This window comes from Microbispora sp. H13382 (genome assembly GCF_014161445.1).
Taxonomy (GTDB): domain Bacteria; phylum Actinomycetota; class Actinomycetes; order Streptosporangiales; family Streptosporangiaceae; genus Microbispora.
Genome location: NZ_JABBXA010000005.1, coordinates 172,889 through 230,559 on the forward strand (window position 1 = coordinate 172,889; position 57,671 = coordinate 230,559).

The 57,671-nt window shown below is 71.7% G+C and carries 46 protein-coding genes (1 of these 46 cut by a window edge); 26 read left to right on the forward strand and 20 right to left on the reverse strand.

Annotation, left to right across the window (positions count from 1 at the left end; translation table 11 throughout):
- Nucleotides 1–734: the 5' portion of an RDD family protein gene (locus tag HHX41_RS12685; protein ID WP_182906103.1), read on the reverse strand. It extends 226 nt beyond the left edge of the window; the window shows 734 of its 960 coding nt (coding positions 1–734); the start codon lies at nucleotides 732–734; its stop codon lies off the left edge, out of view.
- A gap of 62 nt (nucleotides 735–796) precedes the next feature.
- On the opposite strand from HHX41_RS12685, the gene HHX41_RS12690 reads away from it, so the two are divergent.
- Nucleotides 797–1,789, forward strand: a complete 993-nt coding sequence (locus HHX41_RS12690) for a stage II sporulation protein M (protein WP_182906104.1) — start codon at nucleotides 797–799, stop codon at nucleotides 1,787–1,789.
- Nucleotides 1,790–1,839: 50 nt separating this feature from the next.
- On the opposite strand, the gene HHX41_RS12695 is transcribed toward HHX41_RS12690, so the two are convergent.
- The 5 genes from HHX41_RS12695 to HHX41_RS12715 are packed head-to-tail and all read right to left on the reverse strand — an operon-like array spanning nucleotide 1,840 to nucleotide 7,201.
- Entirely contained in the window at nucleotides 1,840–3,165 is a 1,326-nt protein-coding gene (locus tag HHX41_RS12695) for a DUF58 domain-containing protein (RefSeq protein ID WP_182906105.1), read from the reverse strand.
- Nucleotides 3,166–3,172: 7 nt separating this feature from the next.
- Nucleotides 3,173–4,132, reverse strand: coding sequence for a MoxR family ATPase (locus HHX41_RS12700; RefSeq protein ID WP_169982828.1), 960 nt, complete (start codon nucleotides 4,130–4,132; stop codon nucleotides 3,173–3,175).
- Nucleotides 4,129–5,268, reverse strand: a complete 1,140-nt coding sequence (locus tag HHX41_RS12705) for a DUF4350 domain-containing protein (protein ID WP_182906106.1) — start codon at nucleotides 5,266–5,268, stop codon at nucleotides 4,129–4,131. Before HHX41_RS12705 ends, HHX41_RS12700 begins: the two co-directional genes overlap by 4 nt.
- The gene (locus HHX41_RS12710; RefSeq protein ID WP_182906107.1) at nucleotides 5,265–5,903 is read right to left on the reverse strand and encodes a DUF4129 domain-containing protein; all 639 of its coding nucleotides are present in this window, start codon (nucleotides 5,901–5,903) and stop codon (nucleotides 5,265–5,267) included. The genes HHX41_RS12705 and HHX41_RS12710 overlap by 4 nt, the downstream gene beginning before the upstream one ends.
- Complete coding sequence (locus HHX41_RS12715) at nucleotides 5,900–7,201, reverse strand: glycerophosphoryl diester phosphodiesterase membrane domain-containing protein (protein ID WP_182906108.1); 1,302 nt, start codon at nucleotides 7,199–7,201, stop codon at nucleotides 5,900–5,902. Before HHX41_RS12715 ends, HHX41_RS12710 begins: the two co-directional genes overlap by 4 nt.
- Before the next feature lie 284 nt (nucleotides 7,202–7,485).
- Here HHX41_RS12715 and mtrA point away from each other — a divergent pair, with 284 nt between their 5' ends.
- Genes mtrA through HHX41_RS12730 form a run of 3 tightly spaced genes read left to right on the forward strand, consistent with a single transcriptional unit; the run spans nucleotide 7,486 to nucleotide 11,685 of the window.
- On the forward strand, nucleotides 7,486–8,163 hold the full coding sequence (mtrA, locus tag HHX41_RS12720; RefSeq protein WP_030509347.1) for an MtrAB system response regulator MtrA: 678 nt from the start codon (nucleotides 7,486–7,488) through the stop codon (nucleotides 8,161–8,163).
- 17 nt (nucleotides 8,164–8,180) lie between these two features.
- A complete protein-coding gene (gene mtrB / locus HHX41_RS12725; RefSeq protein ID WP_182906109.1) occupies nucleotides 8,181–9,929 on the forward strand; it encodes an MtrAB system histidine kinase MtrB in 1,749 nt (582 codons plus the stop codon).
- Nucleotides 9,919–11,685, forward strand: coding sequence for an LpqB family beta-propeller domain-containing protein (locus HHX41_RS12730; RefSeq protein ID WP_182906110.1), 1,767 nt, complete (start codon nucleotides 9,919–9,921; stop codon nucleotides 11,683–11,685). The genes mtrB and HHX41_RS12730 overlap by 11 nt, the downstream gene beginning before the upstream one ends.
- On the opposite strand, the gene HHX41_RS12735 is transcribed toward HHX41_RS12730, so the two are convergent.
- Nucleotides 11,670–12,332 carry a hypothetical protein gene (locus tag HHX41_RS12735; protein WP_182906111.1) on the reverse strand — a complete coding sequence of 221 codons (663 nt, stop codon included), beginning with the start codon at nucleotides 12,330–12,332 and terminating at the stop codon, nucleotides 11,670–11,672. The two genes, HHX41_RS12730 and HHX41_RS12735, sit on opposite strands and share 16 nt — an antisense overlap.
- A 148-nt stretch (nucleotides 12,333–12,480) precedes the next feature.
- On the opposite strand from HHX41_RS12735, the gene HHX41_RS12740 reads away from it, so the two are divergent.
- The 3 genes from HHX41_RS12740 (at nucleotide 12,481) to HHX41_RS12750 (ending at nucleotide 15,266) form a co-directional block, all read left to right on the forward strand.
- On the forward strand, nucleotides 12,481–13,203 hold the full coding sequence (locus tag HHX41_RS12740) for a ComF family protein (protein WP_169982834.1): 723 nt from the start codon (nucleotides 12,481–12,483) through the stop codon (nucleotides 13,201–13,203).
- A gap of 527 nt (nucleotides 13,204–13,730) precedes the next feature.
- Nucleotides 13,731–14,399: a ribosome hibernation-promoting factor, HPF/YfiA family gene (hpf, locus tag HHX41_RS12745; RefSeq protein ID WP_182906112.1), complete on the forward strand. Its 669-nt coding sequence runs from the start codon at nucleotides 13,731–13,733 to the stop codon at nucleotides 14,397–14,399.
- A gap of 162 nt (nucleotides 14,400–14,561) precedes the next feature.
- Nucleotides 14,562–15,266, forward strand: a complete 705-nt coding sequence (locus HHX41_RS12750) for a response regulator transcription factor (protein WP_169982836.1) — start codon at nucleotides 14,562–14,564, stop codon at nucleotides 15,264–15,266.
- Nucleotides 15,267–15,318: 52 nt separating this feature from the next.
- Here the strand turns inward: HHX41_RS12750 and HHX41_RS12755 are convergent, their stop codons facing one another.
- Together HHX41_RS12755 and HHX41_RS41715 are read right to left on the reverse strand one after the other, a co-directional pair.
- The gene (locus HHX41_RS12755; protein ID WP_310741954.1) at nucleotides 15,319–16,572 is read right to left on the reverse strand and encodes a DNA glycosylase AlkZ-like family protein; all 1,254 of its coding nucleotides are present in this window, start codon (nucleotides 16,570–16,572) and stop codon (nucleotides 15,319–15,321) included.
- A gap of 69 nt (nucleotides 16,573–16,641) precedes the next feature.
- Nucleotides 16,642–16,953 (reverse strand): HGxxPAAW family protein, encoded by a 312-nt coding sequence (locus tag HHX41_RS41715; protein ID WP_310741955.1) that lies wholly within the window; start codon nucleotides 16,951–16,953, stop codon nucleotides 16,642–16,644.
- A 180-nt stretch (nucleotides 16,954–17,133) separates the two neighbouring features.
- Between HHX41_RS41715 and secA the strand changes: the two genes are divergently transcribed.
- Nucleotides 17,134–19,935, forward strand: a complete 2,802-nt coding sequence (gene secA / locus HHX41_RS12765; RefSeq protein WP_182906113.1) for a preprotein translocase subunit SecA — start codon at nucleotides 17,134–17,136, stop codon at nucleotides 19,933–19,935.
- Between the two features lie 65 nt (nucleotides 19,936–20,000).
- Here the strand turns inward: secA and HHX41_RS12770 are convergent, their stop codons facing one another.
- From HHX41_RS12770 to HHX41_RS12780, 3 genes are all read right to left on the reverse strand, one after another.
- Nucleotides 20,001–20,456 (reverse strand): Rv3235 family protein, encoded by a 456-nt coding sequence (locus HHX41_RS12770; protein WP_169982839.1) that lies wholly within the window; start codon nucleotides 20,454–20,456, stop codon nucleotides 20,001–20,003.
- Between the two features lie 261 nt (nucleotides 20,457–20,717).
- Complete coding sequence (locus HHX41_RS12775; RefSeq protein WP_182906114.1) at nucleotides 20,718–22,052, reverse strand: PTS transporter subunit EIIC; 1,335 nt, start codon at nucleotides 22,050–22,052, stop codon at nucleotides 20,718–20,720.
- 28 nt (nucleotides 22,053–22,080) lie between these two features.
- A complete protein-coding gene (locus HHX41_RS12780; RefSeq protein WP_169982841.1) occupies nucleotides 22,081–22,821 on the reverse strand; it encodes a GntR family transcriptional regulator in 741 nt (246 codons plus the stop codon).
- 153 nt (nucleotides 22,822–22,974) lie between these two features.
- Between HHX41_RS12780 and HHX41_RS12785 the strand changes: the two genes are divergently transcribed.
- The 10 genes from HHX41_RS12785 to HHX41_RS12830 all read left to right on the forward strand — a co-directional run bounded on the left by HHX41_RS12785 (nucleotide 22,975) and on the right by HHX41_RS12830 (nucleotide 30,810).
- Nucleotides 22,975–24,009 (forward strand): SIS domain-containing protein, encoded by a 1,035-nt coding sequence (locus HHX41_RS12785; protein WP_182906115.1) that lies wholly within the window; start codon nucleotides 22,975–22,977, stop codon nucleotides 24,007–24,009.
- A gap of 18 nt (nucleotides 24,010–24,027) precedes the next feature.
- Nucleotides 24,028–24,264 carry a glucose PTS transporter subunit EIIB gene (locus HHX41_RS12790; protein WP_169982843.1) on the forward strand — a complete coding sequence of 79 codons (237 nt, stop codon included), beginning with the start codon at nucleotides 24,028–24,030 and terminating at the stop codon, nucleotides 24,262–24,264.
- 80 nt (nucleotides 24,265–24,344) lie between these two features.
- Entirely contained in the window at nucleotides 24,345–24,791 is a 447-nt protein-coding gene (locus tag HHX41_RS12795; protein ID WP_182906116.1) for a PTS glucose transporter subunit IIA, read from the forward strand.
- Between the two features lie 6 nt (nucleotides 24,792–24,797).
- Nucleotides 24,798–25,433 (forward strand): HAD family phosphatase, encoded by a 636-nt coding sequence (locus HHX41_RS12800; RefSeq protein ID WP_169982845.1) that lies wholly within the window; start codon nucleotides 24,798–24,800, stop codon nucleotides 25,431–25,433.
- A gap of 24 nt (nucleotides 25,434–25,457) precedes the next feature.
- A complete protein-coding gene (locus tag HHX41_RS12805) occupies nucleotides 25,458–25,715 on the forward strand; it encodes an HPr family phosphocarrier protein (RefSeq protein WP_169982846.1) in 258 nt (85 codons plus the stop codon).
- A 5-nt stretch (nucleotides 25,716–25,720) separates the two neighbouring features.
- Nucleotides 25,721–27,466, forward strand: a complete 1,746-nt coding sequence (gene ptsP / locus HHX41_RS12810) for a phosphoenolpyruvate--protein phosphotransferase (protein WP_182906117.1) — start codon at nucleotides 25,721–25,723, stop codon at nucleotides 27,464–27,466.
- Between the two features lie 59 nt (nucleotides 27,467–27,525).
- Nucleotides 27,526–28,854 (forward strand): glycoside hydrolase family 3 protein, encoded by a 1,329-nt coding sequence (locus HHX41_RS12815; protein WP_310741956.1) that lies wholly within the window; start codon nucleotides 27,526–27,528, stop codon nucleotides 28,852–28,854.
- 55 nt (nucleotides 28,855–28,909) lie between these two features.
- A complete protein-coding gene (locus tag HHX41_RS12820; protein WP_169982848.1) occupies nucleotides 28,910–29,581 on the forward strand; it encodes an HAD family phosphatase in 672 nt (223 codons plus the stop codon).
- A 38-nt stretch (nucleotides 29,582–29,619) separates the two neighbouring features.
- Nucleotides 29,620–30,126, forward strand: coding sequence for a DUF6912 family protein (locus tag HHX41_RS12825; protein WP_182906118.1), 507 nt, complete (start codon nucleotides 29,620–29,622; stop codon nucleotides 30,124–30,126).
- A 51-nt stretch (nucleotides 30,127–30,177) separates the two neighbouring features.
- Complete coding sequence (locus HHX41_RS12830; protein WP_169982850.1) at nucleotides 30,178–30,810, forward strand: HAD family hydrolase; 633 nt, start codon at nucleotides 30,178–30,180, stop codon at nucleotides 30,808–30,810.
- Between the two features lie 74 nt (nucleotides 30,811–30,884).
- On the opposite strand, the gene HHX41_RS12835 is transcribed toward HHX41_RS12830, so the two are convergent.
- The 3 genes from HHX41_RS12835 to HHX41_RS41720 all read right to left on the reverse strand — a co-directional run bounded on the left by HHX41_RS12835 (nucleotide 30,885) and on the right by HHX41_RS41720 (nucleotide 41,874).
- Nucleotides 30,885–31,334: a hypothetical protein gene (locus HHX41_RS12835; RefSeq protein WP_169982851.1), complete on the reverse strand. Its 450-nt coding sequence runs from the start codon at nucleotides 31,332–31,334 to the stop codon at nucleotides 30,885–30,887.
- The gene (locus HHX41_RS12840) at nucleotides 31,327–37,668 is read right to left on the reverse strand and encodes an RHS repeat-associated core domain-containing protein (RefSeq protein ID WP_182906119.1); all 6,342 of its coding nucleotides are present in this window, start codon (nucleotides 37,666–37,668) and stop codon (nucleotides 31,327–31,329) included. Before HHX41_RS12840 ends, HHX41_RS12835 begins: the two co-directional genes overlap by 8 nt.
- 66 nt (nucleotides 37,669–37,734) lie before the next feature.
- Entirely contained in the window at nucleotides 37,735–41,874 is a 4,140-nt protein-coding gene (locus tag HHX41_RS41720) for a LamG-like jellyroll fold domain-containing protein (protein WP_182906120.1), read from the reverse strand.
- A 419-nt stretch (nucleotides 41,875–42,293) separates the two neighbouring features.
- Here HHX41_RS41720 and HHX41_RS12850 point away from each other — a divergent pair, with 419 nt between their 5' ends.
- Both HHX41_RS12850 and HHX41_RS39665 read left to right on the forward strand, forming a co-directional pair.
- Nucleotides 42,294–43,013 (forward strand): haloacid dehalogenase-like hydrolase, encoded by a 720-nt coding sequence (locus HHX41_RS12850; RefSeq protein ID WP_182906313.1) that lies wholly within the window; start codon nucleotides 42,294–42,296, stop codon nucleotides 43,011–43,013.
- 457 nt (nucleotides 43,014–43,470) lie between these two features.
- On the forward strand, nucleotides 43,471–44,964 hold the full coding sequence (locus tag HHX41_RS39665) for an SMP-30/gluconolactonase/LRE family protein (RefSeq protein WP_220504003.1): 1,494 nt from the start codon (nucleotides 43,471–43,473) through the stop codon (nucleotides 44,962–44,964).
- A 6-nt stretch (nucleotides 44,965–44,970) separates the two neighbouring features.
- Here the strand turns inward: HHX41_RS39665 and HHX41_RS12865 are convergent, their stop codons facing one another.
- The gene (locus HHX41_RS12865; protein ID WP_182906121.1) at nucleotides 44,971–46,518 is read right to left on the reverse strand and encodes a penicillin-binding transpeptidase domain-containing protein; all 1,548 of its coding nucleotides are present in this window, start codon (nucleotides 46,516–46,518) and stop codon (nucleotides 44,971–44,973) included.
- Nucleotides 46,519–46,626: 108 nt separating this feature from the next.
- On the opposite strand from HHX41_RS12865, the gene HHX41_RS12870 reads away from it, so the two are divergent.
- The 3 genes from HHX41_RS12870 (at nucleotide 46,627) to HHX41_RS12880 (ending at nucleotide 50,458) form a co-directional block, all read left to right on the forward strand.
- Nucleotides 46,627–47,574, forward strand: coding sequence for a LysR family transcriptional regulator (locus tag HHX41_RS12870; protein WP_182906122.1), 948 nt, complete (start codon nucleotides 46,627–46,629; stop codon nucleotides 47,572–47,574).
- Complete coding sequence (locus HHX41_RS12875) at nucleotides 47,571–48,482, forward strand: serine hydrolase (protein ID WP_182906123.1); 912 nt, start codon at nucleotides 47,571–47,573, stop codon at nucleotides 48,480–48,482. Before HHX41_RS12870 ends, HHX41_RS12875 begins: the two co-directional genes overlap by 4 nt.
- A gap of 62 nt (nucleotides 48,483–48,544) precedes the next feature.
- On the forward strand, nucleotides 48,545–50,458 hold the full coding sequence (locus HHX41_RS12880) for an acetoacetate--CoA ligase (protein WP_182906124.1): 1,914 nt from the start codon (nucleotides 48,545–48,547) through the stop codon (nucleotides 50,456–50,458).
- Nucleotides 50,459–50,708: 250 nt separating this feature from the next.
- Here HHX41_RS12880 and HHX41_RS12885 read toward each other — a convergent pair whose 3' ends face one another.
- The 3 genes from HHX41_RS12885 to HHX41_RS12895 all read right to left on the reverse strand — a co-directional run bounded on the left by HHX41_RS12885 (nucleotide 50,709) and on the right by HHX41_RS12895 (nucleotide 52,266).
- A complete protein-coding gene (locus HHX41_RS12885) occupies nucleotides 50,709–50,966 on the reverse strand; it encodes a type II toxin-antitoxin system Phd/YefM family antitoxin (protein WP_142648136.1) in 258 nt (85 codons plus the stop codon).
- A 106-nt stretch (nucleotides 50,967–51,072) separates the two neighbouring features.
- A complete protein-coding gene (locus HHX41_RS12890; RefSeq protein WP_310741957.1) occupies nucleotides 51,073–51,750 on the reverse strand; it encodes a cyclase family protein in 678 nt (225 codons plus the stop codon).
- A gap of 18 nt (nucleotides 51,751–51,768) precedes the next feature.
- Nucleotides 51,769–52,266 (reverse strand): helix-turn-helix domain-containing protein, encoded by a 498-nt coding sequence (locus HHX41_RS12895; protein ID WP_182906125.1) that lies wholly within the window; start codon nucleotides 52,264–52,266, stop codon nucleotides 51,769–51,771.
- Nucleotides 52,267–52,364: 98 nt separating this feature from the next.
- On the opposite strand from HHX41_RS12895, the gene HHX41_RS12900 reads away from it, so the two are divergent.
- The 3 genes from HHX41_RS12900 (at nucleotide 52,365) to HHX41_RS12910 (ending at nucleotide 57,078) form a co-directional block, all read left to right on the forward strand.
- The gene (locus HHX41_RS12900; RefSeq protein WP_182906126.1) at nucleotides 52,365–53,009 is read left to right on the forward strand and encodes a dihydrofolate reductase family protein; all 645 of its coding nucleotides are present in this window, start codon (nucleotides 52,365–52,367) and stop codon (nucleotides 53,007–53,009) included.
- Between the two features lie 21 nt (nucleotides 53,010–53,030).
- Nucleotides 53,031–53,822: an alpha/beta fold hydrolase gene (locus HHX41_RS12905; protein WP_182906127.1), complete on the forward strand. Its 792-nt coding sequence runs from the start codon at nucleotides 53,031–53,033 to the stop codon at nucleotides 53,820–53,822.
- A 61-nt stretch (nucleotides 53,823–53,883) separates the two neighbouring features.
- Complete coding sequence (locus HHX41_RS12910; RefSeq protein ID WP_182906128.1) at nucleotides 53,884–57,078, forward strand: AAA family ATPase; 3,195 nt, start codon at nucleotides 53,884–53,886, stop codon at nucleotides 57,076–57,078.
- A gap of 13 nt (nucleotides 57,079–57,091) precedes the next feature.
- Here HHX41_RS12910 and HHX41_RS12915 read toward each other — a convergent pair whose 3' ends face one another.
- Nucleotides 57,092–57,541 (reverse strand): hypothetical protein, encoded by a 450-nt coding sequence (locus HHX41_RS12915; protein WP_169982863.1) that lies wholly within the window; start codon nucleotides 57,539–57,541, stop codon nucleotides 57,092–57,094.
- Nucleotides 57,542–57,671: the final 130 nt, after the last annotated feature.

The window sequence follows — 57,671 nt, forward strand, 5'->3', positions numbered from 1 at the left end:
GCGAGCCGGATCTCCTCGCGGCGCCTGCGTTCGGCCAGCACGGCGGCAAGGTAGGCGTACGGCGGGACCCCCGGCGGGGGCGGCGGCGCCACCTGCGCGCTGACCTGACCGGCCACGCGCAGTCCCATCTCCTCCCGCATCCCCGGGCTGAGCTGGTGCCACCGGGACAGGTACTGCCGGGCGGTGTTGGCCAGGTCGTCGGACAGCCCGGACAGCTCCAGCGTCGCGGCCCACGACGCGAGCGGCGGGGGCATCTCCGGCGGCGGGGCCTGCCGCGGCGTCCGCTCCCCGATGACGATCGTCCCGGCGAACAGGTCCCCGAGGCGCTTGCCGCGCTGGTTGACGAGCGAGGTGATGAGCGCGGGGGCGCCGGAGAACGTCCAGAACTCCAGGAACCCGGCGAGCCCGCGGAACAACGCCTGCCGGAAGCGCTCCGGCCCGCCGTCGTCGCTCACCACGCGCAGGCCGAGGGCGAGCTTGCCCAGCGAACGGCCCCTGCTGATCGTCTCGAACGCGACCGGGTAGCCCACGGTGACCAGCACGATGAACAGGATGAGCAGACTGGTGGCCAGCGACGTGTCGGTCACCAGGGACACCTGTGTGATCAGCACGAACGCCGTGATGATCGCCGCCCACTGGACGGTCCAGTCGATGAGGAAGGCCAGGGCGCGGCTGGAGAGCTGGGCGATGCGAACCTCGACGACGACCGCCTCGCCGGTCACGACTTCGGACACACTGCGCACCCTACTGTGTTCGATTGCCGCACCTCGCCGCTCCCGCCGATAGGGTCCGGTCCGTGGACATCGATGCGTTCGTCGCCGCGAACAAGCCGTCCTGGGACCGGTTGGACGACCTCGTACGGCGGCAGCGCACGCTGCGTGGCGCGGAGGTCGACGAGCTGGTCGACCTCTACCAGAGGGCGGCGACCCACCTGTCGATCGTGCGGTCGGGGTCGGCCGACGCCCTCCTCGTCGGTCGCCTGTCGTCGCTGGTGGCGAGGGCGCGCGCGGCGGTCACCGGCGCCCACAGCCCGGCCTGGCGGGAGGTAGCCCGGTTCTTCACGGTGTCGTTCCCCGTGGTGGCCTACCGCGCACGCCGGTGGTGGATCGGCGCGACTGTGGCCTCACTCGCGGTGGCGTACGTCATGGGTGTGTGGGCGGCGAACGATCCCGCGCTCCAGAGCCTCGTCGGCACGCCGGAGGAGATCCGGCAGCTCGTCGAGCACGACTTCGCCGACTACTACTCCGAGAACCCGGCGGCGTCGTTCGCCGGTCACGTGTGGCTGAACAACGCCTGGCTGTCCGCGCAGGTCGTGGTCTCGGCGATCCTCCTCGGCCTGCCCATCCCGTGGCTCCTGTGGCAGACGATGGCCAACGTCGGGGTCACCGGCGGACTGATGCACGCGCACGACAAGGCGGACGTGTTCTGGGGGCTGATCCTGCCGCACGGCATGCTGGAGCTGACCGCGGTCTTCCTGGCGGCGGGCGCCGGGATGCGGCTGGGCTGGACCGTCATCGATCCCGGCCCGAGGCGTCGCGCGGAGGCGCTGGCCGAGCAGGGCAGAGCCGTGATGAGCGTCGCGCTGGGCCTGGTCGTGGTGCTGCTCGTGTCCGGGCTCATCGAGGCGGGGGTCACCCCGTCGGGCCTGCCGACCTGGGCGCGCATCTCGATCGGCGCGCTCGCGGAGGCGCTCTTCCTGGCGTACGTCATCGTCTTCGGCCGCCGGGCGGAGCGCCGGGACGAGACGGGGGACATCGAGCACGCCCCCGACCTCGCGCCAACCGCCTGAACCACCGCGTGAACCACCGCCTGAACCACTGGTGAACCACCGCGTGAAACTCAGAGCCGGCCGGCGGCCTTCAGAGCGAGATACGCGTCGGCCAGCGCGGGGGCGACGTCCTCCGGCAGGGCGTCCACGACCTCCACACCGTGACGGCGCAGCACGGCGGTGATCTCGCGCCGCTCGCCGCGCAGCCGCTCGGCCGCGGCGGCGTCGTAGACGGCCTCGGCGGTGCCGCGCCCGGCCGCCATGCCGGCGACCCGCGGATCGGCGACCGAGGCCACCAGGACCATGTGCCGGGACGACAGACTGGGCAGCACGGGCAGCAGGCCCTCCCGCATGGCCGCCGCGTTCAGGTCGGTCAGCAGCACCACCAGGCAGCGCCGCCGCGCCCTGGACAGCACGGCCGCCACCATTCCGGCCGCGTCGGCCTCGACCAGCTCCGCCTCGATCGGCGCCATCACGTTCACCAGCGACGACAGCACCTCGGTCCGCGACGCGCCGGACACCTGGGCCCGTACGGCCCGGTCGTAGGCGAGGAAGTCGACGCGGTCGCCGGCCCGGGCGGCGAGGGCGGCCAGCAGCAGCGCCGCGTCCATCGACCAGTCCAGCCGGGGCCATCCGGAAGGGCCGGAGCCGGGCACCGGCGCCACGCCGACCCGGCCCGCCGAGGTGCGGCCCGTGTCGAGCACGATCAGCACGCGGCGGTCGCGTTCGGGCCGCCAGGTCCGTACGACGACGTCGCTGCGCCGGGCGCTCGCCCGCCAGTCGATCGAGCGGACGTCGTCGCCGACCACGTACTCGCGCAGCGAGTCGAACTCGGTGCCCTGGCCGCGCACCAGCGCGGGATGCCGCCCGTCGAGCTCGCGCAGCCGGGCCAGCCGCGCGGGCAGATGCCTGCGGCTGAGGAACGGCGGCAGCACCCGGACCGTCCACGGCACGTGGAACGTGCGCTGCCGCGCCGCCAGGCCGAGGGGCCCGACGGAGCGGACCGTCACGGCGACGGCCTCCCGGTCGCCCCTGCGGGTGGGCGTCAGCGTCGTGACCAGGCGCCGCCGCTCGCGGGGCGGCACGTCGAGCGCCGCCCGCCGCGAGGCGGCCCCGGCCGAGGGCTGCCAGGCGTCGCGCAGGACGCCCCGGACCCGCCGCCGGCCGGGGTTGTCCACGATCAGGCCGATCGCCGCCGACTGCCCGAGCCGCACCCGCCGTTCGCCGTCGCGTTCGAACCGCAGCCCGCGCACGGCCCCCGCGAGCAGCAGGTCGGCCGCCACGAGCACGACGAGCACGAGCAGCGCGGCCAGCACGGCCAGGCCGGGCTCGGGGGCGAGGAGCACGACGATCGCGGCGAGGGCGGCGAGCAGTCCCGCGCGTCCGGTCAGCGCCACGCGGCCCTCACCGGGGAACGGGGACGGTGGCCAGGATGCCCTCCAGGATGCCGTCGGGGGTGGCGCCCTCCAACTCGGCCTCCGGACGCAGCCCCACCCGGTGCCGCAGGGCGGGCCGCGCCAGGGCCTTCACGTCGTCCGGCGTCACGTACGACCGTCCCGACAGCCAGGCCCACGCGCGGGCGGCGGCGAGCAGCGCGGTGGCCCCCCGGGGTGAGACACCGAGCTGCAGCGAGGGCGACTGCCGGGTGGCCCGGGCGACGTCCACAATGTAGCCGAGCACCTCGGCTCCCACGTGGACCTGGGCGACCGCCCGGCGTCCCGCCTCGAGGTCGGCCGCGGACGCCACGGGCTTGATCTCCGACAGGTCGCGCGGGTCGAAGCCGAGCGCGTGCCGCTCCAGCACGGCGATCTCCTGCTCGCGCGGCGGCAGCGGCACGGTCAGCTTGAGCTGGAACCGGTCGAGCTGCGCCTCGGGGAGCTGGTAGGTGCCCTCGTACTCGACGGGGTTCTGCGTCGCCACGACGATGAACGGATCGGGCAGCGCGCGGGCCTCGCCCTCGACGCTGACCTGCCGTTCCTCCATGGCCTCGAGCAGGGCGGCCTGGGTCTTCGGCGGGGTGCGGTTGACCTCGTCGGCCAGCAGCAGGTTGGTGAAGACCGGCCCCTCGCGGAACTCGAACTCCGCCGTCCGCGCGTCGTAGACCAGCGACCCCGTGACGTCGCCCGGCATGAGGTCGGGGGTGAACTGCACCCGCTTGAAGTCCAGCGCGAGCGTGGCCGACAGCGTGCGTACGAGCAGGGTCTTGGCCACGCCGGGCACGCCCTCCAGCAGCACGTGACCCCGGCACAGCAGCGCGATGACCAGGCCGGTGACGATCGGGTCCTGGCCCACGACCGCCTTGGCCACCTCCGCACGCAGCGCCGCGAGCGCGTCGCGCGCGGCGTCCGATTCAGGAATGGTCAAGAGTCTCGTACCTGCCTTTCGAGTGTGTCCAGGTGGGCGGCGAGGGCCACCAGCGCGGTGTCGTCCCCGGGCGGCGGGCCGCACAGCAGCGTCAGCACCGGCTCCGGGTCCCGGCCGGTACGGGCGGCCGCCGCGACGGCGACCTCCTCCGGGGTGGCGGTGCGGCGCAGTCCGAGGCGGGGGGCGAGCCGGTCGGCCGCGGCGGCCCGCAGCGCGAGGGCGGCCCGGTCCCTGGCCCGGCGGGACCTGTAGAGGCGTCCGCGCCCCTCCACGGTCTCCGCCGCCCGCACGACCACGGGCAGGCGCTCGACCACGACGGGCCCGAGCCTGCGTCCCCGCCACAGGGCGACCACGGCCACCGCGACGGCGAGCTGGATGACCGCCCACTTCACGCCGGCGGGGATGAGGTCGCCGAGTGAACGGGCCTCCTCGTCCGTCCCGCCGCCGGTCTCGGCGGAATCGTCCGGCGCGGCGAGCCAGATGAGCTTCGCCCGCGCACCTGCCAGGTTCAGTGCGAGCGCCGCGTTGCCGTCCTCCGCGAGGCGCAGGTTGGTCAGGAACGACGCGTCGCCCAGCACGGTCACCGTGTGCCCGTCCGCGGCGTAGCGGACCAGGGCGTGCCCGTCGCCGGCCGGGTAACAGCCCGTGGCTCCCGGCGGCCCGGTGAGGGACACGCCGCCGGTGTAGGCGTTGCCGGCCCGCACCGCCTCTCGCAGCGTGCACTCCGGGGCCCGGGACCGGGTACGCGCCTCGCCCTCCCTGCTCACACCGGGAGCGAGCACGTCGAGGTACGGCACGGAGCCGACGACGAGCCGGTCGCCGAAAGCCGCGGCGATGCGGCCCGCGGCGTCGCGGTTCAGGAAGCTCGCCTCGGTGACCAGCAGCAGGGTATGCGGCCCGGCGGCGGCCACGGCCGCGGCGGGGGTCTCCACGCGGGCCACCTGCACCCCGTGCGCCTCCAGCAGCCGGGCGAGGGCGGCGCCGCCGTTCAGGGAGGTGTCGGCGGGGTCGAGGGCCCGGCCCCCGGACGGTCCCCCCGACAGCAGTACGGGCAGCGCCGCCACGACCAGCACGAGCGCCGCCAGCAGCGTGACCCGGGCCGTCTGCCGCGCGCGCCCCGACGTCCCGGCGGTCATGCGGCGGCGCCCGTGCGGGCCGACCGCAGGCGTTCGTCCAGCGCGGTGAGCGTCAGGTAGCCCTCCCGGGTGCCGCCCGCTCCGCCGTAGGTCACGTCGTCGAACAGGCGTGCCGCCGCGCGCAGGCCGGCCGCGTGGGGCGGCAGCGCCTGCCCGGCGGCCTCGGCCAGCTCGTCGGCGGTCCGGCCCGGCATCGGGCTGACGACGGCGCGTTCCTCCAGTTCGCGGGCGATGGCGCGCAGCCGCTCCTGGATGGCCCCGGCCCAGCCGCCCTCGGCCGCCAGGCGTTCGGCCTCGGCGCGATGCTCGGCGGCCGTCCGCTCGCGCTGCCCGAACACGGCTCCGCTCTCCGTGCGCCGGCCGCCGGAGAAGCGGCGCAGGGCCCACAGGAGCAGCACGGCCAGGACGGCGAGGAGGACGGTGATCACGATGAGTGACACCACGCCGCCCTCGCCCGTGCCGCCGCCGCTCAGCAGGTCGCCGAGGAACTGCGAGATCTCCCGCCGCAGCCGGTCGAACAGCGGCTCGTGCTGGTAGCCCGCCCGGGACAGTTCGCGTGCCGCCTCCCGCGCGGCCTCGTCGTGGCCGGCGTCGACGGGTGAGGCGAGCAGTGCGGCGGCCCGCACGACCGTCACGCCTGCGGGCCGTAGGGCCCGTACGGTCCGTACGGCGGAGCCCCGTGGTAGGGCGCGGAGCCCGGCCCGGCGCCGTAGCCCGGGTGCCACAGGTCGTCGATCCCCGCGTGCACCCAGCCCTGCGACTGGTTCCGGGCCGCCGCCGTCTGCAGCACGAGGTCGAACGCCTCGGCCCGCATCCGCCGGTCGGCGTACAGCAGACCGGCCACGCCCGCCTGGAACGGGTAAGTGATCATGGAAGCGAGGACCTGCCCGATCGCCAGGAGGATCGCCGCCACGATGGTCCCGGCCGCCGTGCCGCCGCTCAGCATCCCGATGAGCGTGCCGCCGAACGAGAACGGCACCGCCAGCACGCTGCTGATGATGGCCGCGAGCAGGGAGGTGAGCAGCAGGATGCCGAGCACCCGCCAGCTGTCGCCCTTCACCAGCCGCCACGAGCGGGTCATGGCGTCGGTGACGCCGCGGCCCTCCAGCACGACCGCGGGGGCCGCGAGCGACAGGCGCGTGTAGAAGAACAGCAGGTACGGGATGTAGGTCAGGAAGAACAGCAGGCCGACGACGACCGCCGCCGCCGCGGTGGTGTTCGCCGTGCCGTCGAACGCGCCGGCCGCGGCCAGGCTCACGAACACCGCGACGAGCGCGAGCAGCGGCAGCAGGAGGATGAGCCCCTGCAGCAGCACCAGCCCGAACAGCGCGGGCACCCGCGACCGCGCGAGCCGCCACGCCTCGCCCACCGTGATCCGCCCGCCGAACACCGCGCGGCCGAGCACCCGGGTGAGGATGCCGGTGAGGATCGTCGTGCCCACGAACGTCATGACGTAGCCGACGAGCCCGCCGATGAGCTGGGAGGTCCCTCCGGCGAGCGGCCCGCTCACCGCGTCGGCGGCGTACGGGTCGCTCAGGAGCTCGCCGAGCGAACGGAAGGAGAAGGCCTGTCCGATGGCGGTCGGGATCGCGGTGATCGCCGCCACGATCGCCGACAGGCCGAGCGTGGCCTTGGGGTTCGACCGGATCAGCTTGATCGTGCCGTCGAGGATGTCGCCGAGCGCCAGCGGGCGCAGCGGGATGATGCCCGGCCGCGGCGCGTCCGGCGGCCGGTACGCGTACGGCCCGCCGGGAGCGGGGGCCTGGGGGGCGGGCGGATACGCGCCCTGCGGCGGACCGGAGGGGGGAGGACCGGCGGAACCCCCAGGTCCGCCGGGGGAGGCCCAGGATCCGGCGGCCCCGCCGTACGGGGGAGGCTGCTCGGCCGCCCAGCCGGAGGGCACGTCGGGGGTGGAGCCGGGGCCGTCTGTCATGTCCCAATCCTGGCATGATGTACGAGCCTGCCGCGCGATCGTACGCGAGGCTCTCAGGGGATGGCCGAAACGGGGGGTGCGGGAGCACACTTGGAACGTGACCGCACCACGGGATTCCCGCCGGTGTGACCGCATCTGGTCAGATAATCGCGCGCTACGTTTGCTGCGCCTAAACTCCAACCTCTGTCATGGTCGTGTAACACCCAAGTGGCGGCCACCGGTAGCCTGCGGGGGAAACCTGTGACAAACGCCCAAATCTCCCATACGCGTACGAATGAGGGGCCATGAAAGGACGCGTGCTGGTCGTCGACGACGACGCCGCTCTCGCCGAGATGCTCGGCATCGTCTTGCGCGGGGAGGGTTTTGAGCCGTCGTTCGTGTCCGATGGCGACAAGGCACTCGACGCCTTCAGGGACACCCGGCCGGACCTCGTCCTGCTCGACCTGATGCTCCCCGGCGCCGACGGCATCGACGTCTGCCGCCGCATCCGCGCGGAGTCCGGTGTCCCGATCGTGATGCTCACGGCCAAGAGCGACACCATCGACGTCGTGCTCGGCCTGGAGTCCGGCGCGGACGACTACATCGTCAAGCCGTTCAAGCCCAAGGAGCTCGTCGCCCGCGTGCGCGCCCGCCTGCGCCGCACCGACGAGCCGACCCCCGAGATCCTGCAGATCGGCGACATCACCATCGACGTGGCCGGCCACTCGGTCAAGCGCGGCGAGGAGACCATCAACCTCACGCCGCTCGAGTTCGACCTGCTGGTCGCGCTGGCCCGCAAGCCCCGCCAGGTCTTCACCCGCGAGGTGCTGCTGGAGCAGGTCTGGGGCTACCGGCACGCCGCCGACACCCGCCTGGTGAACGTGCACGTCCAGCGCCTGCGCGCGAAGATCGAGAAGGATCCCGAGCACCCCGAGATCGTCGTCACGGTCCGGGGTGTGGGCTACAAGGCCGGTCCGGCCTAAGCCCGCCCGTCGTCGCCATGCCGGTCCCCGCGAGGAAACTGCGTCGCCGGACCCCGGGCCAGATCGCCCGCGGGGTCCGCAGACGCGCGCGCCGCCTCGCGGGCCGGCTGCGGCGCGCCTGGCGGCGCTCGCTCCAGCTTCGCGTCGTCACCAGCACACTCGTGCTGTCGATGGCCGTCGTGGCCGTCCTCGGCGTCTTCCTGTACCAGTCGATCAGCGCATCGGTGCTGACCTCCAGCGAGGTGGCCGCGGTCGAGGAGTCCCGGGCGAACGTCGCGACCGCGAGCGGCTACCTCACCCAACCGGCGGACGTGACCGACAACGCTCAGGACGCCACGGCCCAGGGGCAGACGGTCAACCCGGTCGACGCGGCGGCCAAGGCCCTGACCGACCGTTCCGGAGGCCGCTACGACGTCGTCGTCTTCAACGACGCATCGGTCGGCGAGGGCCGGGCGTCCGGCCAGATCGACTGGTCGAGCATCCCGGCCTCCCTGCGGGAGAAGGTCCAGAGCAGCGAGGAGCAGTCGCTCACCAAGGCGTTCACGAAGATCCGGTACATCGGCGCGAAGCAGCCCGAGAGCGGCATGGTGGTCGGCGCCCGGGTGAACGGCGCCTACGAGATCTACCACGTCTTCCCGCTCGGCGACGAGGAGAAGACACTGCTCACCGTCCAGCGGATGGTCTTCGGCGCGGGAGCCGCGCTCGTGCTGCTGCTCGCCGGTGTCGCCTCCCTGGTCACGCGGCAGGTGGTCACGCCCGTACGGCTCGCGCGCCAGGCCGCGGAGCGGCTCGCCGCGGGCCGCCTCGAGGAGCGGCTCAAGGTGCGCGGGGAGGACGACCTCGCCCGGCTGGCGACGTCCTTCAACGAGATGGCGTCCAACCTCGCTTTGAAGATCCACCAGCTGGAGGAGCTCTCGCAGGTGCAGCGGCAGTTCGTCTCCGACGTCTCCCACGAGTTGCGCACGCCGCTGACGACCGTCCGGATGGCCGCCGACCTGCTGTACGAGGGCCGCGACGACTTCGACCCCGCCTCCGCACGGGCCGCCGAGCTCATGCAGAACCAGCTCGAACGCTTCGAGTCGATGCTCGCCGACCTGCTGGAGATCAGCCGGTACGACGCGGGCGCGGCCACCCTCGACCTGGACCCCGTCGACATGCGCGACGTGGTCCTGCGCGCGGTGGGCGACTCCGAGACGCTCGCCGAGCGGCAGGCCACCCGGTTCGAGCTGCGCCTGCCCAACGAGCCCTGCATGGCCGAGGTGGACGGCCGCAGGGTCGAGCGCATCCTGCGCAACCTGCTCTTCAACGCCATCGAGCACGGCGAGGGCAAGGACATCGTCGTCACGCTCGGCGCCGACCGCGACGCCGTGGCCGTGGCCGTACGCGACCACGGGGTCGGCCTCAAGCCGGGTGAGGAGACGATGGTGTTCGACCGCTTCTGGCGGGCCGACCCCTCCCGCGCCCGGACCATCGGCGGCACCGGGCTCGGCCTGGCGATCTCGCGGGAGGACGCCATGCTGCACGGCGGGTGGCTCCAGGCGTGGGGCGCTCCGGGGGAGGGCAGCCAGTTCCGCCTGTCGCTGCCGCGCGTGGCGGGCGCCCCGCTGCGCGGGTCGCCGCTCCCGCTCGTGCCGCCGGAGGTCGAGATGCGGCGCACGTGGCGCGGCCACGCCACGCCGGTCCTGACCCCGGCCGCCGGCGTCGCGCCGGAGGCGGCGCCGCGGGCGAGGGAGAACGTGGAGGCGGGGGCCTTCGATGCGGAGTGAGCGGCTCGGCGCCCGCCGTCTCACCGCTGTCGCCGGTGCGGCGCTCGTCCTGGTCACCGGCGGGGCGGGGTGCGCCACCGTGCCCACGAGCGGCAGCCCCCGCCCGGCACAGGAGGACCACGGCAAGGACACGCTCAGCCAGCCGTACGTGCGGCTCATCGCCACGCGGCCGAAGAAGGGCGCCCTGCCCGAGGACATCGTCAAGGGCTTCCAGGCGGCCATGGCGGCCTTCGACGACCGGGAGCTGAGCGTCGCCAGGGAGTACCTCACCCCCGGCGCGGCCAAGGCCTGGAACCCGTGGCGGCAGACCCGGATCTACGAGGGCAAGATCGAGTCGGACCGGGCGCAGAACCTCCAGGAGGTCACGCGGACGACGGTGACGCTGAAGGGCACGGCGGTCGCCACGATCGACGAGGAGGGCAGGTCCACCCCGTCCGCCGGTAACTTCGTCGAGCCGTTCACGCTGGTCAAGCAGAACGGCGAGTGGCGGATCGACGTTCCGCCCGACGCCCGCCTGCTGTCGTACGACGACCTGTGGCGCGCGTACCGGAAGGTGGACCTGTACTACCCACCGGCCACCGGGGAGGTCGGCCTCGTGGCCGACCGCGTGTGGGCGCCCGTCGAGCCCAGCCGGGGGGTGCCGGAGACGCTGGTCCGCCGCCTGCTCGCCGGACCGACCTCGTCCATCAGGAACGCGGTCAGCAGCGCGTTCCCGCCGGGAACGCAGCTCAACCGCATCACGGTCGAGGGCGACACGGTCGTGATCGACTTCTCCTCGGAGCTGGAGTCGGTGCCCGCCGACCGTCTCGACGCGCTGAAGGCCCAGCTCGTCTGGACGCTCGGCGAGCTGGTGACCGGCCGGACCGTCGAGATCCGCGCGAACGGCGGTTCCGGGCTGCGCTTCCGGCCCGCCGACTACGCCCGCTACGACCCGAGCGTGCTGAGCGGCTCCGTGCAGGCGTACTACATGCAGGGCGGCAGGCTGCTGCAGTTCAAGGAGAAGGGCGACGGCACGCCGGTGCCCGGCGCGGCCGGCGAGCAGGCCGGGAAGTTCTCCCAGCCGGCCGTCTCCGACCCCGGCGAGTTCCCGCCCCTCGTGGCCGCCCTGGTCAACGGCGACGGCGTCTACGCCGCCCCGATGACACCGGGCAGCCAGTGGCAGCGGTGGATCGCGGGCGGGGACATGAGCCCCCCCTCCTGGGACCGTTACGGGGCCGTCTGGTCGGCCGAGAGGGTCAACCCGCACGAGAGCCGGGTCTGGGTGGCCGAGAACGGCCGGGCCCGCCGGGTGGACGTCAACGAGGAGCTGTCGTACGGGCGCATCGTCAAGCTGCGGGTCTCCCGGGACGGCGCCCGTGTCGCCGCGATCCTCGACGACGGCCTCGGCACCTCCGTGAAGATCGGCACGATCGTCCGCAACGGCCAGCAGACCCGGATCGAGTCCGTACGGACGCTCATCGAGCCGCGCGACGCGCAGAAGATCAAGGACATCGCGTGGCAGGACGCCGCCGACCTGCTCGTGCTGTCCGAGGGCAGGAGCGGCCAGGAACTGGTCATGTGGTCGGTGATGGAGGGCGTCGTCCCGGGCGACGGGCCCATCAAGCTCGACTCGAAGGTCAAGTCGGTCGCCGCCGCCCCCGACCACGTCCTCGCGGCGGCCGACGACGGCCAGGTGCTCACCTACAGCATGGACAAGCACGCCTGGACGCCGCGCGCCTACAACGGCGCCACCAACCCCGTCTACCCCCTCGGCTGAGCCGCGGCGGACCCCTGCCCGAGCTCGCTCCGGAGTGCCGCGTCTCGCGGCGCGTGTGCGATGAGCAGTGCAGTCCCCGCCGCGAGAGACACCAGGGGACCGTGTGGGTAGTAGCCCAGTGAGGCGAGACCGGCGGCGAGGACGAGAATCGTCGCCGCCATGAGGATCCGTGTCCATCTCTTCCAGCAAGTCCCGGCCGTCGCGGCGGCGAAGGGGCCGGCGATACCCACCAATATGAGCGCGAAGATCTCCGCTCCCCACAACGGATGAAGCGGTGAATCCACCGGTGTCCCCAGGTAGCTGAGCGCCGAGACCACCCCGGTCGCGATGATCAGCCAGGCGAAGAGCCGTCCGCCGATTCCGGCTCTGCGCATGTCCGGCAGGAGCGCGACACCGACAGCGAGGAAAGACAGGCCTCCAAGCGCTCCGAACACGACGTAGGGGTCGGCGCCGATCGCCTCGCTGACGGCCTGGTAGGGCGCCGACCGGTACACGTGCGCCACCCACTCCCAGGACCAGCCGTCCCATGCCACCAGGGGAAGGGTCAGCAGCTCCCAGAGGCCGCCGAGGGCGACGAGGCCAAGGCGCCACCGTCGGGAGCGGTCGGCGAAGGAGCAGGGCGGATCGGCGGCCACATCGTCGGTCATGAGGCCATTGCACCATCCCTTTAGGTTGCCCGAAAGATCCAAATGGACAGTCCGATAAGAAGGTGGTGTCGGCGTCCCGCACGCTCGCGCTTCGTTCCTGAGGACGGGCCCCGGTATTTCGTCGGTGGCGGGCGGCATGCTTGGGGGCGTGCCGGCGGCCCTGCTCGACCTGATCCTTCCGCCCCGTTGCGCCGGATGCGGCGCGCCGGGCGCGGTGGCCTGCCCGTCCTGTACGGCCGGGTTGCTGCGGGAACCGGCTCCCCGGCCGCCGGACCCGCCGCCCGCCGGTCTGCCGGACTGCTGGTCGGCCACCGCCTACGACGGAGCGGCCCGCCGGATGATCCTCGCGCACAAGGAACGCGGCCGTACGGCCCTGGTGCCGGCCCTGGCCGCCTCGGTGAGCGCCTGTGTGGCCGCGTGGGCGGCGGGCGGGGGAGCGGACCGCGAGCTGTGGCTGGTGCCGGTTCCGAGCGCCAGGGCCGCCTCTCGCCGCCGCGGGCACGATCCCGTGCGGAGCCTCGCCACGGCGGCGGCCCGCGAGCTGTGCCGGCGGGGCCGTCCCGCCGCCCTCGCGCCCCTGCTCCGCCAGGGCCGGCGCGTGGCCGACCAGGCGGGGCTGGGATCGGCGGAGCGGGCCGTCAACCTGTCGGGCGCCTTCGAGGTCGTGCCGGGCGCGGCGGCGCGGCTCCGGCCCTCCGGCCGCCGTCCGGGGGCCGTCGCCGTGGTCCTGGTGGACGACGTCGTTACGACCGGGACGACGCTGGCGGAGGCGGCCAGGGCGCTGCGCGCCACGGGCACGGAGCCGGCCGTGGCGGTCACGATCGCCGCGACACGCCGGAGACGCCGGATTGGTGAACATCACCGACAGTAAAGACTCGTGCAAGCCTGGGGCATCCCGCGGTGGAGCGGATCGCTGCCGGATTTGCGGCGACTTCCCTGCTCAATCCAGGTGTGGATGCCGCGCTGGCGGGGATTCCCAGAACATGACCGCGAATTTTCCATCGGCCAGACGGCAACCGGGATCACGCAAAGTGATCGTTTAGCCGATCTCCTGGCTGACATTCGAGGCGGTAGCGACTAGCGTTCAGACATGGCACCCGTTCGGGTCCGTGGTTGCGCCGGGCCGACTCCATCGCGGAGTCCGGCCTGGTTAGCCGATGCCAGCCGCAGGCGAAACGGCCCACGTAAGGCGACTCTTGGTCGACCGATCACGGTGCGGCTTAGGAGTAAGTCCTGCCCTCCCGGGGGTCCAGATGTCCCCCGTCAGAGGAGAAGGGTAGTAGTGGCGAGTGAGCTGCGAATCTCTCAGCAGGCGAATGTGGGGACGAAGACCAGGTCGGCCGGACGGGTGTCCAAGGAGCGCGTGCACCACCGTCGATGTGCGAAGGGGGGCTTTGCGTGGAAATCATCGTCAAGGGACGGCACACCACTGTGGGTGACCGGTTCCGCGATCAAGTGACGTCCAAGCTGGCCAGGATCCAGAAGCTCAACAACAAGCTCATCCAGATCGACGTAGAGGTCTCAAAGGAGCCCAATCACCGGCAAAGCGGGCAACGTGAACGGGTGGAGCTGACGATCCACTCGCGGGGCCCCGCCATCCGCGCCGAGGCCTGTGCGGACGACCGGTTCTCGGCGCTGGACATCGCCATCGGCAAGCTGGAGGAGCGGCTGAGGCGCCTCGCCGACCGCCGCAAGATCCACCATGGGAAGAACTATCCTCGCTCGGTCGCCTCGTACACCGCGGTGGCGGAGGTCCAGGGGGAGATCCAGACCCTCCGGGAGGAACCGGAGCCGGCACCGGTCGCCGAGATCCCGGCGGAGACCGCAGCGGAGCGGGGCGCGAGCTTCGAGCCCATCGTGCCCATCGAGATGGACGGCGAAGGACCGCTGATCGTTCGCGAGAAGTTCCACAAGGCCGACCCCATGACGATCGACCAGGCGCTCCTGGAGATGGAGCTGGTGGGTCACGACTTCTACCTCTTCCGGGACAAGGAAGGGGGCCAGCCGAGCGTCGTCTACCGCCGGCGCGGCTATGACTACGGAGTCCTCAGGCTCGTCGAGAGCTAGCTTCCGCGAGGCGCCCCGGCCCGGACATCTGGGCCGGGGCTCCGCACATCCGGGAACAAACCGGGCGGAGAGGGACGGGACGGGCGCAACAAGATCCCTAACCACCCTGGCGCCCGTGTAATGATGGCGATCCAGCGTCCTTGGCCCCCGCAAGGAGGTTCCGTGACCCGACCCGACGAGGCGGCCCGAGCAGCCGGTCGAAGCGAGCCGATCCGTGTGCTGATCGTCGACGATCACGCGCTGATCCGCCGCAGTCTGGAGCTCGCGCTGGCCGCGGAGGCGGACATCGAGGTGGTAGGCGAGGCGAACGACGGCCAGGAGGCGGTCGAGCTCGCGGACCGGTTGATGCCGGACGTGGTCCTGATGGACGTCCGCATGCCGAGGCTGGACGGCATCGGGGCGACCCGGAAGATCAAGGAGTCGGTGCCGAGCACCCGGATCATCATGCTGACGGTCAGCGACGAGGAGGAGGACCTCTTCGAGGCGATCAAGGCCGGTGCCACCGGATACCTGCTCAAGGACGTCCAGATCGACGAGGTGCCCGACGCCGTGCGCGGCGTCCACGAGGGTCAGTCGCTCATCAACCCCGCCATGGCGGCCAAGTTGATCAGCGAGTTCGCGAACATGAGCCGCAAGGAGGCCGAGCGGCCTCCCCAGCTCCCGGTTCCCCGCCTGACCGACCGGGAGATGGAGGTCCTGCGCCTCGTCGCGAAGGGCATGAACAACCGCGAGATCGCCAAGGACCTGTTCATCTCCGAGAACACGGTGAAGAACCACGTCCGCAACATCCTGGAGAAGCTCCAGCTCCACTCGCGCATGGAGGCCGTGGTCTATGCCGTGCGCGAGCGGCTGCTGGAGATCACCTGAGCGGGGTGACCGCGTCGTCCGTCGTCATGGCGTCCGCTGCCGGAACAGGTCCTTAGGGGGCGCCTGGCGACTGCCTGGCCGGTGCCCGCTCGGGACCGCGGGCCACGGCGGCGCGCAACGGGCCCTCCAGGTCCGGTGCGGCGACCCGCTCCACCCGCACGTCGGTGCAGCCGACCCAGCTCGCGGCCTCCCACAGGGCGTCGCTCATCGCCTCCACGGCCCGCCCGCGGCCGCCGCCCGGCTCGAAGCCGACCTGCCGGGCGACCAGCGTGGCGCCCTCACGGGCCGGGTCGACCCGGCCGATGATCCGCCCGCCCGCGAGCACCGGCATCGCGAAGTAGCCGTGCACCCGCTTGTCCCTCGGGACGTACGCCTCCAGGCGGTGGTTGAGGCCGAACACGCGCTCCGCCCGCGCCCGCTCCCAGATGAGCGAGTCGAACGGCGACAGCGGCGTGGTGCGGTGCCGCCCGCGCGGCTCGCTCTCCAGCGCCGCGGGATCGGCCCAGGCGTTCGGCCCGCCCACGTCCGCGCCGCGCCGGGCGGGCCAGCCCGACACGCGTACGGGCACGAGGCCGGCCGCGCCGCTCAGCAGCGCATCGTCGAGCATGGCGGCGTGCCCGCCCTTGACGCGGGTGAAGTCGACCAGGTCCGCCCTGGTCGCCACGCCGAGCGACCGCCCGGCGATCGCGGTCAGCCGGGCCACGCACTCCTCGTCGGGCAGGTCCTGGGCGAGCAGGTCCGCCGGGACCGCGCGCTCTGCCAGCTCGTAGACGCGCCGCCAGCCGACGCGGCGGGTGCAGACGACCTCACCGACGTCGAGCAGGAACTCGATGGCGATCTTGGTGTCCGACCAGTCCCACCACGGGCCCCCATTCTTGGCGCCGCCGATGTCGGCCGTCGTCAGCGGGCCGTCCGTGCGCACCTGCTCCAGGACCTTGTCGACGACGGGCGGCACCTCGTGCCAGCGGAACCGCCGCTCCCGGTAGGCCCGGCGGCGGAAGGCGTACAGCGGCCACTGCTCGATGGGCAGGACGCAGGCGGCGTGGCACCAGTACTCGAAGGCCCGGGCGGGGTCGTCCCAGTAGGCCCGCTCGACCGCGGCGCGCCCGACCGCCCCGAGGCGCGCGTACGCGACGAGCTCGTGGGAGCGGGCGAGGACGGAGATGGTGTCGAGCTGGACGGCGCCGACGCGCCGCAGCATGGCGGAGACACCGCCGCCGCGGGCTGCGGCGCCGAGGAAACCCTGGGCCCGGAGGATGATCCTGCGGGCCTCGTCAGCGGTGAGATCGGCGGTCAGGTCGGTCACAGCCACAGATGCTAGACGCCGTGACCGACAAAACGCTTACGGTGGTTCGGGTTCGGGTCCGGGTCGACCTCAGGAGGTGATCGACCGGTGCTCGAACGGCGAGTGGTGCTCCTGGACCGGAACCTCCCGGGGGGCGTCCACGATCACGTCCGAGAAGATGTCGAACGCGAGCGCGAGGAGCCCGCCGACGGCGCAGATGCCCACGCCGATCCAGACGAAGAGCCAACTCGGGCCGAGGGTCAGCGCCACGCCCCCGACGGTGAAGCCGATGAGGATGATGGAGACGGCGAGCCAAGATTTGGCGCTACCCGCGTGGCTGCCCTGGTGTCCGCTCTGTGCCATACCCCGTTTTCTACCTGATGGCAGAGGTGGTCGGAACATCGGGGGATCCTTGGGCGCGGTTTTCCCCTTATGAGTTACGCGATTGTGCCGCGGCGCTCCGTCGATAGCAGGTGGGTGTGTCTGGTACTGGAACCGCCTACGATGGCTAGCGGGGAAGTATGTCTCGTCCTCACACCCCGGTGATCGGCCGGGGTAGACCTGCGAGGAGCTTTACTAAAAGTGCCAGCCATTCTCGACAAGATCCTTCGCGCCGGCGAAGGCAAGACTCTGCGGAAGCTCAAGCGCATCGCCGAGCAGGTCAACTCCATCGAAGAGGACTTCACGAGCCTGTCCGACGCCGAGCTCCGCGCACTGACCGCCGAGTACAAGCAGCGCCACGCCGAGGGCGAGTCCCTCGACGACCTGCTGCCGGAGGCGTTCGCGACCGTCCGCGAGGCCGCCCGTCGAGTCCTCGGGCAGCGCCACTTCGACGTGCAGCTCATGGGTGGCGCCAACCTGCACATGGGCAACATCTCCGAGATGCGCACCGGTGAGGGCAAGACGCTCACCTGTACGCTTCCCGCGTACCTGAACGCCATCTCCGGCAAGGGCGTCCACGTCGTCACGGTCAACGACTACCTGGCCAAGCGCGACGCCGAGACCATGGGCCGCGTCCACCGCTTCCTCGGCCTGGAGGTCGGGGTCATCCTGGCGAACATGTCGCCGGAGGAGCGCCGCAGGCAGTACAACGCCGACATCACGTACGGCACGAACAACGAGTTCGGCTTCGACTACCTCCGCGACAACATGGCGTGGTCGATGGAGGAGTGCGTCCAGCGTGGCCACAACTTCGCCATCGTGGACGAGGTCGACTCGATCCTGATCGACGAGGCCAGGACTCCGCTCATCATCTCCGGCCCGGGCGAGCAGTCGGGCAAGTGGTACCAGGAGTTCGCCAAGATCGTGCCGCGGCTGCGGCGCGGCACCGAGGGCAAGGACGGCGAGGAGAGCACCGGCGACTACGTCGTCGACGAGAAGAAGCGCACCGTCGGCATCCTCGAGGCGGGCGTGGAGAGAGTCGAGGACTGGCTCGGCATCGACAACCTCTACAAGCCCGAGCACACCCACCTCGTGCAGTTCCTCAACAACGCTCTCAAGGCCAAGGAACTGTTCAAGAAGGACAAGGACTACATCGTCGTCGACGGCGAGGTCCTGATCGTCGACGAGTTCACCGGGCGCGTCCTGCACGGCCGCCGCTACAACGAGGGCATGCACCAGGCCATCGAGGCCAAGGAAGGTGTGAAGATCAAGGACGAGAACCAGACTCTCGCCACGATCACCCTCCAGAACTACTTCCGCCTCTACGAGAAGCTGGCCGGCATGACCGGTACGGCCGCCACCGAGGCCAACGAGTTCCACCAGACCTACAAGCTGGGCGTCGTCCCGATCCCGACGAACCGGCCGATGGTCCGCATGGACCAGCCCGACGTCGTCTACAAGACCGAGGACGCCAAGTTCCAGGCGTGCGTCGATGACATCAAGGCGCGCTACGAGAAGGGCCAGCCGGTCCTCGTCGGCACCACCAGCGTCGAGAAGTCCGAGAAGCTGTCGCGGATGCTCAAGCGCCAGGGCGTGCCCCATGAGGTGCTGAACGCGAAGAACCACGCCCGTGAGGCCGCGATCGTCGCCGAGGCGGGCCGCAAGGGTGCGGTCACCGTGGCGACCAACATGGCCGGTCGAGGCACCGACATCATGCTCGGTGGCAACCCCGAGTTCCGCGCCGACCTGGAGCTTCAGCAGCGCGGCCTGTCGCCCTCCGAGACTCCGGAGGAGTACGAGAAGGCCTGGGCCGAGGCGCTGGAGAAGGCGAAGGAGGCCGTCAAGGCCGAGCACGAGGAGGTCACCGAGTCCGGCGGCCTCTACGTGCTGGGCACCGAGCGGCACGAGTCGCGGCGCATCGACAACCAGCTCCGCGGTCGTTCCGGCCGTCAGGGCGACCCCGGCGAGTCGCGCTTCTACCTCTCGCTCGAGGACGACCTCATGCGGCTGTTCAACTCGGCCCGGGTCGAGATGATCATGACGCGGCTCAACATCCCGGACGACGTGCCGATCGAGTCGGGCATGGTGTCCAAGGCCATCGCCTCCGCGCAGCACCAGGTCGAGCAGCAGAACTTCGAGATCCGCAAGAACGTCCTGAAGTACGACGAGGTGATGAACCGCCAGCGCACGGTCATCTACGCCGAGCGGCGGCGGGTGCTGGAGGGCGCCGACCTGCACGAGCAGGTCCGCGGCTTCGTCACCGACGTCATCGACGACTACGTCAAGGGCGCCACCGCGGAGGGCTTCGCCGAGGAGTGGGACCTCGAGAAGCTGTGGAAGGCGTTCGGCCAGCTCTACCCGATCTCCTTCACCGTCGACGAGCTCATCGAGCGGATCGGCGGCGACCGGGAGGACCTGTCGGCGGAGCTCATCGCCGAGAAGGTCAAGGAGGACGCGCTCGCGGCCTACGACCGCCGCGAGGAGCAGCTCGGCTCCGAGGCGATGCGCGAGCTGGAGCGCCGGGTCATCCTCTCCGTGCTCGACCGTAAGTGGCGCGAGCACCTCTACGAGATGGACTACCTCCAGGAGGGCATCGGCATGCGCGCCTATGCCCAGAAGGACCCGCTGATCGAGTATCAGCGCGAGGGCTTCGAGATGTTCACCGCGATGCTCGACGGCATCAAGGAGGAGTCGGCCGGCTACCTGTTCAACCTCGAGGTCGAGGTGCAGGCCAACCCGATCGTCGAGGAGAACGCCGAGGACGACACGGCGCTCTCCGAGACCGGCTCGATCATCGCCCGGGCGCTGCGGCAGCCGTCGCGGCCGACCGAGATGGTCTACAGCGCGCCGGGAGAGAGCGGCGACGTGGAGGTCAGCCGGGTGCGGTCGACCCCCGAGCAGCGCGCCGCCTACGGCGACACCGAGCGCAACGCGCCCTGCCCCTGCGGCTCGGGCAAGAAGTACAAGCGCTGCCACGGGGACCCGCGCAACCAGCAGGCGTGACGTGACCTGAGAACGGACCCCGCCGGGCCTGCCCGGCGGGGTCCTTCGCGTCACGGGGGCCCCGGTCACGCGGTCTCGAACTCGGTGACGAGCCACTGCACGCCCTGCCGCTCCAGTCGTACGGCGAGCACGTGGCTGCGCGGCCCGCAGTGGACGAGCAGGCACATCTCGATCGCGCCGTCGCGGGGGCGTTGTACATGGGGAAGACCTGTCAGCGGCGGCCGCTCGGCGTCGATCATCTTCCCGGCCCGGACCAGTTCGCGGTAGGCCCGCTCGGTGAGCCGTCCGGCGACGGTCTCCGGAGGCCTGCGGCCCGCCAGGACCTCCGCGAGCGCCTGGCCGAGCCCCCGCAGGCGGCGCTCGTCCGTGGGCGTGCCCGTACGGCGCGGGACCGGGGCCAGGGCCAGCGCGCCGTACGTGCCGGGGCGCGGCGTGATGTGGCCGCCGCCGTCGCGCTCGTCGTACGGAGGATCGGCCGGGGGGACGGACGTGAGCCGTGGCAGGGGGACGGGCTTGGGCATCGGGACTCCGCTCTCGTGCGCAGTGAACCTGACGCCTAATAGAGGTTGCGGTCATCCCTCCTGATACCGGGCACGCCAACTTTGCCGCGTGGCGGGCCTTTGTGCCGAGGTTCGTCCGGGAAATCCCCTCGGGTTGGCGTGAGCCGCTCGGATTCGCGCATGGTCTGATCGACGATTAACGGCATCCGCAACCACGGGAAACACAACAGGGGCGCCCGGGATCACCGGGCGCCCCTGCTCCCTGAGAGGGGACGTGACGCGTCAGGCGCGGGCCCGCGCCGTCTCGGCGCTCTCCCCGGAGTCCACGTCGGGCTCCGGTTCCCGGCCGGGCGTCATGATGTTCAGCTTCTTGATGAGGAAGCTGAAGACCACGTAGTAGAGGACGAAGTAGACGATGCCGATCAGCATGATCAGCCAGAAGTTGTGCGTGTTGTCCTTCGTCGCGTTCAGGGCGGCGTCGATCGCACCGGCGGAGAACCCGAAGCCGAGCCGTCCGTCGAGAGCGGCGACCAGGGCCATCGAGACGCCGGTGAGCAGCGCGTGCACCGCGAACAGGATCGGGGCCACGAAGATGAAGGCGAACTCGATCGGCTCGGTGATGCCGGTGACGAACGAGATCAGGGCCGTGGAGATCATGATGCTGCCGATGGCGGCGCGGCGGTTCGACGGCGCGGCCCGCCACATGGCGATCGCGGCGGCCGGCAGGCCGAACATCATGACCGGGAAGAAGCCCGCCATGAAAGCTCCGGCGCCGTCCTGGCCGGCGAAGTAGCAGTTCAGGTCGCCCGCGGCCTGGGTCGCGCCGACGGTGCACTCCGGCACGGTGAACCAGACGATCGAGTTGACGAAGTGGTGCAGACCGAAGGGGATGAGGCCCCTGTTCACGATCCCATAGATGCCCGCACCGAGTGTCGAGTGAGTGGCCAGCCAGTCGCCGAAGTTGGTCAGGCCCTGCCCGATCGGCGGCCAGACAAGGCCGAAGACGACGCCGAGGATCAGTCCGGCCAGCGCGGTGAGGATCGGCACGAAGCGGCGGCCGCCGAAGAACGCGAGGTAGGCGGGCAGCTTGGTCCGGTAGTACCGCTGCCAGAGGATGGCCGCGACGAGGCCCATGAGGATGCCGCCGAGCACTCCGGTCGGGTTGGCCGATGCCAGGTTGAGCGCTTCGGCCGGCTTGCCGTCCGCTCCCAGGACGGTCTGCGCCACCTTCTTGTGCACCGCCGCGTCCGCGGAGGCGTCGAAGAACATCAGGTGGGTGACCCGGTCCCAGACGAGGTAGCCGACCACGGCCGCCAGGGCGGTCGAGCCGTCGGCCCGCCGGGCGAAGCCGACCGCCACACCGATCGCGAACAGCAGCGGCAGCGCGTCGAACAGGGCGCCGCCCGCGCCGCCGATGACCTGTGCGATCTTGTCGAGCGTCGCGTTGTCCGTACGGCCGAGGAGGTCGTCCTGGCCGATCCGGAGAAGGAGAGCCGCGGCGGGCAGCGCCGCGATCGGGAGCATCAGGGAACGGCCGATACGGGACAGCGCGGTCATCACCGCGTTCTGGTTCGAGGGCGCGGCCGGCAGGCCCGCGTCGGCGGAGGTGGAACTCATCGGGTGTTCCTCCAGGGTGGGGGGACTACTAGAGGCGTCTGGCCGGGGCTCCGAGGAGCGTCCGGAGCTGGTAGCGGTCGGCGCGATAGGTGGAGACGCCGAGTTCGGCGCAGACCCCGCCGGCGAAGGACCGGCGCTGCAGCAGCAGCACGGCCCCGCCCCGGGGCAGTTTGAGCAGGTCGGCGTCGCTCGGATCGGCGACGCCGCCGTCGATGGTCAGCTCCCCGGCGTCCATGACGAGTCCGTAGCGCGACTCGAGCAGGGAGTACAGGGATCGTCCGGTCAGGTCGTAGGTGTCGAGATCGGGCGCGAGCGCGACCGGGATGTGGGCGCGCTCGATGCTCAGCGGTTCCCCGTCCGCCGTGCGCAGCCGCTCGATGAAGTGGACGGCGTCTCCCGGCTGGATGCCGAGCTGCCGTGCGAGGTGGGCACTGGCCCGGACCACCCGCCGGTCCAGGTCACGGGAGCCCGGCTCCATGCCGCGCGCCCGCATGTCGTCGGTGAAGGAGGTGAGTTGGAGCGCCAGCTCGATCTTCGGCCGGGCCACGAACGTGCCCTTGCCGGGGACCCGGTGCAACCGGCCCTCGGACACCAGGTGGTCGACGGCCTGCCGTACCGTCATACGGGACAGGTCATAACGCTGGCTCAGGTCACGCTCGGAGGGGATCGCCGCGCCGATCGGCAGCTCGTTGCTCTCGATGAGGTCGAGCAGGATCTCCCGTAGCTGGAAATACTTGGGCACCGGGCTGTCCGGATCGATCTGGGCCACTGATCCCTCCCCTCTCGCTCTGGATCGTCCGAATAAGTTAAGGTTCTTACTGGTCTAGTCCGGACTAGACCACAGCCGGGAAATGTGTGTCAATGTATGGGCCGGCGACGGATCGATAACGGACAAATCTCGCCAAGCAAGGGATGATCATCGATGACGACCAGAATGCGCGGTGAGATCGCCGAGCAGCCCGCGGCGATCCGGGCGACGCTGGACGCCCTCCTCCCGAGGACCGGCGACGTCGAGGCGGTCGCGCGCGGCACCCGGCACCTGCTGTTCGTCGCCCGCGGGACCTCGGACAACGCGGCGGTCTACGGCCGCTACCTGATCGAGTCGCGGGCGGGCCGGATGGCCGCGATGGGCGCGCCCTCCGTGGCCACCACCTACCGCCGCAGGCTCGACCTCGACGGGGTGCTCGCCGTGGGCCTGTCCCAGTCCGGCCGTACGGAGGAGATCGTCGAGACCCTCCAGTGGGCGAAGGACTGCGGCGCGAAGACCGTCGCGATCACCAACGGCGGCGAGGAGTCGCCGCTGGCCCAGGCCGCCGACCTCGCGCTGTGCACGCTCGCCGGCGAGGAGAAGGCCGTCCCGGCCACGAAGACCTACACGACCCAGCTCGCGGCGCTGGCCGTGCTCGCGATCGGCCTCGGCGCCGACGTGGACGCCGACGACCTGCGCAAGGTGCCGGACGCGGTGGAGAAGCTGGTCTCCGACCCCGGCGACCTGGACGCCGTGGTCGAGGGCCTGGCCGACAAGCCCGGCGTCGTCGTCTCCGGCCGCGGCCTGGCGTTCTCGACCGCGCTGGAGCTGGCGCTCAAGCTCAAGGAGGCGTGCTACCTGCACGCCATGGGCCTGTCGTACGCCGATCTGCTGCACGGCCCGATCGCGGTCGTGGACGCCGAGACCCCGGCGATCCTGGTGGCGGCGGGGCAGGGCCCGACACTGGCGGGCACGGTCGCGCTGGCCGAGCGGGTCACCGGCGCGGGCGCCGCCGCCTTCGGCGTCGGTGGCGGCGAACGGCTCGCCGCCGCCTCGACCGCCGCACTGAACGGTCCGGACCTGCCCGAGTGGGTGGCTCCGTTGGGACTCATCGTCCCCGGGCAGTTGCTCACCGAAGCGCTCGCGCGCAGGCTCGGAATCGACCCCGATTCCCCCCGCGGTCTGAAGAAGGTCACCCAGACCGACTGAACAACAGGAGGATCCCCCATGGCTGCAGACGCCGAGGCGATCATCGCCGGGCTCGGTGGCGCCGACAACATCATCGAGGTGGAGCCGTGCATCACCCGGCTGCGCACCGAGGTGCACGACGCCTCCAGGGTGGACCAGGCCGCGCTCAAGGCGGCCGGCGCCCACGGAGTGATGGCGGCGGGCAACGTCGTCCAGGTCGTGGTGGGCCCCGAGGCCGACACCATCGCCAGCGACATCGAGGACATCATCGGCTGATCCGGGAGGTCACGGCAGGTCCGCCGGTATCCGGCGGACCTATCGGTGACGCCTGCCCGGTCCCAGGGAAGGGCGCTTCATTGACGACTGTTCTCGCCCCGGTCGCGGGGGCGGCCATCGGGCTGGCCGCCGTGCCGGATCCGGTGTTCTCCCAGGCGATGGTCGGTCCGGGGACCGCGATCGACCCCGTACGCGGGCCCGTCGAGGCGGTGGCCCCGATCAGCGGCACGATCGTGAAGCTGCACCCGCACGCGTACGTCGTGGTGGGGGATGACGGCAGGGGCGTGCTGGTGCATCTGGGCATCGACACCGTGCAACTCAAGGGCGAGGGCTTCCGCCTGCTCGCGACCGAGGGGGACCGCGTCGGCGCGGGGCAGCCCGTAGTGGCCTGGAACCCCGCCGCGATCGAGGCCGGCGGCCGCTCGCCGGTCTGCCCGGTGGTGGCGCTCGACGCGCCGGCCGGCGCGGTCGGGAAGGTCGCCGAGGGCGGCGTGAACGCGGGCGACGCGCTGTTCGAGTGGTCGTGACCAGTGATGGAGGCCGCGCTCTTCGACCTGGACGGCACTTTGATCAACACGGAGATCCGCAGCCTGGCCCTGTGGCGGATGCTCCTGGACAACCATGGGATCTTCTACGACGAGACGCTGCTGCGGCGCGTCATGGGCCGCCGCGGGGTGGACGTCGTTCCCGAGGTGCTGCCCGGGACGGATCCGGAGGTCGTGATGGAGGAGATCCGCTCCTACTACGACCATCCGGATCTGCCCGGCATCGTGCCGGTCCCGGGGGCGGCCGAGCTGGTGTCCCGGGTCGCGGAGCAGGGCGCTCCGCTGGCCCTGGTCACCTCGGCCCAGCGATGGTGGGCGGTGGAACGGCTCACCGACATCGGCGTCGTGGAGGTGGTACGGACCATCGTCTCCGCCGAGGACGTGAGCGTGGGCAAGCCCGATCCGTCCGGATATCTCCTGGCGGCCGACCTGCTCCAGGTGGACGCGGCGAAGTGCGTGGTGTTCGAGGACTCGCTCGCCGGAATCGCGGCGGCCCGGGCCGCGGGTATGACCTGCGTCGCGGTGGCCACCACCCATCATCCGGATGAACTGTCGCACGCGGATCTGGTAATCCCCGATATGTCGGGTATTGACTGGCCTTTGACGGAACTACCGGCGGTCTAGACCACCGCCCCAGGAGGAGGAAACGTGGCCGAACGCACAGTCAGCGTCGCGTCCGAGGTCGGGCTGCACGCCCGGCCGGCGGCGACGTTCGTGCAGACCGCGGCGAAGGTGCCCTTCGACGTCACCATCGCGAAGGCGGGCGGCGCGCCGGTGAGCGCGAAGAGCATCCTGTCGGTTCTGGCGCTCGACGTACGGCAGGGGGAGTCGATCGTCATCAGCGCGGATGGCGAGGGCGCCGAAGAGCTGCTCGACGAGCTCGCCCAGATCGCCTCGGCCTCCTGACGCCGATGGACGGGCAGCGGAAGACGGGGACGACGGTGGGGGACGACGACGGCACGCGGTCGCTGGCCGGCACTGTGCTTGCCGGTACGGGGGTCAGCCCCGGCGCCGGGTACGGCCCGGTCCATGTGCTCGTGGGTGAGATCCCCGAGCCCGACAAGGACGCGCGCCACGACGGCGACGCCGCCGCCGAACGCGCCCGCGCCGGACGGGCGGTCGAGGAGGTGGCCGCCGACCTGGAGGCGCGCGGCGCCAGGGCGGGCGGCGAGGCACAGGACGTGCTCGGCGCGCAGGCGTTGATGGCCCGCGACCCGAGCCTGGCCATGGAGGTCGGCGAGCTCGTCGACCGCGGCGTGGCCGCCCCGCGCGCCGTCTTCGACGCGTTCGGCAAGTATCGGGACCTGCTCGCGGCGGCCGGCGGCTACCTGGCCGAGCGCGTGGCCGACCTCGACGACATCCGCGACCGGGTGATCGCCGTGCTCACCGGCCTGCCCATGCCCGGCGTGCCGACGGGCGCCGATGAGCCGTTCGTGCTCGTCGCCAAGGACCTCGCCCCGGCCGACACCGCGCTGCTGTCGAAGGACGTGGTCGCCGCGTTCGTCACCGAGCAGGGTGGGCCCACCAGCCACACGGCGATCCTCGCCCGCTCGATGGGCGTGCCCGCCGTCGTGGGCTGCGCCGGCGCGACCGCGATCGCCCCCGGCACCTCCGTGCTGGTCGACGGCGCCTCGGGACAGGTGCTGCTCGCGCCCGGCCAGGCCCGCGTGGCCGAGGCCCGCGCCGCTGACGAGGCACGGCGCGCGGCGCTGTCGGCGGCCACCGGCCCCGGCGCGACCGCCGACGGCCACCCCGTGCCCCTGCTCGCCAACATCGGCGGCCCCCGCGATCTGGAGAGCGCGCTGGCCAACGGCGCCGAGGGCGTCGGTCTCTACCGCACCGAGTTTCTCTTCCTCGACCGGGAGACCGCGCCGTCGGGGAGCGAGCAGGAGCAGGCCTACCGGGCGGTGTTCGAGGCGTTCCCGGAGGGCCGGGTGGTGGTGCGCACGCTCGACTCCGGCGCCGACAAGCCGCTGGCGTTCCTGCCGCCTCCGGAGGAGGAGCCGAACCCGGCGCTCGGCGAGCGCGGTCTGCGCATGTTCCGCCGGTACCCGGAGATCATGACCGCCCAGCTGGGCGCGCTGGCCGGGGCCGCGGCGGGCGTCTCGGCCAAGGTGCAGGTCATGGCGCCCATGGTGGCCACCGTGGAGGAGGCCGAGTGGTTCGCCGAGGCCTGCCGTACGGCGGGGCTCGCCGGCGCGGGCATCATGATCGAGGTGCCGTCGGCGGCGCTGCGGGCGGCGGACCTCATCCGGGCCGTCGACTTCTTCTCGATCGGGACCAACGACCTCACGCAGTACGCGCTCGCGGCCGACCGCCAGGTCAGCGCCGTCGCCGGGCTGCAGGACCCGTGGCATCCCGCGGTGCTCGACCTGATCGCGATGGCGGCCTCGGCGGCCTCCGCGGCGGGCAAGGGCTGCGGGGTCTGCGGCGAGGCCGCGGCCGATCCGGTGCTCGCCTGCGTGCTCGTCGGCATGGGGGTCACCTCGCTGTCCATGGGCGCTCCCGCGCTGCCCTGGGTGCGCGCGGCCCTGTCGCGGCACACGCTCGCGCAGTGCCGCGACGCCGCCGCCGCGGCGCGCTCGGCCACCTCGGCGCCGGACGCCAAAGCGGCAGCTCGCGCGCAGCTGCCGGGCCTGGACGCGCTCGCGCTCTGACTCTCCGGCATACCCGGTCCGGGCCCGGTAGCCCCCGGGGCACGGATACGGTAAAGAACGTGCCACGAATCAGACACGGTGTCGTCATGCTCGCCCTTCTCGTGACCGGGTGCTCGTCCGTGTCCCCCGCGGCCGTGTCACCGGCAGCGTCCCCGGCAGCGTCGTCGGCGGCACCGTCGTCGGCGGCGCCGTCGCCGTCCGGGGCCGGGTCCCCGTCGGCGTCGCCCGCGGCCCGGCCCTCCGCCGACCGGGCCGAACGGACGCTCGCGGCCATGAGCCTGCGGGACAAGGTCGCGCAGCTGTTCACCATCGTCGTCTGGGGCCCGAAGGCCGGGGCGGCGAGCAAGGAGAACGAGGCACGATACGGCGTGGCGACACCGGCGGAGGTGGTGGAGAAGTTCCGCCCCGGAGGGGTGATCCTGTTCGACTGGGCGGGCAACGTCTCCGGCGCGGGCCAGGTCGCCGCGCTCACCACCGGCCTGCGCGAGGCGGCGGCCAGGTCGGGCGAGGCGCCCCTGATGATCGGCGTGGACCAGGAGAACGGCCTCGTCTCCCGGCTCAAGCCGCTCGTCACCAAGCTCCCCGGCGCGTCGCAGATCGGCGCGACCGGCAAGACGGCGAACGCACGCGACGTCGCCAGGGTGACCGGTACGGAACTGCGCGATCTCGGCATCTCGCTCGACTTCGCGCCGGTCGCCGACGTCAACATCAACCCCCGCAACCCCGTCATCGGCCCCCGCGCGTACGGCTCCGACCCGAAGAAGGTGGCCGCGATGGTCGGGGCGGCCGTCGACGGCTTCCAGGAGGCGGGCGTGGCCTCGGTCGCCAAGCACTTCCCCGGCCACGGGGACACCTCGGTCGACAGCCACACGGGCCTGCCGGTGATCACGCATTCGAAGGCGCAGTGGCGGAAGCTGGACGCGCCGCCGTTCCGCACGGCGATCGAGCACGGCGTGGACGCGATCATGTCGGCGCACGTGGTGATGCCGAAGCTCGACCCTGCGGGCGACCCCGCGACGCTGTCCCCCCGCATCCTCACCGGCCTGCTCCGCGAGGAGCTCGGCTTCGACGGCGTGATCAGCACCGACGCGCTCGACATGGCCGGCGTGCGGAAGAAGTACGGCGACACCGAGGTCGCCGTACGGGCCGTCCTCGCCGGGGCCGACATCCTCCTCATGCCGCCGAACCTGCCCAAGGCGTACGACGCCGTCCTCGACGCGGTGAAGTCGGGACGCATCTCCGAGCGCAGGATCGACGAGTCGGTGCTGCGGATCCTGCGGCTGAAGGACAAACGCGGCGTCTTCGGCCCGATCCACACCGATCCCGGCGCGCTGAGATCCGCCGCGCACCTCAGGATCGCCGAACGCGTCTTCGCGGCCGCCGGATGAGCAGGCGGGCGGGCCGGGCGGCCTAGTATTTGAGGCACGTCGGCTGGGAGGCGCGGTGCTCAAGGGTGTGCTGATCGACTGGGGCGGGGTTCTGACCACGAGCCTGGCCGAGTCCGTCGCGGAGTGGATCGAGGCCGACCGGATCGACCCCCGGCACTACCGGGAGGTGATGCGCGCCCTGGTCGCGCAGGCGTACCGGGCGGGCGCCGAGCCCGGCGTGGAGAACCCGATCCACGCGCTGGAGCGGGGCGAGATCCCCGTCCTCGAGTTCGAGCGCGCCCTGGCGGCCCGGCTGGTGACCCTCGACGGCGGGCCGCCGGAGGCCGACGGCCTGCTGGCCCGGATGTTCGCCGGCTTCCGGCCGGTCGAGGAGATGAACGAGATGCTGCGACTGGCCCGCGCGGGCGGTTACAGCACCTGTCTGCTGTCCAACTCCTGGGGCGACCACTACGCGCGTGAGGGCTGGGAGGCCATCTTCGACGCGGTCGTCATCTCGGGCGAGGTCGGCATGCGCAAGCCCGAGGAGCGGATCTTCCACCACGCGCTCGGCCTGCTGGGGCTGGAGCCGGGACAGTGCGTGTTCGTCGACGACATCGAGGCGAACATCCTGGCCGCCCGCGCGATCGGCCTGGTCGGCGTCCACCACAACGAGCCCGCGGCGACCATCGCCGAGCTGGAGCGCCTGTTCGGCCTGCCTCTCCGCGAGACCGGCACCGCCCGCCTGTAGTTCGCCCGCCCGCACATTCACACCGAGTCGAGGAACGCATGCGCGTGTATCTGCCGTCCACGATTCCCGCGCTGGCGCGCGTCGTCGCCGCGGGAGAGCTGGGTCCGGCCCCGCTGACCGGCTTCGCGGTCACCCCCGCTCTGATCGAGTGGTACGTCTCGGGGGACACCGAGGAACTGGAGTACGTCGCGCTGACCGAGGCCGCCCGGGCCTCCCTGCGCATGCTGGCCGCCGACCGCAAGGACGGCGTCGAGGTGGCCGCGCGGCGGATCGTGATCGCGGCCGAGGTGCCCGACGAGACCGTGAAGGCCGGCGCCGAGCTGGAGGAGCGCGCCCGCGTGCGGGTGCTGGAGGCGGTCCCGCTGCGGCTGGTCGCCGCGGTGCACGTGGACGACCCGGACGCCGTGCCGGACGTGGAGGCCGCGATCGCCGCGCTGCCGTCGGCCGACGCCGGGGACGACGACGCGCGGTTCGTCGTGGACGGCGCGGAGGACCACGAACTGCTGTGGTACGCCACACAGGAGATCCCGGATCTGCTCACCTGACCCACGGCGTTCATGGATATGTCACACCCGGCGTCTAAGCTGGGAGACACGATGACACACATTGTTTGGGACTGGAACGGCACGCTCTTCCACGACATCGACGCCGTCGTCGGCGCGACCAACGAGCTCTTCCAGTCGTACGGCCTGGGGCCGTACGACGCGGAGGGCTTCCGCGAGGTGTACACCCGCCCCATCTGGGTGGCGTACGAGCGGATGCTCGGCCGGCCGCTCAGGGAGGGCGAATGGGAGTTGCTCGACGCGGGCTTCCACGACCACTACCACCGGCTGATGGAGGCGTGCAGCCTCGCCGAGGGGGCGCTGTCGAGCCTGCGCGCCTGGGGTGAGGCGGGCCGCACGCAGTCGCTGCTGTCCATGTGGGGCCACGAGAGGCTGGTCCGCAAGACCGGCGAGTTCGGCATCGACGGCCACTTCACCCGGATCGACGGCTCGCGCTCGGCGACCGGCGGCCACAAGGCCGAGCACATGGTCGAGCACCTGCGCGCGCTCGGTGTCGACTCGGCGAAGGTCGTCGTCATCGGTGACAGCGTGGACGACGCCCACGCGGCCCAGCACGTCGGCGCCCGCGCGATCCTCTACACCGGCGGCATGACCAGGCGGTCGGAGCTGGAGGGCGTCGGGGTCCCGGTGGTGGACTCGCTGGCCAACGCCCTCGACCTCGTCTGACGGCCGCCACCCGGCCCGCTACCCGGCGGCTTCCGGTGGCTTCCGACGGCGAGCCGCCGGAAAGCCACTCGGGTTCACGCGTCCCGGCGGGCCTGGCGTTCCTCCTCCTCCAGCAGCCATCGGGGCTTGGCCCTGCGCGGCGGCCGGTAGAGCCGCTTGACGGCCACACCGCCGACGACGAACGAGGCGAACAGGAACAGGCCCATGATCGCGTCCCAGGTCTCCTGACCGGAGACCCGGGTGTAGGCGAGCATCACGGCCCACATCGCGAGCATGACGGCCCCGGGGAGCTGCGCGAACGGCAGGTTGCGCAGCTCCTTCGGGTTGTCGGTGTCGAAGTAGCGGGCCGCCCAGGTGCTGCCGGCCCCGCTTCGGACGAACCTGACGTGGTTGACGAAGCCGAGGATCGCGAGCAGGGCGGCGGCGAGCACCGCCCACACCGGCGCGTGCGGGTAGCCCGCGACCTCGTCCGGGGCGGCCACCAGGCCGGCCGTGTCGGCCAGGGCGCCCGTCATGCTAACCAAAGAGACTCTTCCATCCCTTCTTGATACCCGACCCCACCGACTTGACGGTGTTCACCACCGGCTTGCGCATGTGGTCGTACGCGGCGATCGCGGTGTCGCCGACGACGCCGCCGACCATACCGCCGATGTAGGCGCCCGCGGCGCCGCAGACGGCGGCGAGCACGACGCCCGGGCTGCACGCCGCCGCGCCGATCGTGGCGCCCGCGTAGGAGCCGCCCGCGACCGCCGCCCCGCGGATGGTCGCCCGCGCGATCTTCTCACCGGTGTTGACGTCCTTGCCCGAGTCGCTGCTCCACTGGGTGAGCGCGCCGTCGGCGAAGGTGGCGACGACGCCGAACCTGCCGACGAACTTGCCCGCCTTACCGAGCCGGCCGCCCCACTTGATGCCGCGCGCCTCGATCCGGTTTGCCTTCGCGTCGTACCACTTGCTGAGCCCCTTCCACAGCCACTTGGTCAGCCAGTTGCCCTCCGGATAGCTGACCGACTTGAGCTTGTAGAGGCCGGCCATGACGCGGCGGCTCTCCTTGAAGTTCTCCCCCCAGGTGTTGAGCATGTCCGCGGGGCCGCCCAGCCCGTACGCCAGCCAGCCCAGAGCGGTGAACTTGCGCGGGTCGACGCTGGCCAGGGTGTTGCTCTTCACCGTGGAGCCGAAGCTCGGGCCGGAGCGGTGCGGGGCGCCGCCCCCACCGCCGGTGTATCCACCGCCGCCGTGGCTCCCACCGCCGCCACCGCCGTGGTGGTTTCCACCGCCCCCACCGCCGCCGTGGTTGAGGACGGCCAGCAGGGCCCGCAGGAGCGCCAGCATGATCGCCAGCCAGCTGCCCCAGAACTTGCCGTCGGGGTCGGTGAAGGTGACGGGGTTGTTGCCGGCGTAGGCGTAGCCGTTCATCTGCTGCGGGTCGTGCGGATCGATGATCGGGTCGACGCTGATGAACCTGCCGGTGGCCGGGTCGTACTCGCGCGCCCCGAGGTGGGTGAGCCCGGTGGAGTCGTCCACGGTGCCGCCGACGAAGCCCTTCTCGCCCGGCCAGGAGCCCGGGGGCGATCCCCGCAGCTGGCCGAAGGGCTTGAACCGGCGCTGGGTCAGCGACTGGTTCGCCGCGTCGATCGCCAGCTCCGCCGTGCCGTTCTGGTCGGCGGCCAGGAACTTCACGCCCGCGGTGGTGCGCACCGCGACCGTCACGGTGTCGTGGGTGTAGTACCTGGTCGCCTGGACCTTGGCCGTGGCCTTGTCCAGGCGCAGCTCCAGCCCCGGGAGGTAGAGCGTGGTGCCGCCGGGGTCGCGCCGGACGAGCCGGTTGCCGTCGGCGTCGTACAGGTAGGAGGTCACCTTCGTGCCCTCGGTCACCTTGGCGAGGTGGCCCTCGACGTCCCACTCCAGCGTCTGGGACGTGGCGCCGATCGCGCGGCCGGTGGTGTTGCCGGTCTCGTCGTAGGCGTAGGACTCGGTGCGGGCGCCCGCGCCGCCGGTCTGGGTCACGCCGGACAGGGCGTGCGGATGCGGCGAGCCGGGGGCCGGGTAGTCGTAGGCCCGGGTCGTGTCGGCCGCGCCGCCGACGCCGTGTTCGACCTCCTTCGTGCGGTTGCCGGTGACGTCGTACCCGAACGACTGCCAGTAGGGCGCGACGCCGCCGACGACGCTCGCGCTCGGCGTGCCCGCGCACGACCGGGTGCCCTGCGTCCAGGCCTCGGTGAGGCGGCGCAGGTAGTCGTAGCCGAAGCACTGGATGTCGGTGCCGCCGCGGGACACGTCGGAGATCGACACGACGTTGCCCACGGCGTCGTAGGTGTAGGTGGCGTCGCGGTCCACGCCCGGCACGTCCTCGCGGTCCACCCGCGACGAGTGGAGGCGCTGCGTGCCGTACTCGTAGGAGTAGGTGAACCAGGTCTTCTTGCCGCCGGTCGACAGCTCGTACTGCTCGGGCTTGCCGGTGAGGCTGTGGATCGAGTCGGTGACGTAAGGCGACAGGCCCGACATGGTGGTGGGCCGGCGCAGGTCGTCGTAGGAGTAGACGACGGTCTCGGCGGGCAGGCCGCCGGCGTCGGGATAGGTGGCCGACTGCACGGTGCCGTCCAGCTTGTAGCGCGTGTCGAACACGTAGCTGCCCGCGAGCGCGCCCTCGGCGGACGGGATCGTCACGGTCGTGCGGATGGCCCGGTAGAGGTTGTCGTAGGCGTTGAACGTGGTCGTGTACGCCTGGCCGTTCACGTACCTGGTGGCGCTGGACGCCTGGCCCTTGCGCACGGTGTCGTAGGTCCACGACGCCATCAGCGGTCCGGTCGCCGAGCCCTCGCGGGTCTCCGTCCTGCGGCCCATGGAGTCGTAGACGTTGAAGATCTTCTTGCCGCGCGCGTCGGTGGTGGTCAGCACGTGGTCGAGGTCGTCGTACGTCGTCTTCGTCGTCCCCTTGTCGGGGTCGCGGACCTCGGTCTCCCGCCCGCGCAGGTCGTGGAAGTGGGTCCACACGTTGCCCGCGGGGTCCTTGACGGTGGAGAGCTTGCCGGCGGGCGTGTAGGTGTAGGTCGTCTTGTCGTAGTCGCCGGTCGGCGAGTCGCCCTTGTACTGACGCAGCTCGACGATCTGGTCGCGGGCGTCGGTCAGCGTGGTCACCGGCGTGTCGCCCGTCGGCGGGTCCACGGTGACCCGGCCGCCGCCGTAGCTGGTGACCGTGCGCCACTTCTCCTTGGTCTCGCCGTTGCCGACCAGGAACCGTTCGAGCGTGACCCGGTTGCGGCCGTCGTAGTCGAACACCTTCTGCGACTCGACGTCGCCGTCGTACGCGCCGAACAGCTTGGTCGAGGGGGCCGCGGTCGAGTAGTACTGCCCGTACTCGCGGGCCACGTTGCCCCGGGAGTCGTAGAACTTGTCGCTGACCAGGCGGCCGCCGTCCGGCCCCGGCTCCTGGGTCTGGCGCAGCCGCAGCCGCCCGTCGTACAGCTCGTACGTCGGCGGGGTCTGGCCGCCCTCGGCGTCGAGCTTCTTCGTACCGATGGCGACGATCTCGCCGTCCACGATGCGGTAGCCGAACTCCAGGTTCGGCGTCTGGCTCGCGGCCTTCGACCGGTCGGGCATCCACACCTTCAGCAGGCGGCCGAGCGCGTCGTACTCCAGGTCGGTGCGCTTGCCGTTGGCGTCGATCTTGACGGTCTCGAACCCGTACGCCGGGTCCTTCTCCTGGCTGGTGACGTGGGCCGTCGAGGAGTCGCCGGGGACCACCGGCGGCCCGGTGACCTTCACACCCGTGTTCAGCCCGCCGGTGTCGGTGTAGGCCGTGGTCGTGACGTGGCCGGCCGCGTTCTTGGTGGTCAGCTCGCGGCCGTAGGCGTCGTACGTCGAGATCTCCTTGGCGACGTACGTCGCGGTGGTGCCGTCGTGCGCGGCGATCGTCTCGACACGGGTGATGTCGCCCTTGGTGGGCGCGGCCCCGAAGGCGCCGTTGTCGTAGAAGGTGCGGTCGTCCTCGACGACCTGCTTCGACCGGTCGGGGGTGGCCGAGCACGCCACCGCGACGGTCTCCACCCTGGACGGATACCTCAGCATCCAGGCGCCGGTGTTCTGGGCGTAGGTGGTGCGGGTGCACCGGTCGTCGGCGGTGGTGGACAGGTCGCCCTTGTCGTCCACCTGGGTGGTGAGACCGGCGACGGGCTCGTACTTGGTCGCACTCTCGGTCTCCCGCCAGCCGCCGCCGTCCATCGCGGTCCACGTGTGCGTCTTGGCGACGTTGACGATGTTGGCGGTGACGGTGCCCCAGCTCCGGGTGCGCTTGGCCGTCTCCTGGTACCACGGGGTGTTGACGGTCTTGACCGCGACCGCGCCGTCCACGCCCTCGTATTCGGTCCGCTTGAGCTCGAACCCCTGCAGCGGGTCCTCGTCGACGGCGCTGCCGCCCTCGCCGTCGGAGACCGTGACCTTCTTGGTCCCGCCGCCGGGCCCGGCCCGGTCGCCGTTCATGCCGCGCAGGTAGCGCGTCTCGACCTGGGAGCGCAGGTCGTTCCAGCCGCCGGTCCGCACCCGTACGCGGCCGTAGCCGCGCCACTGCGACCAGGTCTTGTACTTCTCCTTGGTCATGCCGTCGTCGTCGTCGTAGTGCCAGGCGGCGCCGTCGAGGTACTCGTACGTCGTCAGCGCGTCGGGGGAGCCGCCGGTGCGGTCGCTCTGCACGACCTGGGTGACGACGTACTTGTGGAACCAGTCGGTGATCGGGTCCTCGTACCCGGCGGGCGTCCACTTCACCGGGAAGCAGCGCCGGGTGTTGGTCTCCGGGGTGGGCAGCGAGCCGAGCGCGCAGTCGGCGTCGGAGTAGTTGACGTCGATCTGCCCGCCCGACTCGTCGTAGACCGCCCCGAGGCGGTACTTGACGAACGGCGGGATGTCGTCGCCCTGCTTGTCCACGCGGTTGGGCAGTTGCACGTGGTTGAAAGTGACCGAGGGCAGTGTCACCGGGCTGCCGGTCGCGCGGCCCGTGTGCGCGATCGACTTCACCAGCAGGGCCTGGTCGATGTCCGCGTCGCCCCACAGGTGGTCGAGGGTCCAGTTGTCGACGTCACGGTAGCCGCCGTCGGCCTTGATCACCTGTGTGGTGACGCCGGTCAGCCGCTTGCGGGACCAGAACGTGGGCGCGAGCGTTCCGTGGGTCGCCTTGCACTCGGTGCCGGCGGTGCAGTTCAGGTCGTACGGCACGTCCGGCCACTTCGTGGGGTTCGAGCCGATCTTGCTCGGGTCGCAGTCGAAGGCGTCGGTCTTCAGGCACCGCTCTGAGACGCCGAACACCACGCGCGCCGGGGCCTTGGCGGTGAAGAGCGTGTCGGAGCGCTGGCCGTACTCGATGCGGTCGAGCCAGCCGCCGCGCACGTACGGCGTCTCGTCCTCGGGCTTGAGGTTGCGGCCGTAGTGGTTGCCCTCCTGCTGGTAGTAGTACGTGATGGCGTTGCCGCGCGGGTCCACGACGTAGTCGAGGTTCCACTGGTAGGCCTGCTGGCACCACGAGGCGGCGAAGGTGGAGGCGTGGCACGGCTCGCCCGCGTCGTCGCCGAACACGGGATGGGTCCAGGCCGACTTCGTCTCCGGCTTGCCGCTGCTCCAGCCGGGCAGCCGGTTGAGCCCGAAGAAGAACTGCACGCCGTCGGGGGTGGTGAGCTTCCAGTACTCCCCGTCGTCGTCACCGTTGGCCTTGGCCGTGTCCTTCAGGCGCTCGACCCGGGTGCCGTCGTCGTTCTTCATCCGCCACGTGCCGTCGGAGGCCTGGATCAGCTCGCCGCCGCGTCCGTTCCAGCTGATCACGGCGTTGTCGTACGCCCAGCACTGGTCGCCGGGCGGGGTGCCCCACTGGTCCTTCGGCGCCCCGTCGTCCGCGCAGGGCTTGTAGGCGCGCTTGATGTAGCCGGGCCAGTAGTCGAAGCCCTCGCCCACCCAGGACGGCTGGTTGTTGGTGTTGGACGTGCGGCCGTCCACCGCGCCCGAGGAGTAGCCGATCTCCACCTTGGGCGTCAGCTCACCGGGGACCGGCGGCACCCGCAGGGGATACGACCAGGAGAAGTCGCCCGACTGCTCGGCCACGGTCCAGGTGGCCGACGGCGACAGCTTGGTGGCCTTGTAGTCGCCCTTGTCGCTGGAGTCGCCGGACACCGCGGCCAGCACGGTCGCCTGCTCTCCCGCGAGGGCCGCCGTCCCCGTCGCCGGTGCCGCCTGCGGGGCGGCCGGGATGGTCGCGGTGAGCGTGCCCTTCGCCGCGTCGTTGCGCGCGCGGACCGGCGTCTCCGTACGGCAGGCGGGCTGGTCGGGGGTGGTCAGCACGCAGGCGGGCAGCCGGACCAGCCGCAGCCGGCTGCCGTACGAGCCGCCGAAGTCGTCGGCGAGGGCCGAGTAGTCGACCGTGACACTCGTCGTGCCGCCGGCCGCGACGTCTTTGGCGGCACTGTCTTTGGCGGCACTGTCCTTGGTCGGTGTGTCTTTGGCGGCCGTGTTTTCGGCGGGGGCGAGGGTGAACAGGGCGCCGTCGACGCCCGCGCGCTCGGCGGCGGCGCGGTCGAGCATCCGCACGGCGCCGGGGGAGGTGACCTTCACCTCGCCGGACGGGCGTGGCCGCGTGGCGGGGGCGCCGGCCGGGTCGGGGCGGCGGGGCTTGACGCCCAGCGTCTCGCCGCGGACCACGCGCTCGGCGCTGTTCACCTCCGGGCGTCCCGCGTCCGGGGCCGCCGCCTGGGCGGGCTGGGCGACCAGGGACGCCGCGACGGTGGCGAGCGCCGTGACCGCGGCGACCCCGCGTCTGAACCGCTGCCTCGACCGCTGCCTGAACCGCTGGCTGAACCGCTTCGGGTGGGGGAACCCGTACATGCGCAACCTCCCGCCCGGCCGCCGCGTGGCGGCCGGGCCTGGTTTCGATTTCGAGTCGCCGGTTCTCTACAGGCCGGTGTCGGTGGCCAGCTCGGTGCCGCCGGCCAGCATCTGGATCTGTTCCTCGGTCGCGATGCCCTGGAAGGCCCAGACGTCGTCGATCACGCCCGGCCAGTACTCGCCCCACGCGCCGTCCGCCTTGGTGCGGCCGAGCTGGAGCCCCTTGCCGGCGTTGAAGCCGAGCACGTTGTGGCGCCAGGACACCGTGTCCTCGACCTGTTCGAGCTCGCCGTTGACGTAGAGCCGCATCTCGTCCTGGAAGGCGTCGTACACGATCGCCACGTGGTCCCAGTCGAAGCCGGACTGGAAGGCCGAGTGCTCGGCGGTCGGCCGGGCCGCGCCGGTCGCGTCCTTGTCCGGCATCTCGATCTGGTATCCGCCCGCGTTGGCCGGGTCGGCCGGGTCGGGCCGGTAGCGCAGGGTGAACGCGCTGTTGACCGAGCCCTCCTGGCTGAAGACCGCCGCGGCCCTGGACGGCCGTCCCGCGGTGGTCACCCAGCCCGCGATCGTGAAGCTCTCGTCGGTGCGGACGACCGGGACGGAGGTGGCGGCGTAGTCGCCGTCGCCGTCCAGCGCGAGGCCGCCCGGCGGGGTGCCGACCCAGCCGGCTCCCTGGTCGATCCTGGCGTTGCCGTTCAGCGTGACGTGGCGCCCGGACGGGCCGTCGTCGGCGGCGATGGTCAGCGAGGCGCCGGAGGCCAGCGTCGCGATCTCCGAGTCGCTGACGATCTGGTCGTACAGCCGCACGTCGTCGATGTCGCCGGGGAAGTAGGACTTCAGCGTGCCGTACCAGCCGGCCCCGATCTGCACCGGGCCGGTGGCCTTCCACGGCGTGGTGAAGGCCGTCGTGGAGTTGAGCTTGCCGTTGACGTAGAGCCTGATCTGCTTGTTCGCCGCGTCGTACACACCGGCGAGGTGTGTCCAGACACCGCCCTCGGGCACGGCCGAGGACTGCGCCCGGGTGATCACGTCGTCGTCGTTGTCCTTGTCGTACCGGTTGAAGATCCACCGGTCGTAGTACGACGAGTAGTACAGCTCGAACCCGCTGCGGCGGGAGCCGGCCTGTGTCGCGATGATCGCGGCGTGGGTCGGTTTGGTCGCCGGGAGCTTCGCCCAGGCCGACACCGAGAAGCTCTTGGTGGTGTCGGGCAGGACCGGGCCGCCGGTCTTGAGATAGCCGGTCGTGCCGTCGAGGCGCACGGCCTTGCCGAACCGCCCCGCCGCGCCGAACGTGACGCCGCCCTGCGGACCGGCCGGGTAGGCGCCGCCCGTCTCCTCCGCGCGCGGGGCCCCGGCCGCCTCGTCCATCTTCCAGTAGGCGGTGGCGGCCCGTACGGCGGAGGCGGAGTCGTTCAGCTTCCAGCGCGCCGCCACCACCGGGTGCTGGGTGAACAGGTTGCCGACCTCCTCGGGCGTGACGATGCGGTCGAACAGCCGCACGTCGTCGATCTCGCCGGGGAAGAAGGCGTCGAGCTTGCCGTACCAGCCCGTGCCGATCTGCACCGGGCCGGTGGCGTTCCACGGGGTCGTGTAGGCCGTCGTGGCCTGGAGGCTGCCGTTGACGTACAGCTTGATGTTCTTGGCCACCGCGTCGTACACGCCGACCAGATGGGTCCACTCGGCGCCCTGCGGCGCCGCCGTGCCGACGGCCCGGGTGATCGTGCCGTCGGTCGTGTCGTTGTTGTAGCGGTTGAACACCCAGCGGTCGTAGCTGGAGGAGTAGTACAGCTCGAACCCGCTGCGCAGGCTCCCGATCTGGGTCGCGACGATCCCGGCGTGCGTGGGCTTGGTCGCGGGGAGCCGCGCCCAGGCCGACACCGCGAAGCCGCTGCGCGTGTCGAGCACCGGCCCGGCGGTCTTCGCGTATCCCGTGGTGCCGTTGGTCTGCATGGCGGTCTTCGACACGCCGTCCACCCCGAGCGTCACCCCGCCGTACACGGTCGCCGGGTACGCGCCCGAGACGTCGGTCACCTGCGGGGAGTCGATCGGCTCGTCCAGCGCCCACTGGGCCTTGGCAGGGGAGCCCGCCTTCACACGGAACACGTAGCGCCCGATCTCACTGGAGTTGCCCGCCGCGTCGAACGCCTTCACGGTGAGGTAGTTCGGCCCGGCGTGGTCGGGCGCGATGTCGATGGTCACCGCCCCGCCCGCACTGGACGGCTTGCGCTCGTTCGCGGAGGTCGGGTTGGAGTTGATGCCGAACCAGTACTTGACCACGTCGGCCGAGGACGAGGCCGCGGTGAAACGGCCGTAGCGGCCGACGCCGTCGTACCAGGGGTCGGCCTCGTTCTCCGGGTCCGACTGCGGATAGGCCGTCGACGACAGCGTGGGAGCCGCCGGCACGCTCTTGTCGTAGGTGAAGTAGCACGCGGTCGCGTCGCCCGCGTAGCTCCACGGGCTGTACTGGTAGCCGTCCCAGGTGCGGACGTACCAGTTGATGGTCTTCTTCTCGGGAATCGACGCCGGCAGCGTGACCTGGAAGGTCGAGCCGGTGGTCTTCGGGCCGATCTTGCCCGACGACCACTTCTGCGCGCCGTCCCAGGTCGCGCCGAACTCGGCGTACACCTTCTTGGCGTCGGCGGAGTCGGCGTCGTGCAGGACCGCCGAGATGGTGGGGGGCACACGCACGGCGGGGGCGGGGGAGTAGACGCAGGTGCCGCCGGGGTTCATCGACAGGTTCGACATCTTCGGCTGCGGGGGCGGGGTGTTGTAGTTGACCCGCAGGTAGGCGTCGTCGGCGAAGCGCTTCCAGCCGTAGGCGTCGGTCTCGTAGCCCGCGCGCAGGCCGAACGTCGTGGTCGACCACTTGCCGGCCGCGGCGTCCTTGACGGCCTTCGTCGCGTTGAACTCGACGTCGCCGGCCGGGCAGCTGGACGACCAGCCCTTGGCCACGTCACGGGTGTCGAGGTGCTCCAGCCAGTTGTCCTTGGTGGAGTTCCACGTCGAGCCCTCGACGAACCCCTTGGTCCGCCACAGCTGCACGGTGCGGCCGTCGCAGGAGTACGACCAGGTCTCCTTGGCCACGAAATCGGCTGAGATGATGTACTTGCCGGCGTACGCGCTGGTCGGCATGCGGTAGAAGATGCGCTTGACGTCGGACGGCGCGCACTTCGAGTCGCCCGAGCACAGACCCAGGCCCGAGTCGGCCTTGCCACCGAACTTGTAGTACGACTGGCTGGGATAGGTGCGTGACACGTACGCCCAGGCCGACGCCTTGACCGTCTTCCACACCGGGTCGATGTAGACGGGATAGCGGGTGCCGGGATCGTCGAGCAGCGCCCTGTCGGGGGTGAGCGTGAGGTTCCCGCCCTCCACGGCCGCGTTGAGATTGGCGACCTTCGAGGTGTCGGATGGGCCGCGCTCCAGCGGAGCCGAGGTCGCCGCCTTCAGCGCGGGGGCCGGGGCGCCGGAGTCCCACATGACCGCCGCGGGCGCCTCGAACAGCGCCCCGCCGCCGGCGGCGTCGACCGCCTCGACGGCGCCGCCGTCCTTCGTCCGCACGCCCAGCCCCGCGCCCCCGAGGCCGAGCGTGAGCCGGGTCAGCGCGCCGTTCGCGGCGGCCTCCCTGGTCTTGACGACGAGGGTGTGGGAGAAGCCGTCCACGTCGGCCCGTACGACGAGGTCGACGTCCTTCATGACGTCGTGGTAGACGGCCGAGTCGCCCCGCAGTTCGGGTTCGGGGAGTCCTCCTGGCCATTTCAGCGACATCTCGCGGCCGGCCCTGGCGACGCGGGCCAGCGGCGCGTCGCCGCCGCCGGACAGCGACAGCCCGACCGTGCTCGCGCGAGGCCCGATCGAGCCGTCCGGGCGCTTGACCAGCGTCGTGTCGGGCCCGACCCAGGAGTCGCCCTGCCGCACCCGCACGGGGCGCAGATGTTCGACCGTGGTGAACGTGCCGTCGGGGTTGGCGTAGGTCTCCCGATCCTCGCCGCGCTTGGCCAGCACCTCGACCGGGCGGCCGGTCTCGCGGGCGGCCCGCCCGGCCGCCTCGTCCGTGGGCGCTTCCTCCGCCGATGCCGGAGGGTCGGGCTCGGCGGCAGGGGGAGCGGCGTACGCCGCGGTCCCGCCCCGTCCCACTTCGACAGTTACGGTCAGGCCGGCCGCGAGGACCACGGCCAGCACTGTAGAACCCAGCTTTCGGTACACGACGTCTGCCTCATTCTGGACAGGGTGGGACGAGTGCCAAGAACCGCGCGGAGGGAGCAAAAAACGTTTACAGGTGCTGATCGTTAAGAGAAGCGCCGGTGACAGATCTTGTCAATATCTTGTTCGCGCAGTGGTGGACGATTAATATCGCCGGGGCGCGGGCGGAAGGGGGGAAGGCGGGTTCGGGCCGAACCCGCGGTGGATTTGCGGACACTCCACATGCCGCACGGGCCGGGTTCCGGTTACGGCGCCTACCGGTGTAACGGGTGCCCGGAGAGGGCGTGAGGGCGTGTTTCGGCCGGTACCTAGCGCTCTGTCCGCTCTGGGCGGGGTCATCCAGGTGGTTGTGGGTACAGCGGGCACCCCTGCGTGGGCCGTACGCTGAGCACGATCCACACCGCACCCCCACGGAGGCCGCGATCAACCGCCTCGTTCTCTGGAACGTCGACCTCACGCTCGTCGACGTCGCCATCGTCACCCGTGACGCCTACGCGGACGCGTTCCGGCTGGTGACAGGGCGGCCGCTGGTGAAGCTCGCACCGGCGGCGGGCCGCCCCGATTCGGAGATCATCTTCGAGACGCTGGCCGTCAACGGCATCGCGGTCGAGGACGATCACCTGCCCAGGTTCATCGACGCGCTGGCCGTCAGCTTCGCGGAGCGGCGCGGCCGGCTGGCCAAGGACGGCCGTGCGCTGCCCGGAGCCAAGGACGCGCTCAAGGCCGTCTCCCGCCTCGACGGCGTCGTGCAGTCGGTGCTCACCGGCACCATCAAGAGCAACGCCGTGCACAAGCTCAAGGCGTTCGGGCTGGACAAGTGGATCGACGTCGAGGTGGGCGGCTACGGCGAGGAGGTCTATCCGAAGGCCACCCTGCTGCAGGTGGCCCAGGGCCGGGCGAAGGCCGGGTACGGCGTCGCCTTCACCGCCGGCAACACCGTGCTCATCGGCGACTCCACCCGTGACGTCCAGGCGGCGAAGATCGGCGGCGCGGCCATGATCGCGGTGGCGTCGGGCCGGTCCACCACCGCCGAGTTGCAGGAGGCGGGCGCCGACATCGTGCTGCCCGACCTGTCCAACCCCTCCGAGGTCGTCGCCGCCGTCGCTCGCCTCACCACCCCGGCCGACCGTACGGCCCGCTGACCCCAGGACTCGGCGAGCACCGGCCGTACCGCGCGGGCGATGACACCACGCCCGCGCCGCGGGAGCAGGACGGCCACTCAGGCAGCAGGGGCGTCGGAAAGTCCGCCCGGGCACCCGCCCGACGCCGCTCGACGCGGGCTGAACGTTTCAGCGCCGGGGCCGGGGTTCCTTTCGGCCGCCGATCGGCTCGCCGCGTGGGCGGGCGGTGGCGTTCGCCCAGGCTGAGGCGGTCACCGGCGCGGCGCACGACCGGTCACCGCCGCAACGGTGATCACACCGGGTCTCACACCGCGAACGCCGTACCCGGCGACCGATCGCGGTCGCCCACTCGGTCGCCTAATTTCGAGAACGCGCGGCCGGCGGTGCGCCGCGTGGCGTGCCGGTGGCCTCCCGCCCCCGGCCGGCACCTGGACGTGGGCGGCAGTCGCCCGTCGTCGTCTCGCGAAAGGACTTCCCGATGAGACGAGGTCTCGCCACCGTCGCGGCCACCGTCGCGGCCACCGGACTGGCCGCCGCGCTGGTCGCCGCCGGTGGAGTCGCGATGACGACGATGCCGGCCGCGGCCGCCGCCGGATGCAAGGTGACCTACAAAATCGTCAACCAGTGGGGCAGCGGCTTCCAGGGCGACGTGGCCATCACCAACCTCGGCGACCCGGTCGGCAGCTGGAAGCTGGAGTTCGACTTCCCCGACTCCGGCCAGACGATCGCGTCCGGCTGGAACGCCACCTGGACGCAGTCCGGCAGGCACGTGACCGCTACCAGCATGTCCTACAACGGCTCCATCGCCACCAACGCCACGGTCAGTGGTACGGCATTCACCGCGAACCTCACCGGCGCCAACCCCGTGCCCACCACCTTCTGGCTCAACGGTGTCATGTGCAGCGGTCCCGTGACCCTCAGCCCGACCCCCAGCCCCACCCCCACGGCCACGCCCAGTCCGTCGCCGACACCCAGTCCGTCACCGACGCCCACTCCTTCGCCGACCCCCTCGCCGACCGTCACCCCCACACCGGGCACGCCGCGCCCCGGCGTCGGACCGTGCACGCCGGGCGCGGCCTACCCCGACCCCCTGCCGTCGTCGTCGGTGACCGCCACCAAGATCCGGGACGGGTTCAACTTCCTGGAAGGCCCGGTCTGGGACGCCACCACCCAGACCCTGCTGCTGTCGCTCATGCGCGACGGCACCGGATCGGAAGGCGTCCAGCCCGCGGACGTCCTGCGGTTCACCGAGCCGAGCACCTTCGAAACCTTCATCCCCGGCTCCGGCAGCAACGGCCTGGCCCTCAGCCGGGACGGCGGCACCCTGCTGGCCGCGACGCACGACCAGCGCAGCGTCTCCTCCTTCCGCCTGCCCGACCGGACACGCGGCGTGGTCGCCTCGTCCTACCAGGGCCGCGCCTTCAACTCACCCAATGACCTCACCGTCGGCGCCGACGGCACCGTCTACTTCACCGATCCCGACTTCCAGCGCGCCAACCGGCCCGACCAGATGTCCGGCCGCACCGGCGTGTTCCGGGTCAAGAACGGCGTCGTCTCGCTGATCGACGACACCATCCGGGAGCCGAACGGCATCGTGCTGTCCCCCGACGGCAAGACGCTCTACGTCGGCGGCAACGGCACGGGCCGGGTCTACAAGTGGCCCGTCAACCCCGACGGCAGCGTCGGCACCCGCGCCGACTTCGCGTCCCTGAACGGTTCGGACGGCGCGACCATCGACTGTGCCGGCAACCTCTACCAGGCCTCCTTCAACGACGGAAAGGTCCACGTGTACGCTCCGTCCGGCGTACAGCTCGGCACGATCGCCGCCGGGCTGAACACCACCAACGTCGCCTTCGGCGGCCCTGACGGCCGGACGCTGTACATCACCTCGGGCACACCCTCCCGTGGCGGGAACAGCGGCAACTTCGGCCTCTACCGCGTCCGGCTGAACGTCCCCGGCTGGCCGTACTGAGCGTCGTCACAGCGCTTTGAGGAAGCGGGCCGCGACGGGGGCCGCCACCTGTGCTCCGGTGCCGCCGCCCTCGACCACGACGGCGAAGGCCAGGTCGCCCTTGTAGCCGATGAACCACGAGTGCGTGGGCGGGTTCTCGCCGTCCTCGGCCGAGCCGTACTCGGCCGTCCCGGTCTTGCCGGCCGTGTCCGCGGGAAAGGAGACGCCGCTCGCCGTGCCCTCGCTGACGACGGCGGGCATGAGGCGGCGCAGCGCGGACACCACCGCGGGCTCCAGCGCGCGTGGGGGCGTGCCGCCCTCGGGGACGAGCGAGGCCGGGACCAGGCGGGGCTGCCGCCAGGTGCCCGCGGCGACGGCGCCGGCGACCGCGGCCATGTTCAGCGGGCTGGCCAGGACGCGGCCCTGGCCGATGGCGGCGGACGCGAGATCGGTGTCGTCGTGCGGCGCGGGGAAGGCGGCGTCCACGGCGGGCACCCCGATCTTGATGCGGGCGCCGAACCCGAAGTCGGCGGCCACCTTGGCCAGGCGGTCCGCGCCGAGGCGTCGCACCGCCATGTCGCCGAACGTCGTGTTGCACGAGTGGGCGAAGGCGTCGACGAAGCGCAGCGTGCCGTAGTCGTGGAACTCGGAGTTGTGGAACGGGAAGCCGCCGATCGTCTTCTCGGCCGGGCACTCGACGGTCTGGCCGGGTGTGACGCCTCCGGCGACCAGCGCCGACGCGGTCACGATCTTGAAGGTGGACCCGGGCGGATACGCGCCGAGCAGGGCGCGGTTGTAGCCGCCCGGCTTGTTGACCACCGCGAGGACCTCGCCCGTGGACGGGCGCAGCGCGACGAGCGACGCGGGCTTGTCCACACCCTCCAGGGCCTGCGCCCCCGCCCGGTGGACCCGCAGGTCGAGCGTGGTCGGCAGCGGCGTGCCGGGCTTCGCGCCGCCCTCGGCGAGCGTCACGACCCTCGAACCCGTCCGGCTGTCCACCAGGTCCGCCCGGGCGGACGCGGTGCCGTTCAGGCGGGAGCCGTACTGCTCGCGCAGCCCCTCCACGATCTGCTGCACGGAGCCGGGGCTCTCGGGTGTGTCGATGCGGGTGCCGTCGGCGGCGGTGATCGGGGCGCGCTCGGCGGGCACCGTGATGAGCTTCGCGCGCAGGTCGCCGGTCAACCGGGGATGGACCGCCGCCGGGGTCCAGGCCACCTTCCAGGAACGGTCGCGCTCGACCAGCCGCAGCCTGCCGTCATAGGAGACGGGCAGCGGGCCGGTCAGCCGGGCACGGAACCGTACGGTCTCCTCCTGTACGCCCGTCACCTGGAAGCGCTGCCCGGTGAGCTTCAGGTCGTCGTGGAATCGGCGGTAGGTGCTTTCGAAACCGGCCGGCGGATCGGCGGTGAGCGCGCGCATCGCCGCGTAGTCCGAGCGCGACCATGCCGCGAGGAAGTCCCGCGCGGTCTCCTCCGGTGAGCCCTTCGTGCGCAGCACCCACACGGCGGCCCCCGCGGCCACCACCGGCACGAGCACCGCCGCGGTCACGTACGGCCAGCGCCTCCGCTCTCGCATGCGTCCCCCTTCGAATCGAGTGCACGCCAAGAGCAGCAGATGCGCTGGGAGTATGTCCAATATGGATATCAACGTGCTTCATGTGCGGTTCGGATATGCTCCCAGCTCGTGGACCTTGTCCGGCATCTCGGCTACTTCCTCGTCGTCACGGAAGAGCTGCATTTCGGGAACGCGGCCGCGCGGCTGGGGATGGCCCAGCCGCCGCTGAGCCAGCGCATCAGGCGTCTGGAGGAGGAACTGGGCGTGCGCCTGTTCGATCGGTCGAGCCGGCGGGTCGCGCTGACCGAGGCGGGCCGGCTGCTGGTGCCGGAGGCCCGTGAGATCGTCGCCAGAGTGGAGCGAATGCGCGACCTCATGTCCGATCTGGCGCGCGGCGACTCCGCCGTCGTACGGGCGGGTGTTCCCGCCGATCTCGGCGCCGCCGTGCTCGCCGCGCTCATCGCGGGGTTCCGCGAGCGCCGCCCCGACGTACGGCTGTCGGTGACCGAGATGGGCACGGCCGCGCAGGTCGCCGCGTTGCTGGAGGGCAGGCTCGACGTCGGTCTGCTGCGGCATCCGGTCGCCGCGAACGGCCTCGCCTACGGGCCGGTGCTCGTCCGGCATCCGGGCGTACTCCTGGCCGAGGGCGACGAGCTGACCGCCTGGGCGACCGTGCACCTCGGCGACCTGGCCGGGCGGGACCTGGTGCTGTTCCCTAGGGACGCCGAGCCCGGCCTGTACGACGACACGCTGGCCACCTGCCGCCGCGGCGGCTTCGTCCCGGCCGACATCATCTGCACCGACCGCGCGGAGTTCGCCCTCGGACTGGTCCTGTCCGGCACGGCCGTCGCGTTCGGCGTCCCCGCGGAGGTGCCGGGCGTGGTGTGGCGGCCCCTCGCGGGCACGCCCCTGGCCTGGCGCTGCTCCCCGGCCTGGCGGGCCGAGCCGGGCCCGTACGTGCGGGACTTCACCACAGTGGCCGTACAGGTGCTGAAAGGCGGCGCCGGCATGGTGGACGAAGGCGCCCCGCCTCCGCAGCGGGTGGCGCCGCGCCCGGCGACCGGGTTCCTCGCATGAACCCCGCGACGAACTCTGCGACGAACCCCGCGACGAACCCCGTGGAGCGCGTCTTCCGCAACGCGGGGGTCACCGGATGGCTGCACGCGGTCGACATCGACAGCGGGCGCGAGGTGGGCCTGCGGGCTGACGAGCCGGTGGTGCTCGCGTCGGTCTTCAAGGTGCCCCTGCTGCTCGAACTGCACCGCCAGGCCGAGCGCGGGCTGCTCGACCTCGCCGAGCGCGTCCGGGTGCCGGCCGCGGACCGTACGGGTGGGGGCACCGGGCTGGCGGCGATGCTGGACGACGCCACACTGTCGCTGCGCGACCTGGCGTACCTGATGATGGCGGTGAGCGACAACGCGGCGGCCGACGTGCTGCTCGCCCGGGTGGGCCGGGAGGCGGTCAACACGCTGCTCGACGGCCTCGGGCTGACGGCGAGCCGGGTGGTGCACGACTGCCGCGACATGCTCACCAGCCTGTGGGTGGACGCGGGCGTGGCGGACCAGGCCGCGGTGACCCAGGCGTGCGCAGACCCCGAGGTGGTGGCGCGCCTGCGCGCGCTCGACCCGGCGCGGAGCAACCGGAGCACGCCGCGCGAGATGACCCGGCTCCTGGCCATGATCTGGCGGGACGAGGCGGCGGGCGGGGCCTCCTGCGCGGCGGTTCGCCGCCTCATGGCGCTGCAGGTGTGGCCGCACCGGCTGGCCTCCGGTTTCCCGTTCGACGACGTCGCGGTCAGCGGCAAGACGGGCACGCTGCCGACGCTCCGCAACGAGGTCGGGGTGGTGGAGTATCCCGACGGCGGGCGCTACGCGGTGGCCGTGTTCACCCGGTCGCTCAGCACGGCGCAGAACCAGCCGCGCGCCGACGCCGCGATCGGGACCGCTGCCCGGACGGTGATCGACCAGCTCAGGACCCACATATGACAGACCCTTTCTATGTGGGCCGGAAGGGTGACATGCTGCTCAAGCGTCGCCAAGATGGGGGCATGGTCGAGGAAGGCGCTCTGCTCTGGGAACCCACGCCCGACGTCGTACGTGCGGCTCGGATCACCCGTTACCTGGAACGACTGGGTCGTACGGGGGACTACGAGGACGTGTGGAAGTGGTCGGTCGAGTCGCCGGCCGACTTCTGGACATCGATATGGGACTACTTCGGTGTGGTCGGTACACGTGGTGACGGGCCCGTCATCCAGGGAACGATGCCGGACGCCGAATGGTTCGCGGGGTCGGCGCTGAATTACGCCGAGAACGCCCTGCGCGGCCACCCCGGCCGGACGGCGGTGATTTTCCGCAACGAATCGGGCAGTCGCTGGCAGTACTCGCTCGGCGAACTCCGCGAGGAGGTCGCCCGGGTCCGGGCGGGGCTCGTACGGCTCGGTGTCGGGCGCGGCGACAGGGTCGCCGCCTATGTCCCGAACATCCCCGAGGCCCTCATCGCCTTCCTGGCCACCGCCTCGCTCGGGGCGATCTGGTCCTCCTGCTCGCCCGACTTCGGCGCGCCCAGCGTGACCGACCGGTTCGCCCAGATCGAGCCGAAGGTGCTGGTCGCGGTGGACGGCTACCGCTACGGCGGCAAGGCGTACGACCGGTCCGCGGTGGTGCGCGAGATCGCCGGGAAGCTGCCGACGCTGGAGGCGACCGTCTGGATCCCCACCCTCGGCGCCGATGCGATCGACGACGGTTCGAGCTGGGACGACCTGCGCGCCGAGACCGCGCCGCTGGAGTTCGAGCGGGTGCCGTTCGGCCATCCGCTGTGGGTGCTGTACTCGTCGGGCACCACCGGCCTGCCCAAGCCCATCGTCCACGGTCACGGCGGGATCGTGCTGGAGCACCTCAAGTCGCTGTCCTTCCACCAGGACCTCGGCGAGGGCGATGTGTTCTTCTGGTACACCACCACCGGCTGGATGATGTGGAACTACCTCATCGGCGGCCTGCTGGTGGGGTCCACCGTCCTGCTGTACGACGGCAGCGCGGCCCACCCCGACACCGGCGCGCTGTGGCGGCTGGCCGCCGAGGAGGGCGTGACCTACTTCGGCACCGGCGCGCCGTACATCACGGCGTCGATGAAGGCCGGGGTGAAGCCGGAGGGTCTCGACCGGCTGCGCGGGATCGGCTCGACCGGCTCGCCGCTGCCACCCGAGGGGTTCGCCTGGGTCTACTCCGACGTGAAGCCCGACGTGCAGCTCGGCTCGTTCTCCGGCGGCACCGACGTGTGCACCGGGTTCGTCGGCGCGGTGCCGCTGCTGCCGATCCGGGCCGGCGTCATCCCGTGCCGCTGCCTCGGCGCGTCCGTCGAGTCCTTCGACCCCTCGGGTGCCTCGACCGTGGACGAAGTGGGGGAGCTCGTCATCACCCGGCCGATGCCGTCCATGCCGGTCATGTTCTGGAACGACCCCTCGGGCGACCGCTACCGGGAGTCGTACTTCGCCGACTACCCGGGCATCTGGCGGCACGGCGACTGGATCAAGATCCTCCCCGACGGCGGCTGCGTCATCTACGGGCGCTCCGACTCGACCCTGAACCGCGGCGGTGTGCGCATGGGCACCAGCGAGTTCTACCGCGTCGTGGAGCGCTTCGACGAGATCGCCGACAGCCTCGTCATCGACACCGGGCAGCTCGGCCAGGAGGGCAGGCTGCTGCTGTTCGTCACCCTCGCCGACGGCGCGTCCCTGTCCGACGACCTGGTGTCCCGCCTGCGTACGGCCCTGCGCACCGAGTTGTCGCCCCGGCACGTGCCCGACGAGATCCACGTCGTCCCCGGCATCCCGAGGACGTTGTCGGGCAAGAAGCTGGAGGTCCCCGTACGGAAGATCCTGCTCGGCACCCCGGTCGAGAAGGCCGCCAACCCCGACGCCATGGCCAACCCCGAGGTCCTCACCCATTTCGCACCAGAGCAGTAGGACGGCTTCCTGTATAAGTGCGCTTCTAAGAAGTCGACTTCTTAGAAGCGCACTTATACGGGGTCGTCATGAAGGCTGCCGGCGTCTTCAACGGCTTCCTTCGTGCCGGGGATGGGCCACGTTCAGACCGCCACTACGTGGACGTCGTATTTGGGGATCTGGCCGTCCCTGGTAACCAAGGAGAGTCCTTCGAACCGGGCCTGAGCGATCAGCCGCCACCAAAGGACAACGTGTGTGTCGAGGAGCATCTTCACGGCAGCAGACCGAAATCCCTGGCAATGGCGTCGTTGACCTCAGGCGAGTCCCAGTCGTCGGCCATGTGAAGCTGACCTTTCAAAGAGCCTCTGCCGCGGCGGCTCACCTTGGTCGGGAAGGGAATGACCTTGGCAACGGGACGACCGGCACGGCTGATGACGATCTCCTCGCCATGCTCGACCCGGTCGATGATGCGCGACAGGTTCGTCTTCGCCTCGTGAATGTTGTACTGCTCGGTAGCGCCCTCTGACATCGCCAACCTCCTTAGCTAAGTTAGCTAAGCCCGGCCTATCTCTCCTGCCCATTGCTGTACGGCTCAGCGTGAGGCTGGTTCGGGTGATGTGGTCCGGACGAAGCGGTCAGGGGACGAGGGCGTACGCCCGGACGGGGAAGGTGCCCATGCCGGACACGGCGACGGGCGCCGCGTGGAGACGGAACCCGGTGTGCGGCAGCCGGTCGAGCCCGCGCAGGTGCTCGATGATCGGAACGCCCGCGGTGAGCAGGGCGGTGTGGGCCGGGCGGAGTCCGTCGGCCATGTCGTCGATGTTGACGCTGTCGATGCCGACGACGGCCGGTCGCCGGTCGGCCAGCAGGGCGGCCGCGTCCGCCGTCAGGAAGGGGTGGCCCGGGTCGCCGTAGGACGGGCCGCCCCAGTGCCTGTCCCAGCCCGTACGCAGCAGGACCGCGCGCCCCGTGACGTCGTGGCCCTCGAACGCGTCGGCGCCGATGCCGCGCCGGGGGGAGCCGGAGACGTCGACCAGCAGACCGGGGACGTCGACCAGCCGGGACAGGTCGACCTGGGCCAGGTCCTCGCCGTCGGCGAGGCGGTGGAACGGCGTGTCGAGGTAGGTGCCGGTGTTCGCCACCATCGTGATGCGGCCGATGTGGAACTCGGTGCCCGGGGCGTAGCGCCCGCGGGAATCCTCACGCGTCAGGTGGTCGCCGATCTCCGGCCCGGGCAGGCCCGGGTAGGTGAGCATTCCGTGCCGGACCACATGACTGAGGTCGACGACACGGCCGCGCGGGTCAGATGTCACGTGGATCACCCTATGTGATCAGGGTGACGTCGCCAGGACGCGTTCGTACGCCTCCTGCAGCAACTGGGACGCGCGCGGGCGATCGGGCTCGGGACGGGGAATGCCCAGGTGCTCCTCGCGCAGCTCGTCCATGAGGTCGTCCCACAGGGGCGGGCCGCCCTCCTCGAGCAGCCGCGCCCGGATGGCCAGGGCGGGGGTCGTCGGCCGGTGCCGCAGCCCCCACGAGCCGAGCGCTACCATGACGGGAACCGTCTGGATGCCGGCCTCGGTGAGGCTGTAGGTGCCCCGCCGCCCCCGCCCGGCCTCCTCGTGCGTCAGCAGACCACCGGTGACGAGGGCCTTGAGGCGGCTGCTGAGGATGTTCGACGCGATCCCCTCCTCGGAGTTGGTGAGCAGGTCACGGAAGTGCCGGCGCCCGCCGAAGATCACGTCCCGCAGCACGATGAGGCTCCACTGGTCCCCGAGCGCCTCCACCGCCGCGTTGATCGCACAGCCGGATCGCGGTCCTTCTCGCACGGCCACCTCCGAAGTGATTGCGTTTTGCTACCACCTAGCTTACGCTCATCTCCAGTGATTGCAATCCGCAATCACTGGTCGGAACCAGGAGATCAGCCATGTCCCGCGTCAGAGTGCACAACTTCTCCGTCTCCCTGGACGGCTTCGCCACCGGCGAGGGTCAGACCCTCGAAGAGCCGTTCGGCCACGCCGGCGGGCGGCTCCACGAGTGGTTCTTCGAGACCCGGATCTTCCGCGACATGCTCGGGAAGAAGGGCGGTGGTGCCGGGGTCGAGGACGCCGTGGCCCGCACGTGGAACGAGGGCGTCGGCGCGGAGATCATGGGCCGCAACAAGTTCGGGCCCCAGCGCGGCCCGTGGGAGGACCACGAGTGGACCGGATGGTGGGGGCCGAACCCGCCGTTCCACACGCCGGTCTTCGTCCTGACCCATCACCCCCGGCCTACGGTGGAGATGGAGGGCGGCACCACGTTCCACTTCGTCGACGCCACCCCCGAGGAGGCGCTGCGCCAGGCCCGCGAGGCCGCCGGCGGCCTGGACGTGCGGATCGGCGGCGGGCCGACCACCGTCCGTCAGTTCCTGGCCGCGGACCTGGTCGACCACATGCACATCGCCGTCGTCCCGATCACCCTGGGCCGCGGCGAGCGGCTGTGGGACGGGCTCGAGGGACTCGAGAAGCGCTTCCAGATCGAATCGGTGACAGGCCCCAGCGGCGTCACCCACATGACCTTCACACGACGGTAGCTCCCTGAAAGGCTGGCGGACATGACCGAGAACATCACTTCCACGGACGGCACGGCCCTCGCCGTCGACACGATCGGTCAGGGCGCGCCGGTCATCCTCGTCGGCGGCGCGTTCAACGACCGTTCGACCGTGGCCGGGCTCGGCGCCGAACTCGCCTCGGCGTTCACCGTCGTGACCTACGACCGGCGCGGCCGGGTGGGCAGCGACGACAGGAGCGAGGACTACGCGGTCGCCAACGAGGTCGACGACCTGGCGGCCGTCATCGAGCACGCCGGCGGCCGGGCCTCGGTGTTCGGCCACTCCTCCGGCGCCGTCCTCGTGCTCGAAGGGGCCATGCACGGGCTGCCGGTCGACCGGGTCGCCGTCTACGAGCCGCCGTACTGCGCCGACGAGAACCAGCCGAGGCCGCCGGCCGACCTGTACGACCGGCTCAAGGCCCTGGTGGCCGCCGGGGACCGCGACGGCGCGGCCGAGTTGTTCCTCGTCGAGGCGGTCGGCGTCCCGGCCGAGATGGTCGCCGGCATGAAGGCCGGGCCGGAGTGGGCGTTCCTGGCCGACAAGGCGCCCAGCCTGCCGTACGACGTGCTGGTCAGCGCGCCCTGGCAGGTCATGCCGTACGAGCGGCTCGCCGGGATCGGCGTGCCGGTGCTGGCGGTCTACGGCGACCAGACCGCGCCGAACCTCGCGGAGGGGACGAAGGCCGTCGCGGCGACCGTGCCCGGCGCCGAGTTGACCGTGATGCCCGGAGAGGACCACGGCGTGCTGCAGCGGCCGGCCGCACTGGCGGAGATCCTGACGAAGTTCTTCGGCTGAGGCACGTGCCCGCACCCGGCGGTGGGAAATTGTCGGAGCGGACGGATACCTTCGAGACGGCATGCGAATCGACGGCGCGACCAATGAGCTCACCACTGGGCTGATCGGCAGGGAGCATCCTGCCGCGATGCTGCGCGCCGAGATCGCCCGCGCGGTCGGCAGCCACGGCGGCCTGATGCTGGTGGCCGGTGAGGCCGGGATCGGCAAGACCACGCTCGTCACCAGCGCGGCGGAGGAGGCCAGGCGCCTGGGCGCGCTGGTCCTCGGCGGATCGTGCTGGGACTCCGACAACGCCCCGGGCTACTGGCCGTGGGTGCAGGTCCTGCGGGGGATGCGGCGGTGTGCCGCGCCGGGGGAGTGGGCGGCGGCCGAGGAGGCCGGGGGCGCCGGCCTCGCCGCGCTGCTCGGCGAGTCGCCCGGCGGCGACGCCGCCGAGGGCTTCCGGCTGTACGACGCGGTGACGAGCGCGCTGGTCGCGGTGTCGCAGAGCCGTCCCCTGGTGGTCGTGCTGGAAGACCTGCACTGGGCGGACACCGCGTCGCTCAGGCTGCTGGAGTTCGCGGCACAGCACACCTGGTTCGAGCGGGTGCTGCTGGTGGGGACCTACCGGGACGTGGAGGTGGAGGCGGCCGACCATCCGCTGCGGCCCCTCGTGCTGCCGCTGGCGGCGCGGGCGACCACGGTGACCCTCACCGGGCTCGAACGGGACGAGGTCGGCGCGTTGATGGCCCGCGCGGCCGGCCGCGACCCGTCCGCCGACCTCGTGGCCGAGGTGCACCGGCGCACCGGCGGCAACCCCTTCTTCGTGGAGCAGACGGCGCGCCTGTGGCGCAGCGGCGGTTCCGTCACCACGATCGCCCCCGGTGTCCGCGACACGCTGCTGCGGCGGCTGTCCCTGCTGCCCGCGCCGGTCGTGGACCTGCTCGTCACGGCCGCGGTGCTCGGCCGCGAGTTCCATCGCCAGGTGCTGGCCGCCGCCGCCGCCGCTCCCGTGCTCCACGTCGAACGGCTGCTCGACCAGGCGGTGGCCGCCCGGCTCGTCGTGGCGAAGGGGGCGAGTGGCGGGGAGGTGTTCGCGTTCGCGCACGACCTGGTCCGCCAGACGCTCTACGAGTCCCTCGACGAGAAGGCGGCGCCCCGCCGGCACGCCGCGGTCGTCCACGCCGTCGGCCGATCCGCCGGCCTCGCCGAGCATGTGCTCCCCGCCGACATGGCCCGGCACGCCCACCTCGCCGGTGACCACGTCGAGCCGAGCCACGCGGTGGACCGGCTGCTCGCCGCGGCCCGTGACGCCGCCGCCCGCCTGGCCTTCGAAGAGGCGCACGGGCACTACCGCAGGGCGCTCGAACGCGCCGCCGTCGCCGGGGAGCCCCGCCGGCGTGTCCTGATCGCACTCGAGCTCGGCCGCGAGCTCTACAGCGGGGACGACCACGACGGCGGCCGGCGTGCCTTCGAGGAGGCGGCCGCCGTCGCGCGGGCGAGCGCCGATCCCGAGTTGATCGCGCGGGTGGCACTGACCGTCTACGCGACCGGCGTCGCCGAGAGCGGCCTGCTGGCCGCCGACCTGCTGCGGGAGGCGCACGGCGAGCTGGTCCGCGACGGGCGGTCCCCCGATGGCGAGCTCTCCCTCGACCGCCTCGCGCGGGACCTGGCCATCCACGTCGCCGTGCTCGCCCGGCGAGGCGAGGACGACGAGGCGCTGGCGCTCAGCCTGTGGGCCTACCACGACACCATCTGGGGGCCGGGCACCGCGCCGGAGAGGGCGGCGCTCACCGGGGAACTGCTGACCCTGGCCCACCGCACGGGCGACGCGGAGATGGAGAGCATCGCCGCCGCGCTGCGCTGGGTGGCTCTCCTCGAGCAGGGCGACCCCGCCTATCTCGGCCAGTTCCGCGAGTTCGTCGTGCTCGGCGGCCGCGCCGAACTGCCGCGCATCGACATGGCCACGGTCAGCGACCGCAGCATCATCGCCGCCCTCATGGGCGACTTCGACCAGGCGGAGACCCTGCTCGACGAGCTCAACGGGTTCGAGCACGGGCACGACCACTTCGCGTACATGCTGGATCACCATCGCTGGGCGGTGCGGATGCTCCAGGGCCGCTACGACGACCTGGACGAGATCCACCGCGCGCTGCGCAGGAGCCGGCACCCCTGTCCGGGCCTGCTGGAGGCGATGACCGCGCTGCACAGGGGAGACGGCGGCGCCGCGCTGCGCCACCTGCGCGACACGATGGCCGCAGGCGAGCCGCGGCGTTCGATACAGCCTCTGTGGCTGCGGTTCCAGGCCATGGTCGCCGCCTGGTCGCGCGACCCCGAGCTGTGCGAGAAGGCCAGGGCCGCGATCGAGCCGTACGTCGGCGGCTGGGCGGTCTCGATGTACGGCTGGGACGTCGGCGGCCCGGTCGTCCTCCAGCGCGCTCTGATCGACGCGGCGCAGGAGCGTTGGGACGAGGCGGTCGACGGGTTCACCGCCGCCTGGCAGTCCGCCGACCTGCTCCTCGCCCGCCCGTGGTCCGTCGAGGCGCGGGCCCATCTCGGCGAGGCGCTGCTGCGGCGGGGCCGCCCGGGCGACGCGGAGGAGGCCGGGAAGCTGCTGGACGACGCGGAGGGCGAAGCGGCCCAGCTCGGCATGCGGCACGTCGTGGAGCGCGTCCGGCTGGCTCGCCTGCGGGAACGCGCGTCCGTGCGTGGCCGCCCGGTGACGCCGAAGGCGGCCGAGTTCCGGCGGGACGGCGCGGTCTGGACGCTGGGGTTCGGCGGCCACACCGTCCACCTGCCCGACGCCAAGGGGCTGCGCGACCTGCACAGCCTGCTGAGCCATCCCGGGGCCGACCTGCCCGCCGTACGACTGCTCGACCCCGAGGGCGGGGAGCTCGTCGTCGCCGCCCGGGGGATGGGCGGCGACGCGGTCCTCGACGAGGAGGCCAAGGCGCGCTACCGGCGCAGGCTCGCCCTGCTCGACGAGGAGATCGACCGGGCGGCCGAGCGGGGAGACGACGGCAGGGCGGCCGAGTTCGACCGGGAGCGGGCGGCCCTGCTGGCCGAGCTGCGCTCCGCTTCGGGCCTCGGCGGGCGCGACCGCCGCCTCGGTGACGAGGCCGAGCGTGCCCGCAAGGCCGTCACCGCCCGGATCCGTGACGTGCTGCGCAAACTCGATCCGCTTCATCCCGCGATGGCCGCCCATCTGCGTGCGGCCGTCTCCACCGGCGCCACGTGCCGCTACCAGCCCGAGCACGACCTCACCTGGCGCCTGTGACGGTTCACGCTGTTCAGCTGGTGCTGTAGAACGCCGGGTATCCGGCGCAACTGGCGGTGGCCAGCCGCTTGGCCGACGAGATCTTGTCGTTGAACTTCCACCGTGACGAGCTGAGGTTGGGCACCGTCTCACCAGGACGAATGCAGTAGTGCCGGTCAAAGTAGTACTTGTCGTCATACAGCACCCAGGCCACCGCGTCGTTGTTGGACAGGGAACTCGTTTTGTCGCTGAAGCCGCCGAGGTCGGGACTGGAGGTCGGCACGTACACCCAGCCGTAGTAGGGGTTCGACACGAGCTCGCGCATGACCCTGATCGAGCCCTCGTACCCCGCGTCGCCGCGCAGGACCAGGGTGGGCCACTCTTCGTCCGCCGCGTGAGCGGGGGTTGTGGCCCCGGAGACGCCCAGCACCGCCACGGCCGACGCGATGGTCGCGAGCGCGAGACGCGTTCTGATTCGAGACACGATTCCTCCCAGGGGATCGACTGCTTCGGTTTCCTAGAGGAGCGTGCCGAATACAGCTTGGACGCCACTTGGGCTGGCCTTGGCGTCCATTTGTCTGCCAAACCAGGCGCTTCCCCCGGCGGGGCCGGTG

Bases quoted from the DNA above. Each gene is read 5' to 3' on its own strand.
- HHX41_RS12825 (WP_182906118.1), top strand. From the start codon at position 29,620: ATGCGCGTGTATCTGCCGTCCACGATTCCCGCGCTGGCGCGCGTCGTC.
- HHX41_RS12705 (WP_182906106.1), bottom strand. From the start codon at position 5,268: ATGACCGCCGGGACGTCGGGGCGCGCGCGGCAGACGGCCCGGGTCACG.
- HHX41_RS41715 (WP_310741955.1), bottom strand. From the start codon at position 16,953: ATGTTCCGACCACCTCTGCCATCAGGTAGAAAACGGGGTATGGCACAG.
- HHX41_RS12880 (WP_182906124.1), top strand. From the start codon at position 48,545: ATGGTCGAGGAAGGCGCTCTGCTCTGGGAACCCACGCCCGACGTCGTA.
- mtrA (WP_030509347.1), top strand. From the start codon at position 7,486: ATGAAAGGACGCGTGCTGGTCGTCGACGACGACGCCGCTCTCGCCGAG.
- HHX41_RS12905 (WP_182906127.1), top strand. From the start codon at position 53,031: ATGACCGAGAACATCACTTCCACGGACGGCACGGCCCTCGCCGTCGAC.
- HHX41_RS12865 (WP_182906121.1), bottom strand. From the start codon at position 46,518: ATGCGAGAGCGGAGGCGCTGGCCGTACGTGACCGCGGCGGTGCTCGTG.
- HHX41_RS39665 (WP_220504003.1), top strand. From the start codon at position 43,471: ATGAGACGAGGTCTCGCCACCGTCGCGGCCACCGTCGCGGCCACCGGA.
- HHX41_RS12910 (WP_182906128.1), top strand. From the start codon at position 53,884: ATGCGAATCGACGGCGCGACCAATGAGCTCACCACTGGGCTGATCGGC.
- HHX41_RS12875 (WP_182906123.1), top strand. From the start codon at position 47,571: ATGAACCCCGCGACGAACTCTGCGACGAACCCCGCGACGAACCCCGTG.
- HHX41_RS12800 (WP_169982845.1), top strand. From the start codon at position 24,798: ATGGAGGCCGCGCTCTTCGACCTGGACGGCACTTTGATCAACACGGAG.
- HHX41_RS12900 (WP_182906126.1), top strand. From the start codon at position 52,365: ATGTCCCGCGTCAGAGTGCACAACTTCTCCGTCTCCCTGGACGGCTTC.
- HHX41_RS12775 (WP_182906114.1), bottom strand. From the start codon at position 22,052: ATGAGTTCCACCTCCGCCGACGCGGGCCTGCCGGCCGCGCCCTCGAAC.
- mtrB (WP_182906109.1), top strand. From the start codon at position 8,181: ATGCCGGTCCCCGCGAGGAAACTGCGTCGCCGGACCCCGGGCCAGATC.
- ptsP (WP_182906117.1), top strand. From the start codon at position 25,721: ATGGACGGGCAGCGGAAGACGGGGACGACGGTGGGGGACGACGACGGC.
- HHX41_RS12790 (WP_169982843.1), top strand. From the start codon at position 24,028: ATGGCTGCAGACGCCGAGGCGATCATCGCCGGGCTCGGTGGCGCCGAC.
- HHX41_RS12770 (WP_169982839.1), bottom strand. From the start codon at position 20,456: ATGCCCAAGCCCGTCCCCCTGCCACGGCTCACGTCCGTCCCCCCGGCC.
- HHX41_RS12840 (WP_182906119.1), bottom strand. From the start codon at position 37,668: ATGTACGGGTTCCCCCACCCGAAGCGGTTCAGCCAGCGGTTCAGGCAG.
- HHX41_RS12730 (WP_182906110.1), top strand. From the start codon at position 9,919: ATGCGGAGTGAGCGGCTCGGCGCCCGCCGTCTCACCGCTGTCGCCGGT.
- HHX41_RS12735 (WP_182906111.1), bottom strand. From the start codon at position 12,332: ATGACCGACGATGTGGCCGCCGATCCGCCCTGCTCCTTCGCCGACCGC.
- HHX41_RS12885 (WP_142648136.1), bottom strand. From the start codon at position 50,966: ATGTCAGAGGGCGCTACCGAGCAGTACAACATTCACGAGGCGAAGACG.
- HHX41_RS12785 (WP_182906115.1), top strand. From the start codon at position 22,975: ATGACGACCAGAATGCGCGGTGAGATCGCCGAGCAGCCCGCGGCGATC.
- HHX41_RS12830 (WP_169982850.1), top strand. From the start codon at position 30,178: ATGACACACATTGTTTGGGACTGGAACGGCACGCTCTTCCACGACATC.
- HHX41_RS12715 (WP_182906108.1), bottom strand. From the start codon at position 7,201: ATGACAGACGGCCCCGGCTCCACCCCCGACGTGCCCTCCGGCTGGGCG.